This window comes from Achromobacter sp. NFACC18-2, from assembly GCF_900108985.1.
Classification (GTDB): Bacteria; Pseudomonadota; Gammaproteobacteria; order Burkholderiales; family Burkholderiaceae_B; genus Achromobacter.
The window spans coordinates 57,672-113,009 of the sequence record NZ_FNYM01000002.1 but is presented as its reverse complement, the minus strand read 5'-3'; the positions used below and the strand labels follow the sequence as shown (position 1 = coordinate 113,009).

Here is a 55,338-nt window from a genome sequence, read left to right as displayed (position 1 = left end):
CGGCGACCAGGATGTTCACCCGGCCCGCGCCGCGCGTGGCCGTGCTGATGGCGTCGGCGATGGCGTCTTGCAGGTCGGGGTGGTCGGGGCGGATTGCGCTCATTGGACAGGTGGGAAGCGGACGGGGATGCCGGAACGATATCAGACGAGGACTTCTTTGGCGCAAAACGTAATCGGGGGGTGACGGACCCCGTCATCCGGCCGACGCCATGAGAATGACATGCGGCGCCGATATGATCGCGCGGCTTCGCGGGCGGCGGCAGCGTTTTCCATATGGTGAAACCCCAGTACGCCGGCGGCTGGTGCGAGGGAAATTTTGGGGGCAGATAAGTGGGTTCTTCAAAGGGTTACATCTCACATAATCCACTCGCGCTTTTGCCAGGAGGCGCTGCGTAGAATCAGGTCGTTGTCAGGCTACGCCGCGGTACACGCGCAACCCCTCATGCCCCGTCTTGCGCTCGTCCCCCGCTTGCTGCGCTCGCGCCCGTTGACCAAGGGCCTGCGCTACCTGTATCGCTACACGCGGCCCAGGGCGGATCGGCACAACGAAACGCTGTGGCCGTTCGTGACGGTCCGCCGCGATGGCCAGGGCCGGTTGTCTGGCTGCGACCTGCATGGCGTGCGCGGGCCGGCGACGATCCCGCTGGATCGCTTGCCGCGCGGCATCGGCGGCGACGCGCACCTGATCCTGAGTGGCCCTTCCGTGGCGCAGATCGATTACGACCAGTGCCGCATGAGCACGGTCATGGGCGTCAACGGTTCGATCGCCCTGCGCGCCCGGCATCCCGCGCTGCGCTTTGACTATTACGCGATGCTGGATGCGGGGTTCGTCAAGCGGCGGCGGGACCTGGTGGCCCAGGTGCTGGCCCAGGACCTGGTGCTGTTCGTGACGCCGGAGGTGTATCGCTGGATCGCGCTGCTGTTCGACAACCGTACGGTGCGCTGCCGCATCGCGCTGTTCGAGGAAGTGCACCAGCGCGCCCAGCAGCCGCGCGCCAGGCCCGAGGAGCTGGAGGCGCAGTTGGGCGCCGATCCCGAACTGGTGCTGTTCGACGCGCACCACCCGATGCATGCGCACGGATTCAGCCTGGATGCGGCGCGTGGCCTGTTCGGCGGCGGAACGGTCGCCTACACGTCGCTGCAGTTCCTGGCCTGGCTGGGCGCCAGGACGGTCTATCTGCACGGGCTGGACCTGACGGCCACGGCGGGTCCGCGCTTTTACGAAAGCGCTGGCGCGCAATTGCCCACCGCTTTGGACCGGCAGTACGCCGGACATATCGAACCCGCGTTCCGGCAGGCCAGCCAGCTGCTGCGCGCGCGGGGAATCAAGGTCTACAACCTGTCGGTGCTGAGCCGGCTGGGCGACGACATCTTTGAAAAGCGTCACTGGAGCTGCCTGCTGGCGCCGGCCGCACAACCGCTGACGAGTCCTGAACAATGAAGATCCTGTACACCAATTTCCACCAGGGCGATGGCGGCGGTCACACGACCTACGTGATGTCGCTGGCGCGCATCCTGTGCCAGAAGTCGCATGTCACGGTCGGCGCGCCGCGCAAGAGCCGCCTGCTGGCCGAAGCGCGGACCGTGCCCGGCCTGCGCACCATCGACCTGGAATTCAAGGGCAACGTGCTCGAACAACTGAGCGCGCTGCGCCGCCTGCGCGCGCTGCTGCGCAAGGAGCAGTTCGACGTCATCCACGTCAACGGGTCGGCCGATCACCGGCTGTGCATGCTGGCGACGATGGGCATGGGCGCGCGGCGCCCCTTTATCGTGTACACGCAGCACAACGACCGCAACGCCGTCAGCCTGGGCGCGCGGCTGCGCGCCAAGTGGGGCACCAACCGCGTCATCTGCGTGTGCAGCCACACGTTCCGGCGCATGAAGCAGTCGGTGTTCCGCGACGAAGACCTGCGCGTCGTGCACAACGGCGTGGACACCGAGAAGTACCGTCCCGCCTGCCGCACCCAGTCCGCGCAGGCGCGCGCCCGCTTCCTGCCGCCCGCATTGCGCGACCGGCTGGTGATCGGCAGCAATGCCGGCACGGCGGACTACAAGAGCTGGATCGACATGGTGGACGCCGTGTCGCGGCTGCCCCAGGCGCAGCGCGACCAGATCGCCCTGCTGATCGCCGGCGAGATGCCGGGGGACGAGATGCTGCGGCAAGTCGCCGCGCTGGGCATGCAGGATCAGGTGGTCTTCACCGGGCTGCTCGACAATGTGGAGCCGGTGCTGGCGGCGCTGGACGTGGGCTTTGTGCTGTCGTCCCGCCTGGAGACGATTTCGTTCGCCTGCCGCGAGATGATGGCCGCGGGCACGCCGGTCATCGTGACGAGCGTGGGCGGCCTGACGGAAAATGTCACCGAGGGCCGCAACGGCTGGATCGTGCCGCCCGGGTCCCCGGAGACGGTGGCCCGGACGGTGTCGGAGATCCTGCGGAACCGCAGCGTGCTGCAGGCCATGGGCGTGGACGCCCGCAGCACGGCGCTCAAGGAGTTCTCGCTGGCGACCTTCGTCGGCAATACCGAGCGCGTCTACCGCGAGAACGCCTACGTCAGTAGTGGATCACCGTCCGGATCGACTTACCTTCATGCATCAGATCGAAGGCTTCGTTGATACGGTCCAGGGGCAGGGTGTGCGTGACGAAGGGATCGAGGTCGATCTTGCCGCTCATTGCGTCTTCCACCATGCCCGGCAGCTGCGTGCGGCCCTTGACGCCGCCAAAGGCTGAACCGCGCCACACGCGGCCCGTCACCAGCTGGAACGGGCGCGTGCTGATCTCCTGGCCCGCGCCGGCCACGCCGATGATGATGCTCTCGCCCCAGCCCTTGTGGCAGCATTCCAGCGCGGCGCGCATCACGTGCACATTGCCGATGCATTCGAACGAGAAGTCCACGCCGCCGTCCGTCAGTTCGACAATGACTTCCTGGATGGGCTTGTCGTAGTCCTTGGGATTGACGCAGTCGGTCGCGCCCATGGCGCTGGCCAGCACGAACTTGTTCGGGTTGGTGTCGACGGCAATGATGCGGCCGGCCTTGGCCTGCACCGCGCCCTGGATGACCGCCAGGCCGATGCCGCCCAGGCCGAACACGGCGACCGTGTCGCCTTCCTTGACCTTGGCGGTGTTGTGCACCGCGCCAATGCCGGTGGTCACGCCGCAGCCCAGCAGGCAGACTTTCTCGTGCGGGGCGGCCGGATTGATCTTGGCCAGCGAGATCTCGTTGACGACGGTGTACTCGCTGAAGGTGGAGCAGCCCATGTAGTGGTAGAGCGGCTTGCCTTCGTAGCTGAAGCGCGACGTGCCGTCCGGCATGACGCCCTTGCCCTGCGTGGCGCGCACTTTCTGGCACAGGTTGGTCTTGCCCGACAGGCAGAACTTGCACTCGCGGCATTCGGCCGTGTAGAGCGGAATGACGTGGTCGCCCGGCTTGAGCGAGGTCACGCCTTCGCCCACTTCGACCACCACGCCCGCGCCTTCGTGGCCCAGCACGGCCGGGAACAGGCCCTCGGGGTCGTCGCCGCTCAGCGTGAAGGCGTCCGTATGGCAGACGCCGGTGTGCGTGATCTGCACCAGCACCTCGCCGCGCTGCGGGGGCGCGACGTCGATTTCAACGATTTCCAGCGGCTTGCCGGGGCCGAATGCGACGGCTGCGCGTGATTTCATAGCGATGCTCCAGATGGGTTATTTCAGATAGGAACGGACGATGCGCATGAGCTCATCAATCTGCGATTCGGTCTCGGGCCTGGGGGCAGGCGGATTGCCCTGGGCGGACTGCAGGAAGGTTTCCCGCAGGTGGCTTTCCAGCACCTCGGCCATCAGGCCGTTCGTGGCGCCGCGCAGCGCAGCCAGCTGCTGCAGCAGCGCGCCGCATTCCGTGCCTTCGTTCACCGCGCGTTCCAATGCTAACGCCTGCCCCTGGATGCGGCGCAGGCGCGTGACAACACGTTTCTTTTCTTCGGGGGAGTGCGGCACGGCAGGCTCCGATTCGATACAGGGGGGGAGTATACGGGCTTGAACCGCGGCCGTCCAGGCGCGGGGGCGGCGCGGGTCTCCCAGACCTATAATTCCGCCACCCTGAAGGACTTACTCTTGGCCATGAACCCATCCGATGTGCGGCTGTACCGGGCCGCGGACTATCCGCGCATGCCCTGGCGCAACGGCGGCGGCACCACCCAGGAGGTCGCCTGCAACCCGGGCGGCCATACCGCGTCGTTCGACTGGCGGCTGTCGCTGGCCGACGTCGCGCAGGACGGCGGCTTCTCGGCCTTTGGCGGCTATCAGCGCATCATCAGCGTGCTGGAAGGCGGCGGCATGGAACTCACCGTGGACGGCCGGACGCAGCGTCCCCTTGGGCCGCGCGAGGCCTACGCGTTCTCGGGCGACGCGGCCGTGTCGTGCCGCCTGCTCGACGGCCCGATCCGCGATTTCAATCTGATCTATGCGCCTGACCGGCTCCACGCCCGCCTGCAATGGGTGCGCGGCGCGGCGCCCTGGGTGTTTCACAGCAGCGCGCGCAGCGTGCTGGTGCTGACGGCCGGCGGCGCCCTGTCGCTGGAGCTGGACGGCGCGCAGCATCTGCTGCCCGCTCGCTATGATTGCCTGCACATCGAAGGACAGGACGGCCTGGCCCGCTATTGTCTGAGCGCGGCGGACGGCATTGATGCCTGCGTGATCGAGCTGCTGCCGCGCACGGCCTGAACGCGGGGGATGCCGCCGAGGGCGGAAACAGGCCCGGACCCCGCTCCGCGCCCGGCCCGGGCCGGGGTTAGGGCCGGGGTTAGGGCCAGGGTTGGCCCGTCAGGCGGTCAGCAGCGTGGGCCGCCCGCGCACCTGGGCCGGGGCCTGGGCCGTAGCCGGATCCCGCGGGGGCAGGCGGAAGGCGCTGACGGCGGCCTGCAGCCGCTGCGCCTGCGACGCCAGCGAAGACGCCGCGGCGGCGGCTTCCTCGACCAGCGCGGCGTTCTGCTGTGTGACCTGGTCCATCTGGGTGACGGCGGTGTTGACCTGGTCGATGCCGGTCACCTGCTCGTTCGACGCGGTGGCGATGCCGTTGACCAGCAGCGTCAGCCGATCGATGGTCTCCAGGATTTCCGTCATCGTCAGGCCCGCCGCCTCCACCTGCGCGGAACCGGCCTGCACCGTGGCGCCGGAGGCTTCGAGCAATTGCTTGATCTCCTTGGCGGCGCCGGCGCTGCGCTGCGCGAGCGACCGGACCTCGGCGGCCACCACCGCGAAGCCCTTGCCTTCCTCGCCCGCGCGCGCGGCTTCCACCGCCGCGTTCAGGGCCAGGATGTTGGTCTGGAACGCAATGCCGTCGATGACGCCGACGATGTCTTCGATGCGGTTGGAGTCCTGCGCGATTTCGCGCATCGTGCTGACCGCCGCCTGCACGGCGTCGCCGCCGCGCTGCACCACCTCGGACGCGGTGGCCGCCATCTCGTTGGCCAGCCGGGCGTTGTCGGCGTTGCTGGTCACCGTGGACAGCAACTGTTCCATGCTGGCCGCGGTTTCTTCCAGCGCGGCCGCCTGTTGTTCGGTGCGGCTGGACAGGTCCTGGTTGCCGGCCGCGATTTCGCTGGAACCCGTGTTGATCTCGATCACGCCGTCGCGCACCGCATGCACGGTGCGCACCAGGCTGGCCTGCATTTCCTGCAGGTAGGGGATGATCTGCCCCACGCAGTTCTTGCCGAACGGCGCGATGGGCGTGGTCAGGTCGCCGCTGGCGATGCGCTGGAAGTGGTCCTTCAGCCCGTCCAGCGGACGTTTCACGAACATCACGACGTAGCGGTCTCCCAGCGCCAGCAGCAGCAGACAGATGCCCAGCACGACGCCCACGCCGATATAGGCCTGGCGGCGGTTGGTCTCGGCGTCCGTCCACAGCTGCAACTCGCGCGCCTGGGCATACGCTTCGTACTGTTCCATGCTCTTGCCGAAGCTGCGGCTGGCGGTGACCACGGGGCCCGCCGCATGGGCGCGCGCCTTGTCGATCGCGCCGTCGGCCAGATGCTGGCGTTGCACGGCGATCCCGTCCGCCAGCGCGTCGAAGCCGGACCGCATGGCGTCCAGCAGCGCGGGCGGCGCCGCGCGGCGGGCCAGTTCGATGAACCGCGTCTGATGCTTCTTGGCCTCGGACAGCGCGGCGTCGATGCTGCGCCCCTCTTCGGCGGCCTTGTCTTTCTGGCCTTCGGCGGCGTATTCAAGCTGGCGCGCCAGCCGCAGCCGGGCGCGCATGACCTGGTCATTGACCCGGGACAGCGTGGAGACTTCGTGCAGGAGTTCGTTGCCGGTGGCAAGCGCTTCGCCGGCGCTGCGCAACCCTTGGACGCTGATGGCCGACAGGCCGGCGATGAAGGCGCTGATCAGGAGCAAGGTCCCCAGGATCATGCGGCGGATCGTGATGTCTTTCAAAAGCTGTGTCATACGCGTCGTCCCAAAATGCAGCAAGCCTGCACCATGGACAACGGCCCCGCCGGATCCTTTATTTAGCCGATGTTGCACATCTTACGAATATGTCGAAAGACGTTTCGAATATTTCGATATGAACGGCAATATTGTTGCGTAACACCGCGGGAAAGCCCCGGTAAAGCCCCGGGAAAGGGGGACCGTCCCCGGCAGCCTGGGTCAGCGCGAGGTCGGCGTCTGCACCGGTTCGCTCGCGTCGAAACGCAGGCGCGCAAAGCTGGCGATACACGCGAGGCCGGCGCACAGGCCGCCCAGCCACAACGCGGCGACGGCGCCGTGCGTGGTCGACACGTTGAAGCAGGCGGCGACCAGGGCCGCGCCGCTCGCCTGCCCCAGCAGGCGCACCGTTCCGATCATGCCGCTCGCGCCGCCGGCCCGCGACGCCGGCGCGGAAGTCATGATGGCGCGCAGATTGGGCGACTGGAAAAAGCCGAAACCGGCGCCGCAGATCGCCATGCGCCACGAAATATCCAATATCGACGGATCGGCGGGCAGCAGCGCCAGCAGCGCCATGCCCAGGGCCAGCAGGGCCAGGCCCACCCCGCCCAGCATGCCGGCCGGATACGTGTCCGACAGGCGGCCCGCGATCGGCGCCATGAAGGCCACCACCACCGGCCAGGGCGTGATGAGGAAGCCCGTTTCAACCTGCGTGTAGCCCAGCACGGACTGGAACAGGAATGGCAGCGAGATAAACGCCAGGGCCTGGGCGGCGAAGGCGCACACCGCGGTCGCCGCCGACAGCGCGAAGAGCGGGCGGCGCAGCAGGTCCACCGCCAGGATGGGCGCGGGATGGCCGGCTTGGCGCCGCATCAGCAGCCACAGGCTGACCGCCGCCACGCCGCCTTCCAGCGCCACGCGCGGCCACGGCGCGCCGTGCGCGAGTTCGTTCGTCGCCAGCACCAGCAGTCCCAGCGTCATGGCGCACAGCAGCGCGGCCATGCCGTCAAAGCCGTGCCGCGCCCGCGTGGTGTCGGGCAGGCCCCGCAGGGCCAGGATCGCGGCCAGGATGCCGATGGGGAAATTGACCAGGAACAGCCAGTGCCAGGACCCCAGCAGCAGGATGGCCGACGCCACCGTCGGTCCGCCGGCGAAGGACAGGCCCACCACCATGGCATTGAGCCCCAGGCCGCGGCCCAGCATGTGCGAGGGATAGATGAAACGCAGGAGCGCGCCGTTCACGCTCATCACGCCCGCCGCGCCCAGCCCCTGCAGGATGCGCGTGGCCACCAGCATGGGCAGCGACGGCGCCAGGCCGCTGGCCAGCGAAGACAGGGTGAACACCGCCAGCCCGACGATGTAGACCCGCCGGTGCCCCAGGATTTCACCCAGCGCCGCCGCTGGCAGCAGCCCGGCCACCATCGCAAGCTGATAGCCGCTGATGACCCAGATGGAGCCGGCCTCGCTGGCCTGCAGGTCGCGCGCGATGGTCGGCAGCGCGGTGTTGGCGATGGCCGTGTCCAGGCTGGCCATGCAGACCGCCAGCATGACAGCCACCAGGGCGCCCAGCCGTTCGGCGGCGGGCAGGCCGACCCCGGCCGGATAGACGGTGCTGCGGGAGAACGAGAGCATGAATGGGCTGCGCTGCGAGGGCGTCCGGACGGAAAGTCCGGAATCGTAGGGACTGATTCTAATGCGGCTACGGATTTCGCCCCGGCGCCGGCCGCGGCGGGGCGGGAGGAACTTGGCCCCCCCGCCCCGCGCTAGGACTGCGCGGGCGCGGGCCGCGGCTTGACCGGCCAGAACAGCGACGCCGGCCGCCGCAGGATGCGGCGGCGCACGCCAGCCGTCAGCGAGACGCGGTCGTCGCGGCGCATGTCGCGCGAGGCGAGCGCCACATTGAAGGCGAGCGCGAAGCTCACGATCACGTTCAGCGCGCCCGTCGCCGCGGTGCCCGCCACCGCCAGCCAGAACACCTGCGTATGCACGAGATCCCAGCCCAGCGTGGCCACCGCGGCGGCGATCTGGCCAGCGCTCAGCGACACGTGCCGCACTTCCAGGGTCGATCCCAGGGCGTCCACCAGGGCCGGCAGCAGGCCCAGCATCAGGCCCAGCGACACGTTGGCCGCGATCTGCGAGACGTTGCGCTCCCAGAAGCCCGCCCAGCGCACGGCCCCGCGCTCGCCCAGCAGCCGGCGCGTGCGGCGGCCGTAGGCCATCACGTCATGCACGCGATGCAGCGCGAACCAGTTGTCGGCCCAGCCGGCGATCAGGCTGGACAGCCAGATCAGCGCGCCCGTCAGGGCCGCATAGAGCGGCGTGGGCCCCCAGAACGACAGCGAATGCAGCGTGTCCTGCGCCTTGTCGGCGTCGATCAGGGGATGCCCCGCCACGCGCATGGCTGTCCACTGGATCGCCCAGGCCAGCGGCAGCACCACGGCCAGGTTGCCCAGGATCGCCGCGGCGTTCGAGCGCAACATCGCCAGCGTGTCGTCCACGAAGGCCTCGCGGCCGTCCGGGGTGTAGGCGGCGTCGAGCCGGCGGGCGAGCGCCGGGCCCGTCATGGCCGGCTGCTTGGTGGCCAGCGTGAAATGCGCGAACTGGATCACGAGAAAGCTGCCCGCGTAGTTCAGCGCATTGAGCAGCCCTTCGAGGAACTTGTCCAGGTGCAGCGAGACGATGAAGAACTTCAGGTAGACCGTGAACGCCACGATGAAGCCGCCGCCCAGCGACGCCTTCAGCATGTCCAGGTATTCCAGCGAGTCGCGGGCGATGTAGTGTTCGCCGGTTTCCGCGCTGCGGTCCATCACGCGGCGGGCCAGGTGGGCGAACGAGGAGGCCGCCAGGTGGCGGATGCTGCCGCGCGCCTGGGTGGACCGGATCAGTTCGGCGATCAGGTGCACGTACCGGTGGCGCTGCGTGGGGTCGATCCACACGCCCAGCAGCAGCTCGATGCGCGCCACGCGCAGCTTCATGCTCTCGATCTGGTAGACCACGTCGACCGCCACGCCGTTGCGCTTGAGCTCTTCGTACACGGCGTCCCCGGCGGCCCGGCAGTCGTCCAGCAAGGCGCGGAACACATTCAGCCGCTGCCCCAGGACGTCGCGCGGCGTGCCCGGCGGGCTGTCAAAAAGCGCCGAGGCCGCGGCCTCCAGCGTGAAGAAGGGCGTCTCGTCCACGGGCCCCGGCAGGCGCGAGCGGATATCCTGGCCCAGCCCGACCGCGCGCACCTGGCTGACCAGCACCTGCATGCTGCGGATCAGGGTCTGTTCAAGGCGCAGGAAGAGGGCGTCGGAAGATGGGGCGGATGATGGGTCGCGCGATGCGTTGCTAGATGCGTCGCCGCCTTCCCGGCGCACCAGCGCGCGGATGCGCGCCAGCGTCGCGTCGTCCAGCGATTCCATCCACGCCGCGTAGTCCGGTCGGCGAAAGACGCGCGTGAACAGGCCCGCCATGTCGCCGCGGTTCGGGGGCGGCGGCAACATCCAGGCCACCACACGGCGCCAGAATTCGCCCCAGAAACCGGGACGCGACGCGACGCCGGTGTCGCACAGCAGCGCGGTGGCATCGTTGTCGGCAAGCACCGAGCGCAGCGTCGCCGCGGCGCGGCCCGCGACCTCGGGGTTGTTTTCCAGCACCTGTAGCAGGTAGCGCAGGCGCGCGTGGCGGGGATCGTTGCCGTCCCCGTCCTGGTCCTCATCGTTGTTTTCGTTCTGACGGGGCGGCCGTTGGACGGACCGGTTCAGCCAGCCAAAGACGTCCGCCAGCCAGAGGTTCCGGTCCGCCAGCGGCGCCTGCGGGTCGGCATTGGCCAGGATCAGGTCGAGCTGCAGCCCTGCCCGCCGCGAGGCCCGCCAGTTGCGCCAGAGTGAGGTAAGCATGGTCGGGCCTCGCGTTTCATCGGGATTCGGGATTGCGGCGCAATGAAAAGCCCAGCGCTTCGCCCATATTGAGCGTGGTCCGGGCCGCTCAATGGTACGCCCAAGCCTTGCGGCGTTGGAGGCGGCCGGCGCTTTTCCGGTAACCTGCGCGCTGGCCTTGTTACGGGCCGGGGGCGCGGGCTGCACGGCGGTCCGCACGTTTGCGCGCGGCTGCGGCCGCCGTGGCCGGCCCGGCGCCGCGCGGCGCCGAACGGGGCCCTGTTGCACCATTTACGTTTGCTGATTCAAATGACCCTGAATTTCAATGGGCGCGCATTCGCCGCCCTGCTGGCCGTCACCGCGGTGCTGGCCCTGATCGCCACCGTCGGCGCGCCCTATCCCTTCCTGCGCGGTTTCGTGGGCGACGCCGTCGCCGTGGGCTGGGCCTACCTGCTGTATCGCAGTTTCATCCGCGCGGGCGTGCTGCCGCTGGCGGTCGCGGCGCTGTTGTCGGGCTATGCGGTGGAATTGGGCCAGTACCTCGCCCGTCAGTCCGGCTGGACAATCGAACAGCCGATTTTGCGCGTCGTGTTCGGCAGCGTGCCGGACTGGTGGGACGTGCTGGCGTACACCGTGGGATTCGCCGTCGTGCTGCTGCTGGCCGGCGGCAATGCGCGCCGCCAACGCAGCGCGGCGCAGCGGGATGCGCGGCTGCAGGTCAGCCTGCGCGCAAGGCGCTAGCAAGCCCCGCCTGTCCCGCTCAGCCCGGCTCCGTGCCTGGGCGTCCGCTCCGGATCAACCCGCCTGGCAGACCGTGTCGTCGCGTTGCGCACGACCGGCGGGCGCGGCTGCGCGCAGCGGCCGCAGGCGGGCATTGCGGAACGGCGCCAGCAATTCGGCCCAGGACGACGGAAACAGGGGCGTCGCGTGCCGCACGGCGTCGCGGCGGGCGTAGTGGACCAGAAGCTGTTGGCCGATCGGGGCGTCGCCGAGGGGATGGCGGGTGTTCATGGTATGTCCGTATTGCAGTGAAAGTGTATTCATTGTACGTCCTTGCCGCGGCACGGTCCAGCCGCCTCGTTGCGCCCCGCTCCCGCTAACCGCGCCAAGTGCCTGATATTGCTGGTGCGTCCCTCTTTGGGCAGCTTCACTCCGGGATAGCCCTAGCAGATCAAAACAGTAGACGGTATACAATGTTCATCAATCCCGGGCTGCCACAGGCCTGGAATTTCTTCCCACCGGACCTGGAGCGCGCCATGGCAGAACTGATGAACCGAGATGAATTCCGCACCGCGTTGGAAAACGCGATCAAGGGCAAGAGCGCCAACGCGTCGCCCTTTTCGATTGCATGGGCCGAAGGCAAGCTCAGCCGCGAGCACCTGTCGCGCTGGGCCGAGAACCACTATCACTACGTCGGCCCCTTCGCCGATTACCTGGGCTACCTGTACGCCCGCACGCCGGACACCTACACCGAGGCCAAGGACTTCCTGCTGGCCAACATGTACGAAGAGGAGATCGGGGGCGACCGCCACACCGACCTGCTGATCCGCTTTGCCGAAGCCTGCGGCACCACCCGTGAACGGGTCACCAATCCGGACAACATGTCGCCCACCACGCGCGCGCTGCAAAGCTGGTGTTACGCCGTGGCCATGCGCGAGGATCCGATCGTGGCGGTGGCCGGCCTGGTGGTGGGCCTGGAATCGCAGGTGCCGTCCATCTACCGCAAACAGACGCCGACCTTGCGCGAGAAGTACGGCTTCACCGACGAGGAAGTGGAGTTCTTCGATCTGCACATCGTGTCCGACGAGATCCACGGCGAACGCGGCTACCAGATCGTGCTGGAACACGCCAACACGGTTGACCTGCAGCAGCGCTGCCTGAAGATCTGCGAGATCGGCGCGCAGATGCGGCTGCTCTACACCACGGCCCTCTACACCGACTACGTGCAGGACGAAATCAAGCTGCCCGAACTGGGCCTTGCCGCCTGATTTCCGCCACGCCGCCCGGCCCGTGCCGGGCGGCGGCCGCATCGCAGACCCTGGATGAAGACCTCATGCCTACCGTTGTGTTTCATAAAGGCGGCCAGACCTACACCGATGTGGTGAAGGACAACACCAACCTGGTGGTGCGGGCCGGCATCAAGCAGTTTCCGTTTCCGCACCTGCGCTACGAATGCGGCATGGGCAAATGCGCCAAGTGCGCCTGCCGGATCATCGCCGGGGCCGAGCATCTGCCGCCGGTGAACTGGAAGGAAAAAAAGCAGCTCGGCGACCGCATCGACCAGGGGTACCGGCTGGCCTGCCAGCTCTGGCTCAATCGCGACATCGAACTGGTCCAGGACCTGGAGGCATGACGGCCATGGCATCGACCTATGTGATCCTGACCTCCAAGCCGGGCGTCTTTCGCACCGAGGCGGGGGACGGGGCGGACATCATCGAAACCTACGACTACGTCTTCTACGGGCGCGCGCTCGCGGTCTTCAGCATTGCCTGCCTGCACCGCGACATCAAGCTGGTCGTCACCGAGGAGACGCCGCCTTACGTGGTCAATCACGTGCCGTCCAAGTTCCTGGAGAAGTTCGCGTCGGTGGACGCCGCCCGCAAGGAACTGGCGCACCTGACGCGTTTTGGCAGCATGGAATCGACGCTGACGCTGCGGTCCAACGCCGTCGCCACGGAGCACTGAAACCATGGTTCAGATCACGTTCATTTCCAATGGCGGCAAGGTCGCCACCGCGCCGGAGAACAGCAACCTGCTGCGGGTATCGCTCAAGGAAAAGGGCGGCATCCCGTTCAAATGCGGGGGCGGCCTGTGCGGCACGTGCAAGTGCCGGATCGAAGAGGGGCTGGAAAACACCGACGCCATCAAGCCCAAGGAGCGCAAGCACCTGCGGCCGGAGGATTTCGAGGCCGGTTACCGCATGGCCTGCCAGACCTTCGTCAATGGCGACGTCAAGGTGTCGTGGGTAGTGCAGAACGGCAAGGGCATCGTGGTTGGCGCCGCGCCGGGCCCGGTGGAAGCCGCCGCGACCTGACGACGGCCGGCGCATAACCAGCGGCCGGCGTATCCGGCGGTCGGCGCAACCGGCGGCCGGCGCAACCGGCGGCCGGCCGATCCGCCGGTACGGCCTCAGGCCACCGAGGCCTGTTGCGGCGGCTGCTGCGCCTCGGTATACGCCTTGGCGGCGTTATGCACGTGCTGGCTGGCCAGCAGCGCCGCCAGATCGCCGTTGCCGGCAATGACGGCGTTCAGGATCTGGGAATGCTCGTCCCAATTCTGCTTGGCGCGCCGCATGTTGCTGGGCGCGAACAGCAGGGCGGTGCGGTCGCGCAGCGAACGCATCAGATCGGTCAGCACCACATTGCCGCCGATCGTGGCCAGCATTTCGTGGAACTCAGAATTGAGCGCCAGGAACTTGTCCAGTTGCTCGTCGCGCGCCGCTTCCGTGCCTTCGCGCAGAAACGCCTGCAGGCGTTCCACGGTCTTTTCGTCGCGGCGCTGCGCCGCCAGCTTGGCGTTCAGCCCTTCCAGCGTGGCGCGAACCTCCACCATGTCATAGGCAACCGCGTCGGAAAGCACCGACACGGAAGCGCCACGGCGCGGCTCGATCGTGACCAGGCCTTCGGCGGCCAGCGCACGCAACGCCTCGCGCACCGGAATGCGCGAGACGCCCATCTCCTCGGATAAGCGGCCCTCCACCAGGCGGTCGCCGGGCGTGAATTCGCCGCTGAGGATGCGCTCGCGCAGCTTGTCGCGGATGACGGCAAACAGCTGCGGATGCTGCTCGCCGATCTTCAGCGAGGCGGAGTGCTGCGTCTCTACGGCTTGCGTGCTGACGGGAGAAGTTGTCATGGCGAGCAGATTTGGCGTAATGGATACAGTCGCCATTGTATTACCGGGTGTAGCCGGTCGTCGCGGGCGGCGGCGGGCATCAGGCGAGGCAGATGGTCAGGCATCAGGTCAGGCATCAGGTCAGGCATCCAGGCTTCACTGCGTCCAGAAGGCTTTCACCAGCACCCCCACCGCGCCCATGGCGCAGGCCGCGAGCAGCACGCCGCGCACGGCGCGGGGCGGCAGCAGGGTGCGCAGCCGGTTGGAGACCGCGAAGCCGGCCAGCAGGAAAGGCGCCAGGCTGAGCGCCAGTCCGGCGTGGTAACCGGTGTAGCGCTTGGCCAGCGCCAGCATCGCAAGCGAAAAGATCGAACCCAGGAACAGCACCATCCCCAGCGTGGCGCGCAACCGCGCCGGGGCCGCATGCTGCAGCACGATCGCGATGGGCGGCGCGCCCACCGAGGTCATCGTGCCCATGATCCCGGAGGCCACGCCCGCGCCCGACACGCGACCGGGCGTGGCGGAAAACCGCAGTCCGGCCACGCTCAGCGCCACCGCGATCAGGATCATGCAGGCGAACAGCACGCCTAGCGCCTGCGGCGCGAAACGCGCCATGGCATAGATCGCGATCAGGGTCCCCACGGCGCGCCCGGCCAGGGCATACGAGACGGCCGGCCAGTCGATGGCGGCCCGTTCGCGCAGCGCGGTCAGCAGGGAAATGAAGCCGCCCAGGGTCAGGAGCGGGCCGGGCGCGAGCTGGGGAAAGAACATGGCCGCCACGGGCGCGGCAAACATGGCAAAGCCCACGCCGCCCACGCCCTGCGCCACCGCGGCGCCGAACACCACGGCCGCCATGGCGGCGTAATGCCACAGGTCGGGAAAAGCCAACGTAGACAGCATGCGGCGTCACAAGTCAATTATGTATACGATAGTCTATCCATGAAATCACGCTGCGCCCGCAAATTCCCGACAAATCAGGGTAAACCCCTGTTTTTAAGCCGTTATTCAGGCCATTTCTGGCCCTATCGCTTTCCCTAGGCGATGCATATTTCGGTTGGTATGCCTGCAAACGAAATATAGTATACCGATGGTGGCGACCCAACAGCCACCCATATACAAGGGGAATAGCGCATGCAATCCGACGTCGTGCTCAATGCCGCTCATTGGATGTACCTGATCAGCGTCGCCGCCATCATCCTGACGATGATCCTGCGGGCCAATGTGGTGGTGCCATCCGTCATCGGCACGTTCCTGGTCGTGCTGGCGATCACGGGCAATCCGATCAGCGCGCTGATCGGCATTTTTTCCGCCAGCTTCGTCGCGGCCAAGGAGCTGTTCAACATCTTCCTGGTCATCACTTTCATGACGGCCCTGCTCAATTCGCTCAAGACGCTGCAGGCGGACGTGCGCATGGTCCAACCCTTTCGCCGCATCATGCGCGGCGGGCATTCGTCCTTCCTGATCATCGCCCTCTGTACGTATGTGATCTCGCTGTTCTTCTGGCCGACCCCCGCGGTGCCGCTGGTGTCCGCCATCCTGCTGCCGGCCGCCATCGCAGCGGGACTGCCGCCGCTGGCCGGCGCTATGGCCATCGCGATCGCCGGCCAGGGCATGGCCCTGTCCTCGGACTATGTGATCGGCGTGGCGCCCAGCATCAGCGCCAAGGCGGCCGGCGCGGCGGTCAGCGCGGCGGTGGTGGCCGACCGCGCGCTGGTGTTGTCCCTGATCACCGGCGCCATCGCGCTGACGGCGGCGTACCTGCTGGTTCGCCGCCAGATCGTTCCCGCCGATGCCGCGCTGCTGTCGGCCTGGCAGGCGCGCGCCCAGGATGGCAGCCTGGCCCGGATCGAACAGGCCGGCTCCTTCGACAAGGCGGAGCTCGCCCGCGGCACCATGGGCGCGGACCCCGCGCTGCCCGACGGCCCGGCGCTGGGCGAGGAAGCGCGCCGCATCCGCTGGTCCAAGGTTTTCGCGGTGGTGACGCCGCTGGCCTTTCTGGCGGTGATCGGCGTGATGGTGCTGCCCCGGCTGTTCCCGTCCCTGCCCGCGTTGCGCGGCGGCGACGCGGCGGCGCTGGTGGGCGGCGTCGCCTTCGTGGTGATGATGCTGGTGACGCTGGCGGCCGAAGGCCCGCGCAAGATGCTGGACGTCTGTCCGGAACACGTCACGGACGGCTTTGTCTTCGCCTTCAAGGCCATGGGCTCCGTGCTGCCGATCGCCGGTTTCTTCTTCGTGGGCGCGAACGAGACGGCCGCGCAGATCCTGGGCGTGCCCGCGGCGCAGGCGCCCGGGCTGCTGTTCGAGGTGATCTCGGCCGCGCAGCACCTGATCCCCGAAAACCACTTCCTGGTCGCGTTCGGCGTGCTGCTCGTCGGCATGATCACCGGCATCGACGGCTCGGGTTTTGCCGGCCTGCCGCTGACCGGCACGCTGTCCGGCGCCCTCGGCCCGGTGGTGGGCGTGGACCCCGCCACGCTGGCGGCGGTCGGCCAGATGGGCGCCGTGTGGACGGGAGGCGGCACGCTGATCGCCTGGTCCTCGCTGATCGCGGTGGCGGGCTTTGCGCGGGTGAACGTGTTGTCCCTGGTCCGCGCCCTCCTGCTGCCGGTGCTGCTGGCCCTGTCCGTGTCGACCATCTGCGCGGTGCTCATCTGGAGTTGATGGCGCCGGCCTCCCAGGCGTAAGGCTCCCGGGAGGGAGCCTTTTCGCTGGATGCGCGGGTGGGGTTTCCACCGATCGTCGCAAAGTGATTAAAGTATACAATGTTCTGAACCTGGCTCAGACGCCTCACTCCGGCCACGCCGGCCCCGACCAAGGAAGCGCTCCCGTGGAAGATCTCTCGCAGCACGTGTTCATGAACTACATCGGCGGCAACTGGATGCCCAGCGGCACGGGAAAAACCGCCCCGAACCTCAACCCGGCCGACACCCGCGACGTGGTCGGACTGTTTCAGGTGTCGGACGCCGAGGACGCGGCGCAGGCGGTCCGGGCGGCCGACGCAGCCTTCGCCGCGTGGCGCGACATGCCGATCTCCAAGCGGGCCGCCATCCTGTTCCGCGCGGCCCAGCACCTGGAAGACCAGGCCGACGCCATCGCGCGCGAACTGACCCGCGAAGAGGGCAAGGGCCTGAACCTCGCCAAGGACGAAGTCCTGCGGTCCGCCCAGACGATCCGCTTCTACGCCGTCGAGGGCCAGTCCTTCACGGGCGAAACCTTCGCCAACGACGATCCGGACATGATCGTCTACAGCCAGCGCGAGCCGCTCGGCGTGGTGACGGTGATCTCCCCGTGGAACTTCCCCATCTCCATCCCCGCGCGCAAGATCGCGCCGGCCCTGATCACGGGCAACACGGTGGTGTTCAAGCCGTCGTCGGACGCGCCGCTGTCGGGCTACCGTCTGACGGAAGCCTTCGTGCAGGCCGGCCTGCCCCCAGGCGTGCTGAACTTCCTGACCGGCCCCGCCGGCGCGGTGGGCCAGGCCATCACCGCCGCCAGCCAGGTGCGCGCCATTTCGTTCACCGGCTCCACCGCGGCCGGCGAGCAGATCCACCGGACGGCGGGCCTGACCACCCGCACCCAGATGGAACTGGGCGGCAAGAATCCGCTGATCGTGCTGGCCGACGCCGACCTGGACCGCGCGGTGGACCTGGCGGTCAAGGGCGGCTTTTCGCTCAGCGGCCAGGCCTGCACCGGCACCAGCCGCGTGCTGGTCGACCGCAAGGTCAGCCAGGCCTACACGGACAAGCTGCTGGCCAGAATCCGCACGCTGACCATCGGCAACGGCCTGGAAGGCAACTTCGACCTGGGGCCCCTGGCGACCGCCCGGCAGCTCGACAATGTGCTGGGCTACATCGAACTGGGCAAGCAGGAGGCCACGCACCTGCACGGCGGAGACCGCCTGACGGGGCCGGGCATTGACCGCGGCTATTACGTCACGCCAGCGCTGTTTGCCTGCGTGACCCAGAAAATGCGCATCGCGCGCGAGGAGATCTTCGGGCCGGTCATCGCCTTGATCGAAGTCGACGGCTATGAGGACGCCATCGCGCAGGCCAACGACACGGAATACGGGCTGTCGGCCGCCATCGCCACCACCGATGCGCGGTATGCGCACCGCTTCGCGCGGGACATCCAGGCCGGCACGGTCAAGATCAACCGCACCACCACCGGCAACCTCATCAATGCGCCGTTCGGCGGCCTGAAACACTCCAGCACGTCCACGTTCCGCGAATCGGGCCGCGTGGGCCTGGAGTTCTATACGCAGATCAAGACCGTCTACCGCGCCGGCTGACGGCCAACCCACCACCAGAGGCTTTGCAATGAAACAGATCTATCGCCTGGAACTCGAAGAAGCGCGCGTCATGGTGCGCGCCGCCATCGCCAAGTCGCAGGAAATCGGCGTCCTGGAATCGATCTGCGTCGTGGACGACGGCGGCTATCCGATCGCGCTCGAACGCATGGACGGCGCGCGCATCACGGGCCCGCAGATCGCCTGGAACAAGGCCTTCACCGCGGCGGGGCACAAGCGCTCGACGCACCTGTTCAACACCCCGCCCAACGGCCCGGCGCTGCCCGGCAACGAAGCCTTCGGCATCCAGTGGAGCTTTGACGGCAAGTTCGCCGTATTCGTGGGCGGCTTTCCCATCGTCGTCAACGGCGAAGTGATCGGCGGCGTGGGCCTGAGCGGCGGCAACGGAGAGCAGGACACCAAAGCCGGCCTGGCGGCGCTGGCCGCGCTGGCCGAGCTGCTGGAACCGCGCGGCATGAAGGTGCTGGTCGAAGCGGACATCAAGAAATAAGCGAGGGCGCCATGGCATACCGCGTGCACATCCTGGAAACCGACGAGGCGTTCGAGGTCGAAGCGGGCGAATCCGTGCTGGAAGGCGCGCAGCGGTCGGCGGTGAAGCTGCCGCACGAATGCACCTTCGGCGGCTGCGGCACCTGCCGCATCAAGCTCGCGTCCGGCGCCGTGCGCTACGACGAGTTCCCCATGGCGCTCACCCCCGAAGAGGCCGAACAGGGCTACGCGCTGGCGTGCCAGGCCCGCCCGACGGGCGACCTGTGCATCAGCGTCGCCAGCAGCCGGCAGGCGTTCCCCGAGCCGCGCCGCATCCCCGCGACGATCCATCGCATCCAGGCCTATTGCGACGACGTCATCCATCTGACGCTGGCCCTGCCCGGCGAAGGCCTGGACTACGCGCCGGGCCAGTACATGAACGTCGTCCTCCCGGACGGCGCGACGCGCAGCTTCTCCATGGCCTCGGCGCCTGCCGGCAACCTGATCGACTTCCACATCCGGCGCATTCCGGGCGGGCGCTGCACGGACCAGTGGCTGGGACAGGCGGGCGCGGGCGCGCCGGTGGAAATCGAAGCGCCGCTGGGCGTTTTCAGCTATCACGAGGAAGATTGGCGCCCGCTCATCATGATGGCCACGGGCACCGGCATCGCGCCGATCAAGGCCATCCTCGAATCCCTGCTGGACAACGAGGACTGCCCGCCCGTCACGCTGTATTGGGGCATGCGCACCGAAGCCGACCTGTACCTGCGCGACGAGATCGCGCGCTGGGCCGGCCGCCTGTATGAATTCAATTTCGTGCCGGTGCTGTCGCGCGCGGGCCAGGCGTGGACGGGTCGACGCGGCTACGTGCAGCACGCCGTCCTGGAAGATCACCAGGACCTGTCGGAGCATGCCTTCTACCTGTGCGGCGCGCCCGAGATGATCCGGCAGGCCAAGCACCTGCTGGCCGAGCGCGGCGCCAGCCTGGACCACATGTATGCGGACAGCTTCACCTTCCAGCACGAACTGGCGGCGGCCTGACCCGGCCCGCCGGCCACGGACATCGCGGACCTGGCGCTTGCAGCGCGCCCTGCGTCCCTAGCGGTACACCAGCACCGGCAACCGCGTGCGGGCCAGCACGCGCTGCGTCTCGCTGCCCAGCAGGAATCCGGTCATGCCGTGACGCCCGTGCGATCCCATCACGATCAGGTCGCACCCCAGCTTTTGCGCCGTATCGACAATGGCCTCGTGCGGGTGGTCGTTGACCGTGACGATGGCCTCGCAGGGCACGAGCGCGTGCCGCGCCTCGGCCTCCAGCCCTTCCAGATACGCCTGCGCGTTCTTGCGTGCCTGGTCGGTGTAATGCCCTTCGGTGGAGCCCAGCATCTCGGCTTGATACACCAGCAGATGGTCTTCCGGGATGGCCCGCAGCAGGGTGAGGGTGGCGCCCATTTCCTTGGCGAAGACGAGCGCGCGCTTGAATGCCGATTCCGACAGCAACGAACCGTCCACGGCGATGAGCAAGTGCCTGTACATGTTGCCTCTCCTTTAGGAAAAGGACTGTCCAGCAACGGCGAATCCAGTATAGGCCCGGCCGTGGGCGCAATCCAGTCTGCCTGCGGCGGTCTCGTCCGCCGCGAGGCGTAGTCCGAAAAGCGCAGGCAAGGCGCACTGCGCCGGCGCTTCCAAACCGGTGGGGTTAGGCATATATTGTCTTTGCGAGATCCGGCGGTTCCCTCCTGGCTTGTGGCTGATGCTTTGCTTGCGGAGAACGGAAATGCGGCGAGTGCAAACGTGGTTCATCGGCCTGATCTGCCTGGGGCTGTCCGTCTGTTTTCCCGCCTGGGCGCAGACCAAGCTGAGCAACGCGCAGCTGGACCAGCTGATGGCGCCCGTGGCGCTGTACCCGGATGCGCTGCTGTCGCAGATCCTCATGGGGTCGACCTACCCGGACGACATCGCGGCGGCCGCCAAATGGTCGGCCGCGCACAGCTCGCAGTCCGGCGACGACGCCGTCAGGGCGGTCGAGTCCGAATCCTGGGATCCCAGCGTCAAGTCGCTCGTTGCCTTCCCGTCGGTCATGGACATGATGGGACGCGAACCGACCTGGGTGAAATCCGTCGGCGATGCCTTTCTCGCGCAGCCGGAAGCCGTCATGGATTCCGTCCAGCGGCTGCGAACGCAGGCCCAGAAGGCTGGCAACCTGAAAACCACGCCGGAGCAGACGGTCAAGACCACCACCCAGAACGAGAAGACCGTCGTGGTGATCGAGCCGGCCGATCCGCAGGTGGTCTACGTGCCCAGCTACAACCCCACGGTGGTCTACGGCACCTGGGCGTATCCCTCGTATCCCCCTTATTACTACCCGCCGCCGCCGGGGTCGATGTTCGCGACTTCGCTGGTCGCCGGCATCGGGTTCGGGCTGGGGGTCGCGGCGATCAATTCGATGTGGGGCGATGCCGATTGGGGACGCGGCGACATCGACATCGACGTGGATCGCTACAACAACATCAACGTCAACAATCGCCTGGACCGCACCAACGTCAACAACAACCGGTCCACGTGGCAGCACAACGCCGCCAATCGCGGCAATGCGCCGTATGCCGACCAGGCCAGCCGCCAGCGGTTCGACAGCCAGCGGCAGGCCGGCTTGCAGAACCGCGCGCAGGCGGGGCAAGGTGCCGCCGCGGCGGGTTCGCGCGATGCGGCGCGCGAGCGCGCCGCGCAGTCTTTCGAAGGGCGCACCGGCCAGCCGATCGCCGGACACGGCGGGGACGCAGGCGCCCGCGGGCAGCAGGGCGGTCGGGGCGACGGGGCGGCGGGCCGCGCGCAAGGCCAAGGCCCACAGGGCGGCCAGGGCGCCCGTGACCGCGGCGCGGGCGTGTCCACGCAGGACCGGCAGCAGAACCGGTCTTCCGGCGTCTCGACGCAGGACCGCCAGCCGGACCGCGCCTCCAGCGTATCGACACACGACCGCCAGGCCGCGGCGCAGCGCCAGCGCGCCGACGAGGCCGCCGCGCGCGACCGGGCGCGCGCCACCAACACCAGCAACGCCCTGAGCGGCGCGGGCGACGGCAACCGCATGCGGCAGCAGAACCAGCGCAGTGACGTGAGCCGGGGCGCAGCCCCCCACCGCAGCACCGGCGCCAGCGCGCCGCATCGCGGAGGCGGTGCGCCGAGCCGCGGCGGCGGTGGCGGCGGCCGGGGCGGCGGCGGCCGGAGATAAGCACCATGAACAGCGGAGTTCCCATGACGATTGCTCGTTTGCGCGTGCTGTGCGCCGCGTCGGCGCTGGCGCTCGGTGTCGCGGCCCCGGCCTGGTCGCAGGCCGTCTATCCCAGCGCCCAGGCGGCGGCGCAGGCGTTCACGGACGCGCTGGCCTTGAATGACGTCGATGCCCTGAGAAAGGTGCTGGGGCCGAACCACCGGCAGCTCGTGCCGGGGGGCGTCGACCAGGAAGACATCTACCGCTATCTGGCGGCGTGGGTGCGCAAGCACGAGATCGTCGCCGACGACGGGCGCTCCTGGGTGGCGGTGGGCGATTCCGGATGGACGCTGCCGGTGCCGCTCGTGCGCGCCGGCCAGGGATGGCGTTTCGACCCAGTGACGGGCAAGGCGGAGATCCGGCGTCGCGCCATCGACCGCAACGAATTGACCGCCATCGAAACCCTGCAGGAACTTCAGGCCGCGCAGACCCGCTATCGGCAGGGCGTCGGGCAGGGACGTTACGCGATGCGGCTGGTCAGCCGCCCCGGCGAGCGCGATGGCCTGTACTGGCCCGAGCTGCCCGACGCGCCGCCGCAAGCCTTCGGCCCGGATGCCCTGGCGATGGGGCCGGACGTGCCGGCGGACGATGCCTATTTCGGTTATCGCTACAAGGTCATTCCGGACGCGGCAGGCAACGCGTACCGGATCGTCGCCTGGCCCGCGCGCTACGGCCAGACGGGGATCGGCACCTTCGTGGTCGGCCCCGAAGGCGGCGTGCTGGAAAGCGATCTGGGGCCGTCTTCCGCGACGCGCGCCGCGGCCTTGCGAGAGGGTGACCTGCGCGACGGAAACTGGGTCGACGCCAGCGGCCAGCCCATGCCCGCGAAGTAGGTTTTCGGGGCCGTATGGCGCGTTTTCCGCGCGCCTGTTGCTGGGTCGCAACAGGCGTATGCGTTTGTCGCCAAAGCCGCCGACGCGCCCCGCGCGTGGCCCTTTTGTCAGGCGGCTGTGCCTAAAATGGCGAGCATCGGGCGCCCGCCCGTTTTCTCCTTGCCGGATCCTCAAATTGAACCCCATGCATTTCGTCCGCTGCGCCGTTTTCGGCGTGGGGATGGCGCTTAGCGCCGCGGCGGCTTCCGCCCCGATCTTTGTCCTCAATTCCCTGGACGCCAACGTCAGCATCATCGACCCGGCCACCTACAAGGAGCTGCGACGGGTGCCCACCGGCAAGGAGCCGCACCACCTTTACCTGACGCCCGACGAAAAGTCGCTCATGGTGGCCAACGCCACCGGCGACACCATCACCCTGATGGATCCCAAGACGGGCGACGTGCAGCGCACGCTGACGGGTATCGTCGATCCCTACCAGTTGCAGTTTTCGCCGGACATGAAGTGGTTCGTCACGGCGGCCAACCGCCTGGACCACATCGACATCTATGCCTGGAAGCCGCTGGAAAAGGGCTTTGACCTCACGCTGGTCAAGCGCATCCAGGCGGGCAAGACGCCCAGCCACATCATGATCGACAAGCACAGCACGACGGCCTACGTCACGCTGCAGGACAGCGACCAGCTCATCGCCATCGACCTGGCCACGCAGACGCCCAAGTGGACGGTGCCAGTGGGCAAAACGCCCGCCGACGTGTTCCTGACGCCCGACCAGAAGACGCTGCTGGTGGCGCTGACCGGCGACTCCTACGTCGAAGCCTACGACGTCAGCAACGGCCCGGCCAAGCTGGTCAAGCGCATCCAGACCGCGGCGGGCGCGCACGCCTTCCGCGCGCAGGGCGACCACCGCCACCTGTTCGTCAGCAACCGCACCGCCAATTCCATCAGCCGCATCGACCTGCAGACGCTCACTGTCGTGGATACCTTCCCGGTGCCCGGCGGCCCGGACTGCATGGACGTGCTGGCCGACGGCAAGACGCTGCTGGTGACTTCGCGCTGGGCGCGCAAGCTCACCGTGGTGGACCTGGAACAGAAAAAGGTCGTCAATCAGGTGCCGGTGGGCAAGTCGCCCCATGGCGTCTGGACGCTGAATCATGCGCCGACCCGGTAGCCGTCCGCACGCCGCGCGCACGCGCCGGCCCGCGCCCTGGCGCGCCCGTGCCGGCGCGGTCCTGTGCCTCGCGCTGTCGGCCTCGGCCGTCGGCGCGGCCCCGCCGCCCGCCACCTGCGACAAGCCGGTGTACCTGACCTTCGACACCGGCCACATGGGCGTGGCGCCGCTGATCGCCGACGTGCTGAAGCGCCACCAGGTCAAGGTCACCTTCTTTCTGGCCAACGAACGCACGCTGACCGACGGCGCCAGCCTGGACGACGTGTGGGCGCCCTGGTGGAAGGCGCGCGCCGCCGAAGGCCACGCCTTTGCCTCGCACACCTACGACCACGTCTACTGGCAGGGCGACCTGCCCGGCGGCAAGTTCCGCGTCAAGCCCAGCGCCGGCCCGGACGCCGGCAAGCGCGCCGAATGGACGGCCGAGCAGTACTGCGCCGAGATCAAGCGTCCGGTGGCCCGGTTCCACCAGATGACGGGCAAGGACATGCTGCCGCTGTACCGCGCGCCGGGCGGCAAGACCTCGCCCGCGCTGCTCAAGGCGGCCAAGGCCTGCGGCTTCGAGCACGTGGGCTGGTCGCCGGCCGGGTTCCTGGGCGACGAGCTGCCCAGCGACAAATACCCCAACGCCAAACTGCTGGACCAGGCGCTGCGCACCATCAAGCCCGGCGACATCCTGCTGGCGCACCTGGGCATCTGGTCGCGCCAGGATCCCTGGGCGCCCGCCGTGCTGGAACCGCTGATTGAAGGTTTGCAGCGCAAGGGCTATTGTTTCGCTACCTTGAACACCCATCCGGCCTATCGCGACTGGATCGCCACGCATCACTGAACATGGATACGCTTAGCCAACTCTTCGGGGACTGCCAGCAATGGCTCTTCGAGACGGCGATTCAGCCCGCGCTGTTCCACCTGGGCATGAGCAACTTCATCGAAGACGGCTACGACGCCACCATGTGGCTGCTGGTGGGGCTGTTGCAGGTCGCGGTGCTGGTGCTGGTCTTCGGCCCCCTGCAGCGCCTGCGGCCCGTGGAGCCGGTGACCGACCGCCGCCAGATCGGCATCGACGTGCTGTACACGCTGATCCACCGCCTGGGCGCGTTCCGGCTCCTGCTGTTCTTCACCATTGATCCGTTCTGGGACAGCATCTTCGGCCAGTTGCACGTGTGGGGCTTTGCGCCGTTCCAGCTGGACCAGTACTGGCCTGGCGTGACCGACAAGGCGTGGGTCAGCCTCATCATCTACCTGCTGCTGTTCGACGCGGTCGACTACTTCTACCATCGCGCGCAGCACCGCTACGGCTGGCTCTGGGCGCTGCATGCCGTGCATCACAGCCAGCGCCAGATGACCATCTGGAGCGACGATCGCAACCATCTGCTGGACGACATGCTGCGCGACGTGCTCGTCGTATTCGTGTCGCAGCTCGTGGGCGTGCCGCCGGCGCAGTTCGTGATGGTGGTCGCCATCACCCAGCTTGCGCAGAGCTTCTCGCATGCCAACCTGCGCATGCATTTCGGCGCGTTGGGCGAACGCCTGCTGGTCAGCCCGCGCTTTCACCGGCACCACCATTCCATCGCCTACGACGCCTCGTCGCCGGGCCCGGTCGGCGGCTACAACTTCGCCGCGCTGTTTCCGATCTGGGACGTGCTGTTCCGCACCGCGCGCTTCGGCGTGGGCTACGGCCCGACCGGCATCCATGACCAGCAGGCCGAACTGGGCGCGCGCGACTACGGCCAGGGCTTCTGGTCGCAGCAATGGCTGGGCCTCAAGCGCATGGTTGGCCGCGACCGCGAGCCCGCCGCCGCGCCGCCCGCGCCGCCGGCCGGCGTGGAGCGCGCATGAAAAACCCCCGCCGCAGGGTGTCCTGAAGGCGGGGGAATCTGGCGCGGGCCGGAGGGCGGCTTGCCGGCCGCGATGGGGCCGCGATGGGGCCGTCAGGCGCCGGGCGCGTCGTGCGTGGTTTCGCGCTTGATTTCGTCGTGCCGGCGTTCCATTTCCTGGCGCAGCTCGCGCCGCAGTCCGGCCGCCTTGAAGCGCTGTTTTTCTTCCAGCGTGCGGGGTTCCAGCGGCGGCACCGCGGTCGGGGCGCCGTTGTCGTCCACCGCCACCATCGTGAAATAGCAGCTGTTGGTGTGGCGCACCAGCTTCTTGCGGATGTCTTCGGTGACCACCTTGATGCCGATTTCCATCGACGTGCGGCCGGTGTAGTTCACCGCCGCCAGAAACGTCACCAGCTCGCCCACGTGGATCGGTTCGCGGAACACCACCTGATCGACCGACAGGGTCACGACATATTGGCCGGCGTACCGGCTGGCACAGGCGTAGGCCACCTGGTCCAGATACTTGAGGATGGTTCCGCCGTGTACGTTTCCTGAGAAGTTCGCCATGTCCGGCGTCATCAGGATGGTCATCGACAATTGGTGGCTAAAGGCGTCGTCCATGGCGGGCGGCTCGTTCGTGAATAAAACGTCTATGGTAGCGGCTGGCGGCTGACATGAGGCCTTAAGCGGCGCGCCTTTCAGGGTTTCTTGGCGGGCGGCGCAACCGGATCCGACGTGGCGGCCGCGGGCGTCGCGTCCGCCGCCCGCGGGGCGGCTCCGCCCTCGGCCTGGGCCGCCTCATCCGCCTGCGCGGCCGCCTCGGGGACGTCGCGGCGCACGGCGGGCGGCGTCCACAAGCCGTCCAGCACCGCCGGGCCCGGCGCGTAGACGCGCAGCAGCATGCCCACCGGACCGGCCCCGGGGATGGGAAGCCAGTTGGACTGGTCCTCGGGCGGCGGCGCGGCGTGGCTGAAGATCAGGTCCAGCGAGCCGTCCGCGTTATAGCGCAGCGGGTTGCGGCTGCCGAGCGCGTGGCGGTCGACCGGATTGGGCACGGGCATGCCCTGGGCGTCATAGGCAGCCAGCGACCACAGCGCGCCCGCGCCGGGCACCTGGTCGCCGTCGAAATGCAGCGTATAGCGGTGCGCGCCGTCCAGCAGGGCACCATCGCTGTCGGCGGCCAGCACCAGCACGGTCAGGTCTTCCGGCAGGCCGCTGCCCGGCTGCGCCTGCGCGGCAAGCGCGCGCTGCAGCCATGCGTTGCCGTAGACGCCGACGCTGGCCGTCTCCCGCAACCAGCCGTTCGCGCCGCGCAACGACTGGCCGGCCGCGGCCTCCATCCGTTCGCGCGCCGCGCGCACGCCGCGGCGCATTCCCTGCTTGGCGGAATGATCGAGCTTGTCGAAATCGAAGGGCCTGCCGGGCACCAGCCCCACGCGCCGCAGCAGGGCCAGCACCGGCTGGTCCGTGGCGTGCGGCGGGTGCTTGCGCAGCAATTCCGCGGCGTAGGTGAAGAACGCGTCGGTCGGCATCGCGTCCACCTGCTCGCGCACCGGAATGTTCAGATCCAGCGACGGGTCGGCCTTCGACCGCGGCGCCTGCGCGGGCAGGTTCCACTGCGCCAGCGGCGTCAGGACGAAACCGTCCTGCAGCGCGTTGGCCGCGGCCAGGTCCGCGGGGCCGTCGGCCTGGATCAGTGTCCTGGCCCAGACGTGGACCGTGGGCGCGTCGATGCGCGCCATGCCGGAGGGCAGCACGCCGCGCCAGCCCGGCGGCACGATGGCGGTATTACCCTTGGCCGTGCCGGTGCTGCGCGAGCCCAGCGTGGCGAACACGTCCGTCCACATGTCCAGCAGCGTCAGCGTGTAGCGCCGGCCCTGCGTGTCGGGCACGGACAGCACGACGGGCCCGGCCGTCAGGTCGACCCAGCCCGTGCTGCGCAGCATGTCGGGATTGGCCCACGGCGCGGCGTCGCCCGCGCGCGGCAAGGTGCGCCCATGCAGGAACGTGTTGGCCGGCGCGCCAGCCTGTCCGCGCGCCGGGTGGGTGAACTGGCGCCGGGTCAGGTCCATGGTGACCAGCGGGTAGAAATACAGATAGCCTTCCATCGCCGCCTGCTGGGCCGCCTCGGTCGCGGCGGCGGCCGGCGTCGGCTTGGCGGGCGCCGCCTGGGCGGTGCCCGGCGGCATCAGGGCGAAGTGGGCGGCGGCCAGCAACAGGGCCAGGGGGGCAAGGCGGCGCATCGGCGCTCCAACGGTCATGCGGAACAAATGAAAGGCGGCAGCGTGGGCCGCGCGCGGACGGGGCCGACGGGAACACCGCGGCCGCCGGCCATCGTAGCAGCGCTGCAGTGCCGCAAATTCCGCGAAGAAGGCGCATTTACGCGCCAAATCTCGGACCGACGCCAAAACCGCGCGCTGCGCGCAGCATGACGCGCCCAATTCGTAGGCCTATACTTGCTCAAATTCCCTTGGAAGTCGTGGGGCTTTTCGTCCAGGAAATTCCCGCTTCCTTCATACACCCGGAGAGGAGTGCTTCATGGTCAACATGAATCGCCGCCAGTTCTTCAAGGTGACCGGTGCAACCCTGGCAGGCTCCAGCCTGGCCATGCTGGGGGTAGCCCCCGGTACGGCCATGGCCGAAGTGCGCCAGTTCAAGCTTGCGCGCATGACAGAAACGCGCAACACCTGTCCCTACTGTTCGGTGTCCTGTGGTTTGCTGATGTACGGCCTGGGCGATGGCTCGAAGAACGCGCGCGCCAGCATCATGCACATCGAAGGCGACCCCGACCACCCCGTCAACCGCGGCACCCTCTGTCCGAAGGGCGCGGCCCTGATCGACTTCATCCACAGTCCCAACCGCCTGAAGTACCCGGAATACCGGGCGCCCGGTTCGGACAAGTGGGTGCGGATGTCCTGGGACGAAGCCCTCACCCGCATCACCAAGCTCATGAAGGCCGACCGCGACGCGAACTTCGTCGAGAAGACCGCGGACGGCAAGACCGTCAACCGGTGGGTCACCACCGGCATGCTGGCGGCCTCGGCAAGCAGCAACGAGGTCGGCTACATCACGCACAAGACCGTGCGCAGCATGGGGATGCTGGCATTCGATAACCAAGCCCGTGTCTGACATGGCCCGACGGTGGCAGGTCTTGCCCCGACGTTTGGCCGTGGAGCGATGACGAACCATTGGGTCGACATCAAGAACGCGGACATTGTTTTGATCATGGGCGGCAATGCCGCCGAGGCGCACCCGTGCGGCTTCAAATGGGTCACCGAAGCCAAGGCCCATAACAAGGCCAAGCTGATCGTCGTGGATCCGCGCTTCACGCGCTCGGCATCCGTGGCGGACTTCTACGCGCCCATACGCACCGGCACCGACATCATCTTCCTGGGTGGCGTCATCAAGTACCTGTTGGATCACGACAAGATCCAGCACGAGTACGTGCGCAACTACACCGACTTTTCGTTCCTCGTGCGCGAGGATTTCGCGTTCGATGCGGGGCTGTACTCGGGCTACAACGCCGAAAAGCGCACCTACGACAAGCAATCCTGGGACTACGAGCGCGGCGAGGACGGCTACGTCAAGACCGACCCCACGCTGCAGCATCCGCGCACGGTCTACCAACTGCTCAAGAAGCACTATGCGCGCTACACGGCCGACATGGTCGAACGCGTCTGCGGCACGCCCAAGGACAAGTTCCTGACCGTGTGCGACCTGCTGGCGTCCACGGCCGCGCCCAACCGCGCCGCCACCATCCTCTACGCGCTCGGCTGGACGCAGCACTCCATCGGTTCGCAGATGATCCGCACCGGCGCGATGGTGCAGCTGCTGCTGGGCAACATCGGCATCGCCGGCGGCGGCATGAATGCGCTGCGCGGGCACTCGAACATCCAGGGCCTGACCGACCTGGGCTTGATGTCGAACCTGCTGCCGGGCTACATGACGCTGCCCAACGAGCCGGAGCAGGACTACGCCAAGTACATCGACACGCGCACGCTCAAGCCGCTGCGTCCCAACCAGCTCAGCTACTGGCAGAACTATCACAAGTTCCACGTCAGCCTGATGAAGGCCTGGTGGGGCGGCGCGGCCACGGCCGAGAACAACTGGGCGTTCGACTACCTGCCCAAGCTGGACAAGCTCTACGACATGCTGCAGGTCTACGAGCTCATGGTGCAGGGCAAGATGAACGGCTACATCGCCCAGGGCTTCAACCCGCTGGCCGCCGCGCCCAACAAGGGCAAGCTGAACGATGGCTTCGCCAAGCTCAAGTTCCTGGTCATCATGGACCCGCTGGTCACCGAGACCTCGGAGTTCTGGCGCAATGCCGGCGAAGCCAACGACGTGGATCCGTCCAAGATCCAGACCGAGGTCTTCCGCCTGCCCACCACCTGTTTCGCCGAGGAAGACGGCGCGCTGGTCAATTCCGGCCGCTGGCTGCAGTGGCACTGGAAGGGCGCCGAGCCCCCGGGCGAAGCCAAGAGCGACATCGAGATCATGGCGCTGCTGTTCACGCGCCTGCGCAAGATGTACCAGGACGAAGGCGGCAAGTATCCTGATCCCATCGTCAACCTGTCGTGGCCGTATTCCAACCCGCAGAACCCGACGGCCGAGGAGTTGGCCAAGGAATACACGGGCCGTGCGCTGGTGGACCTTGCCGATCCCAAGGACCCCACGAAGATCATGCGCCGCGGCGGCGAGCAGCTCGCGGGCTTTGCCGAGCTTCGCGACGACGGGTCCACCGCCAGCGGCTGCTGGATCTTCGCCGGGGCCTGGAGTCCCAGCGGCAACCTCATGGCGCGCCGCGACAACAGCGACCCCACCGGCATCGGCCAGACCCTGAACTGGGCCTGGGCGTGGCCGGCCAACCGCCGCGTCCTGTACAACCGCGCCTCGTGCGACCTCGAAGGCAAGCCGTTCGATCCGCGGCGCCAGCTCATCGCCTGGAACGGCAAGATCTGGGCCGGCGCCGACATCCCCGACTTCAAGGGCGACGAAAACCCGGCTGGCGGCATGGGGCCGTTCATCATGAACCCCGAAGGCGTGGCGCGCTTCTTTGCGCGGGCGGGCCTGGCCGAAGGGCCGTTCCCGGAACACTACGAGCCCTTCGAAAACCCGCTGGGCTATAACCCGCTGTACCCGAAGGCCAAGGGCGTCACCAGCAATCCGGCAGCGCGCATCTTCAAGGATGACCTCGCGGCGATGGGCACGGTCGAGAACTTCCCCTACGTGGCCACCACGTACCGCCTGACCGAGCACTTCCATTACTGGACCAAGAATGTCCGCATCACCTCCATTCTCCAGCCCGAGCAATTCGTGGAGATCGGCGAGGCGCTGGCCAAGGAACTGGGCATCCCCAACGGATCGCGCGTCAAGGTGACGTCCAACCGCGGCTACATCAAGGCCGTGGCGCTCGTCACCAAGCGGATCCGTCCGCTCACCGTCGAGGGCAAGACGGTGCACCAGGTCGGCATTCCCATCCACTGGGGCTTCGTGGGCATCGCCCGGCCGGGCTTCCTTGCCAACACCCTGACGCCATTCGTGGGCGACGGCAATTCCCAGACGCCGGAATTCAAGTCGTTCCTGGTGAAGGTCGAAAAGGTATAGGAGAACCGACATGTCCATGCAATCCCTAGACATCAAGCGGCGCTCCGCCACCACCACGCCGCCGCCCGGCATCCGTGAACCCGTCACGGGCTCGGTGGCCAAGCTGATCGACGTCTCCAAGTGCATCGGCTGCAAGGCGTGCCAGAGCGCCTGCATGGAGTGGAACGACCTGCGCGACGAGATCGGCGTCAACGTGGGCGTCTACGACAACCCGGCCGACCTCACCGAGCATTCCTGGACCGTCATGCGCTTCTCGGAGTTCGAGAATCCCGCCGGCGACCTGGAATGGCTGATCCGCAAGGACGGCTGCATGCACTGCGCGGAGCCGGGCTGCCTGAAGGCCTGTCCCTCGCCGGGCGCCATCGTCCAGTACAACAACGGCATCGTGGACTTCCACGAAGAAAACTGCATCGGTTGCGGCTACTGCATCACCGGCTGTCCGTTCAACGTGCCGCGCATTTCCAAGAAAGACCACAAGGCATACAAGTGCACGCTGTGCTCGGACCGCGTGGCCGTTGGCATGGAGCCGGCCTGCGTCAAGGCCTGTCCCACCGGCGCCATCGTCTTCGGCACCAAGGACGACATGCACCAGCATGCCGCCGAGCGCGTCGAGGACCTGAAGTCGCGCGGCTTTGCGCAGGCCGGGGTGTACGACCCGGCGGGCGTGGGCGGCACGCACGTCATGTACGTGCTGCATCATGCCGACCAGCCAGGGCTCTACCACGGGCTGCCCGCCGATCCGCGGGTCAGTCCCATGGTGTCGCTATGGAAGGGCCTGGCCAAGCCGCTGGGCCTGGCCATGATGGCGCTGACCGCGCTGGCGGGCTTTTTCCACTATGCGCGGGTCGGCCGCAACGAAGTGACCGAGGAAGACGAACGCAGGGCCGAAGAAGAGGTGCGCCATGAATGAAGACCGCCGCTATCGCCTGATCAAGCGCTACACGCCCGGCGAGCGCACCAACCACTGGATCATCGCGCTCACGTTCATCCTGCTCGCCTTGTCCGGGCTGGCGCTGTTTCATCCGTCCATGTACTGGCTGACCAACCTCTTCGGGGGCGGTCCCTGGACCCGGATCCTGCATCCCTTCATCGGGGTGGTGATGTTCGCCTGCTTTGCGGTGTTCGCCGGGCACATGTGGCGCCACAACCTGCTGACCCGCGCGGACCGCCAGTGGCTCAGGCAGCTCGACGACGTGGTCGAAAACCGCGAGGAAAAGCTGCCCGAGGTCGGCAAGTACAACGCCGGCCAGAAGCTCCTGTTCTTCGTGCTGGTGCTGTGCATGCTGGGGCTGATGGTCAGCGGCATCGTGATCTGGCGCGAGTACTTCGCGTTTTATTTCCCGATCTGGGTGGTCCGCGCCGCGTCCGTGGTGCACGCGGTTTGTGCGCTGGTGCTGATTTGCGCGATCATTGTGCATATTTACGCGGCGATCTGGGTAAAGGGGTCGCTCACGGCGATGCTGCGCGGCTACGTCACCGCCGGCTGGGCGTGGAAGCACCATCGCGCCTGGTTCCGGGAGCAGGTGAAAAAGTAGCCCCGCGCGCGGCGCGGTAGCTCCCTGCCTCACTCGGCCCTTTTTTCAGGGCCGGCATGTCGTGATCGCACGGCTGCTATCCTCCCCGGAGGCTGGCAGCCGTGTTTGTTTCTCTGGAGACGAGAATTGCAGCGAATTCTTCCGCGTGGCGAGATCGAAGCGCTAGACCATAACGCCATTCCCCGCATCACCCTGCCGGAGCGGGATTCCGTCTTCGCCGTGCGGGCCGCCCGCCTGCGCCAGCTTGCCGAGGGCAATCCGGTGGGCGACTACCTGCTGCTGATGGCGCATCTGGTCGATGCCCAGCATCGCGCCCTGAAGGATTGCGCGGCGCCGCAAGCCACCGAAGACCGCATTGCGCTGGCCCAGGCGCACGGCATGCCGCCGCTGCAGGCCGTGGGCTGGCCGCGCGACCCGCTATGGCGCCGCATCCTGGGTCAGTTGCTGGACGACGTGGCGCGTGCGCCGGGCGTGCCGGCCGAGGCCATCGAGGTCTGCGCCGCGCTGAACCGCGCGCGCGAGGCCGACACCGAATCGCTCGAAGACCTGGCCCAGGCCGTGCTGTCCGAACAGGACCAGGGCGTGGACAGCGCCGCCGCGCCGTTCGTCATGGCGGCGCTGCAGGTCTACTGGACGGACCTGGCCAGCCGCTTCGATCCCCGGCAGCTTCCCGTCGCCAGCCCGTTCGGGGTGTGCCCGGTGTGCGGCAGCCTGCCGGTCGCCAGCATCGTGCGCGTGGGCGGCCAGTACGAGGGCTACCGCTATCTGTGCTGCAGCCTGTGCGCGACGCAGTGGCACATGGTGCGCGTGAAGTGCTCGCACTGCGAGGACGTGGAGAAGGTCGCGTACCAGGCCATCGAAGGCCGTACGCCCGCCATCAAGGCCGAGACCTGTGACAACTGCCATACCTACCGCAAGATCTTCTACCAGGACAAGGACCTGTACGTGGAGCCGGTGGCCGACGATCTGGCCAGTCTGATGCTGGACGTGCTGGTGGGCGAGGCGGGCTATTCGCGGTCCAGCGGCAATCCGCTGCTGTGGCACGGCGCCCAGGACTAGGGCGTCTCGATGACGGAGTCTCGCATGGCAGATCAACTGTCCGGCGCCGGCCGGGCCGCCGCATCCGACATCCCCTCGCTGGACCGCCTGCTCAATGCCGAGGCATTGCGCCCGGCGCTGGACGCGCATGGCCGCACGCAGGTGGTCGCCGCGCTGCGCCGCGACCTGGACGCGCTGCGCAAGCGCGCGCTGGACGGCGGACTGGCCCGCCACGAACTGGAACCCGCCGCGGTGGCGGCGCGCACGTCGGCCGCGCTGGACAAGGCGGCCCAGCCGCGCCTGCGCGCCGTCTACAACCTGACCGGGACCGTGCTGCACACGAATCTCGGGCGGGCGTTGCTGCCCGACGAGGCGGTGGCCTCGGTGCTGCGCGCCCTGACCACGCCCGCCAACCTGGAGTTCGACCTGGACAGCGGCGGGCGCGGCGACCGCGATGACCTCATCGACGACCTGCTGTGCGAGCTGACGGGCGCCGAGGCCGCGACCGTGGTCAACAACAATGCCGCGGCCGTGCTGCTGATGCTCAACGCGCTGGCGGACCGCCGCGAGGTGGTGGTGTCGCGCGGCGAACTGGTCGAGATCGGCGGCGCGTTCCGCATCCCGGACATCATGAAGCGGGCGGGCGCCAGGCTGGTCGAGGTCGGCACCACCAACCGCACGCATGCGGCGGACTACGACAACGCCATCGGCCCGCGCACCGCGATGCTGATGAAGGTGCATTGCAGCAATTACGCGGTGACGGGTTTCACCAAGAGCGTGGGGGTTGCCGAGGTGGCGGCGATGGCGCACGCGCGCGGCCTGCCCGCCACGGTGGACCTGGGCAGCGGCACGCTGGTGGACCTGACGCAGTTCGGGCTGCCCAAGGAAGACACGGTGCGCGAGACCATCGCCGCGGGCGCCGACCTGGTCACCTTCAGCGGCGACAAGCTGCTGGGCGGACCGCAGGCGGGCCTGCTGGTGGGCCGCGCCGACCTGATCCGCAAGATCAAGAAGAATCCGCTCAAGCGCGCGCTGCGCGTGGGCAAGCTGACGCTGGCCGCGCTGGAGCCAGTGCTGCACCTGTACCGCGCGCCCGAGTTCCTGGCCCAGCGGCTGACGACGCTGCGCCTGTTGACGCGGCCGCTGCGCGATATCCAGCCGCAGGCCGAACGGCTGCGCGGCGTGCTGGCGCATGCGGCGGGCCCGGGCTACGCGGTGGAGGCGGTGCCGATGTACAGCCAGATCGGCAGCGGCGCGCTGCCGATCGACCAACTGCCCAGTTATGGACTGGCGGTGCGCCACGCGGGCAGCGGCCGCCCGGGCCGCCATCTGGACCGGCTGGAGACGCTGTTGCGGCGCCTGCCGGTGCCCGTGATCGGGCGCATCGCCGATGATGCGCTGTGGCTCGATCTGCGCTGCCTGGAAGCGCGCGACGAGGCCGACTTTTCGGCGCAGCTCGCGGAGCCGCTGGCATGATCGTCGGCACCGCGGGGCATATCGACCACGGCAAGACGACGCTGGTGCGCGCGCTGACGGGCGTGGACACGGACCGCCTGAAGGAAGAGAAGGCGCGCGGCATTTCCATCGAACTGGGCTATGCCTATACGCCGCTCGCCAATGGCGACGTGCTGGGCTTCATCGACGTGCCGGGCCACGAAAAGCTGGTGCATACGATGGCGGCCGGCGCCAGCGGGATCGATTTCGGGCTGCTGGTGGTGGCCGCGGACGACGGCGTGATGCCGCAGACGCGCGAGCACCTGGCCATCCTGTCGATGCTGGGCGTGGCGCGCGGCGCGGTGGCGCTGACCAAGACGGACCGCGCGGACGGGGCGCAGTTGACCGCGGTGCGCGGCGAGATCGCGGCGCTGGCGGCGGGCACGTTTCTGGAAGACGCGCCCGTGTTCGGCACGAACGCGGCGCAGCCCGATGACGCGGGCGTGGCGCAACTGAAGGTCTACCTGCACGCGCAGGCCCAGGCGGTGGCGCGGCGCGAGGCGTCGGGCCTGTTCCGGCTGGCGGTGGATCGCGTGTTCACGCTGTCGGGCCACGGCACGGTGGTGACCGGCACGGCGCATGCCGGCCTGGTCCGCGCGGACGACGACGCGGCCGACCTGCGGCTGATGCCCGCGGGCACGCGGGTGCGGGTGCGCGGCATCCACGCGCAGAACCAGCCCAGCGAGACGGGCGCGGCCGGGCAACGCTGCGCGCTGAACCTGGCCGGCATCGACAAGAGCGCGATCGCGCGCGGGGACTGGATCGCGGACGCGCGCTGTTTCTTGCCGTCGCGGCACGTGGACGTGGCGCTGACGCTGCTGCCGTCGGCCGATGCCCCGGTGCGCGCGTGGGCGCCGCTGCACGTGCACATCGGCGCGGCGCGCCATGTGGCGCACGCGGTGCCGATCAGCGCGGAGTCGCTGGCGCCGGGGCAGTCGGGCTGGGTGCAACTGGTGTTCGACGAGCCGGTCTGCGCGATGCCGGGCGACCGCTACATCGTGCGCAATGCGCAGGCGACGCGCACGGTCGGCGGCGGCCGGGTGCTGGATCCGAACGCGCCGGACAGGAAGCGCCGCGCGGCGTCGCGGCTGGCGGGGTTGCAGGCGCTGTCCGAAATGCTGGACGGCGCCGGCCTGCCGCCGGTGCTGGCGCAGGCGCCGCTGGGCCTGGACGAGGCGGCGTTGCAGCGGCTGACGGGCAGGCCGGTGAGCGAGATCGCGGCGCCCGAGGGCGCGCTGTGGATTGCGTCGCGCAATGCGCAGGCGCCGCGCACGCTGATTCGGCGCGCGCAGTGGGAGGCGCTGCGCGAACGGGTCGAGCAGGCGCTGGCGGCGTTCCACCAGGGGGCGCCGGACGAGCCGGGTCCGGATGGCGCGCGACTGCGGCGCATGGCGATCCCGGCGATGCCGGAGGCGCTCTGGACATCGTTGCTGGACGAATTGCAGCGTGACGGACGTATCGCGCGCAATGGGCCGTGGCTGCATCTGCCGTCGCACACGGCGACGCTGGCGGAAGCGGAGTCCGCGCTGGCGGCGCGGCTGCTGCCGCTCCTGGCGCAAGGCGCCTTCGATCCGCCGTGGGTGCGCGACCTGGCGAAGATGCAGAACGCGTCCGAGGACGGCGTGCGCCAGTTGCTGCGCAAGCTGGTGCGGCGCGGGGACGTCGCGCAGGTGGTCAAGGATCTGTTCTATCACCGCGATCAGGTGCGCAAGCTGGCGGCGCTGGCGGCGGACCTGGCCGGCCAGCCGCCAGGCTTGAATGCGGCGGTGTTCCGGGATGCGACGGGGCTGGGGCGCAAGCGCGCGATCCAGATCCTGGAGTTCTTCGACCGCGTGGGGTACACGCGGCGGGTGCGGGACACGCACGTGCTGCGCGGCGAAAGCGCGTACGCGGCGTCGCAGCCGTCCGCCGAGCCGGTATCATAGGCGGTCCGCCAGGGAAGGCATCCGTGCCCGGCGGCACGGCCGGGCTTCAAACCCGGTTGGGGGCGTCAGACGTTCCCAGGTAGGTTCGACTCCTGCTGCCTTCCGCCGGTTTTTTTTTGCCGTTGGGGTGTTCTTCTGCCGCCCGCGGCGTCGCGGGGTCCGCGTTGCGGGCCTCCGATAGCGGTCCGGAGCCTTCGCTCCGGCCTTCCCCGCACTCATCCTCGTCCGCCTTCGGCTCCCTTCGGATTCCGCCGGGCGCTATCTAAACGGCCCGCAACACGGACCCCGCGCCGCCACGTGCTGGGGCGGTGCGCGATCGGGCGATTGCTGGGGGATGGCGGTTTGCTTGGCATTCCGTTGGGGCGTCTTGCGTCGTGATGCTGCAGGCTTTAACTGCGCAGCATGCGCGTCACCACGCCGCCCACGCTGTGCGATTTCCAATCCAGTTCGCCCAGGTGCCAGTACCTGACCGTGCCTGTACGGTCGATGAGGTAATTGGCAGGCAGCCCGGCGGCATCCCATTTCTTGGAGGCCGTGCTGTTGCGGTCATGCAGCACCGTCCCGGCCACCGGCCACTTTTTCAGGAACGCCGAAATCTTGGCGGGCGAGTCGCCGACGTTGACGGCGATGAGGCGCAGCCCTTCTTCGCGGTGGCGCTTGGCCATGGTGGACATGATGGGGATTTCATCCCGGCACGGGTCGCACCACGTGGCCCAGAAGCTCACGATGACCACATTGCCGCGCCAGGCCGAGAGCTTTTGTTCGCGCCCGGACAGATCCGGCAGGACGAGCGGCGGCGTGGGGCCGGTCCAGGGCGCCCAGTCCGGACCGGTCGCGGTCTTGAGGGCTGAGTCGCTGGCGGCGCCGGCCCAGCCGGGCAGGGCCGCGAGCGCCAGGCCGGTTTGCAGGAGGCGGCGGCGGGTGATCACGGGCGGACTCCGGCGGGCCTGGCGATCAGATGGCGATGGGCCTGGCGGTGATGCGGTAGCTGAAGCTGTCGGGGTCCAGGCTGTCCAGGCGGCCCGCGGCGGTCTCGCCGTTGGGATACATCAGGAAGGGGACGGGGCCGTGCGTGGTGCCCGGCAGCACGACGTCGTGGCCGTGGTTGTAGGCGACCCAGTTCATTTCCCACGCGCCGAACAGCATGACGCGCGCGGCGCGCACCTTGGCGTCGGTCAGGGGCAGTTCGCCCGGCGGCTCTTCAAGCATGACCTTGCGCACGTCGGCGGGGTCCACCGGAATCCAGCCATGGCCGGCGGCATAGAACTCGGCGCGGCAGTGCTGGGCGCGGGTCACGTCGCCGGCCTTGCCCAGGCTTTTGTAGCCCAGTTGCGAGTTGTCCACGCGCACGCCGTAGGCGTCGCGCGCCGGGATGCCGGCCGCGCGGGCAAGCGCCACGAAGAGCGCGTTGATGTCCGCGCATTTGCCGTTCAGGTCGTTGGCCGTGAGCATGTAGCGCACGTCGCCCGTGCCGCAGCCGCGCGTGGACGCCGTGCGGCAGGTGTTCACGACGACCCAGTCGTAGATGGCGCGGGCGCGCGCCAGGTCGCCCTGGTGGCCCTGGGTGATGCGGTCGGCGGTGGTCTTGACGATGCCGTCGGTGGGCAGGAGGGCGGTGGGCTGCAGGAATTCGCGCAGCGCGGCGGGGCTTTCGCGCGCGGCATCGGCGGGCGGCGGCTGCGTCAGGTCGACGCGGCGGTTGCGGGTCTGGACGCGGCTGGTCAGCGTGACGGTGCGTGGGCCCTGCGCATCGGGCCATTGGACGGCGAGCATCTGGACGCCATAGCCCGGAGACTGCATCAGCGCCGCGACGCCGCCGGCGCTGACCTGCCAGGTGTTCTGCACGCCGCGCTGGTACGACGTGTCGGTCGCGTAGGGCACGGGCAGCCAGATGCGGGTATGCGGGGCGGCTTCGTTGACGCTGACGGCGGTGGTCAGCTCGTAGGTGCGCCACGCGGTGGCGACGGGGGTTTGCTGGGCGCGCGCGGCATGAGGCAGCGCGACGGTGGCGGCGCACAGGGCGCCCGAGAAACGGAGAAAGTGTCGGCGGTCCATAAAGCCCCCACGCACGGTGAAGATTGGCTGTCGGTGCGCCCGTGGCCGGGCGGCCGTCCGTTGCTGCATGCTGCGATTGATCATAGGGCCAATCGTGGGGGCGGTGCTATCCTTTTTCGACCGACTCACGGAGACCGAGATGACCCAGGATGTAGCGTCCACGAATGTGCCGCGCTTGACCTCGCTGTCGCATGGCGGCGGCTGCGGCTGCAAGATCGCGCCCGGCGTGCTGTCGGCGCTGCTGGCGCGGTTTGGCCCGGCGGCCAGTTATCCGAACCTGTTGGTGGGCACGGAAACCGCCGACGATGCGGCGGTGTACCGGCTCAACGACGAGCAGGCGCTCATCGCCACCACCGATTTCTTCATGCCCATCGTGGACGATCCCTTCGATTTCGGCCGCATCGCCGCGACCAACGCGCTGTCGGACGTGTATGCGATGGGCGGCACGCCGATCATGGCGCTTGCCATCGTGGGAATGCCGATCAACGTGCTGCCGCACGGCGTCATTGCCGAGATCCTGCGGGGCGGCGAATCGGTCTGCGCGGACGCGGGCATTCCGGTGGCCGGGGGCCACAGCATCGATTCGGTCGAGCCCATCTATGGCCTGGCCGCGATGGGGCTGGTGCATCCGGGCAGGATCAAGCGCAATGCCGACGCGCGCGCGGGCGACGTGCTGATCCTGGGCAAGGGCCTGGGCGTGGGCATCCTGTCGGCGGCCTTGAAGAAGAACCTTCTGGACGAGGACGGCTACCGCGTGATGATAGACACGACCACGCGCCTGAATCGTCCCGGGCCCGCGCTGGCCGCGCTGGACGGCGTGCATGCCATCACCGACGTGACGGGCTTCGGCCTGCTGGGGCATGCGCTGGAGATGGCGCGCGGGGCCGGGCTGACGGCCCGCCTGCGGCTGGATGCGCTGCCGTGGCTGCCCGGCGTGCAGGCGTTCGCCGCGGACGGCGTGATCACGGGGGCCTCGGGCCGCAACTGGGCGTCGTATGGCGAATCGGTGCGCCTGGGCGCGGCCGTCTCGGACACGCAGCGCGCGTTGCTGACCGATCCGCAGACCTCGGGCGGCCTGCTGGTGGCATGCGCGCCGGAGGTCGCCGATGCGGTCCTCAAGCTGTTTCACGAACAGGGATTCGGGCAGGCCGCCGTGGTCGGCGACATGGCCGCCGGCGACGCGCAGGTCGTGGTGGACTGACCGGTCCGCCTGATGGCGGCGCGCGCAATCAGCCGGTCAGGTCGCGGGCGGTGGCCGCCGCCTGTTCCGTCAGCCAGCGCGTGACGACGTCCGCGTCCGGCGTGCTGCGGCGCGCGTTGCGCACCAGCCAGTAGGCATGCTCGGTGGCGCTGGCCTCCTGGCTGCCGACGATGGCCAGCCGCTGGTCCGCCAGCATCGGCGCAATCAGCGCCAGCCTGCCCAGCGCGATGCCGTGGCCCGCCAGCGCGGCATGGACGATCTGGTCGTACTGGTTGAACCGCAGCATGCCCTTGGCGCGCACCCGGCCCAGGCCGCGCGCGCTCAGCCATTCGGACCATTGCAGCCACGGCCGCGTCGGATCGTCGAATTCCAGCAGCACGTGGCGCTGCAGCTCGCGCGCGTCGAGCGCGCGCGCCTTGAGCGACGGGTGCGCAACCGGCACCACCGATTCTCCAAACAACCAGACCGCGCCGTCCGGCACGGTGTCGCGCACGCTGTAGCGGATGGCGATGTCGACGGCCTCGCGGTCGATGTCGATCAGCCGGTTGTCGGCGGCCACGCGCACGTCGATGTCGGGATGCGCCGCCTGAAAATCCCCCAGCCTGGGCAACAGCCACAGCGAGGCCACGCCGATGGTGGTGGTGACCGTGACGGGCGTGCGCCGCTCGGGGGCGCGCAGTTGTTCGGTCAGGTCGCCGAGCTGGCTGAGCCACACGTCGGCCATGCGAAACAGTTGCGCGCCTTCGGACGTGAACGTCACGCTGCGAAAGCCGCGCACCAGCAACGGCACGCCCAGGTGCGCTTCCAGGGCGCGGATCTGGCGGCTGACGGCCGATTGCGTGACGTGCAGGTCCTGCGCGGCGAGCGTGATGCTCATGCGTCGGCCGACGGCGACGAAGCCGCGGACGAGATCAAGCGGGGGGAGCTTCGCTAGGGGGTATGGCATTCGTAAAACTCATGCGAGTCGGACGGAAATGTCGCTTGAGCAATAGTACGCCGCGGCGTCCAATATGACTCAGACGTTGGGTGACCGGGACAACATCCCGGTCATCCGCCGCGATAGCCGCTGCCGCGGCCAGGAGGTACGCCATGATCCAGTTATGTTGCACTGCGGGAATGTCATTCCGTTTGGCCGGCGGCTCGACTATGCTGCTCAAGCGCGCTTCGGGCGTCCGCATCGTGTGTCACGCCGGCGCCTTGTGGATATCCGAATACCGCCGCTTCGATGACAGCGTGCTGCAAGCGGGCGAATCCCTCACCGTGGACAGCAATCGCGATGTCGTCATCAGCGGCCTGCCGGATGCGCAGGTCGCGCTACTTTCCCAGGGCCGGTGCGAGGCGCGGTTAGCCTGCACCCCGCCCAGCCATGCAGGCCAACTGGAGTTCCTGTAATGTCCGCGTCCTCGTCCGATACGCCCCGCATCGACATGTGGTTCGATTTCGCCAGTCCCTACAGTTATCTGGCGATCGAGCGCATCGACAGCCTCGCGCGGGGCGCGGGCGTGAAGGTCGCCCTGCGGCCCTTTCTGCTGGGCCCGATCTTCCAGGCCCAGGGGTGGAACGACTCGCCCTTCCGCCTGTTCCCGGGCAAGGGCGCCTACATGATGCGCGACATCGCCCGCCTGGCCGAAAAGTACGGCGTGGTTTACAACCGCCCGCGCCTCTTTCCCCGCATGAGCGTGCTGCCCGCGCGCATCGCGCTGCTGGGCCAGGACGAATCCTGGGGCCGCGATTTCTGCGTGGCGGTGTTTCGCGCCAATTTCCAGCATGACCTGGATATCCAGTCCGAGGACGTGGTGCACGATCTGCTCACGGGCCTGTCGCTGGATGCCGACGCGCTCATCGCCCGCGCCAAGACCGAGGCCGCCAAGGAGGCGCTGCGCAAGCAGGTCGACCGCGCGCGCAACCTGGGCCTCTTCGGCGCGCCGACGTTCTTCGTGGAAGGCGAAATGTTCTGGGGCAATGACCGCCTGGAAGACGCACTGGACTGGGCCCGCCGCGTCGCGCCCGCCACGCCGGCCCCCCACGCATCGCAAGATTTCTCGTCACTGCATCATCAGCAATGAAAAACGCAAGCAGCGCCTATCGCGGCGCGCCCATGCCGGGCGGCCGTTCGTTCACGCAATTTCGCGCCGCCCGCATCCGGCGGGTGTCGTTCCAGTGGAAGCAGGCCGAGCGCGCCGCGCACGAGGACCAGAGCCTGCCCGGCAGCGGCGGCCACGGCAAGCGCGGCTGAGCGCCGGGCTGACTGCCCCGGCTGGTTCCCCCGGCGGGTTACCTCGGCAGGTTACCCTTTGCTGACCGGCGCGACGTTGGCCCACTCCTCGTCGGAATACAGGCGCGAGCGCAGCAGGAAGCGCTTGCCTTCGGCGCTGTCCAGCGAGAAGGCGCCGCCTCGTCCGGGCACCGCGTCGATGACCAGCTGGGTGTGCTCCCAGTACGCGAACTGGTCTTCACCGATGTAGAACGGGCACCCCCCCAGGTCGCCCAGCAGCACGTCGGAGCCGCCGACCATGAACTCGCCCAGCGGATAGCACATGGGCGAGCTGCCATCGCAGCAGCCGCCGGACTGGTGGAACATCAGCGGGCCGTGCTTGGCGCGCAGGGTGTCGATGAGATGGCGCGCCTCGTCGGTCGCGACCACGCGTGGCGTGTGCTCTGCCATGGCTGGATTCCTCGCGGGCGCGCCGGGCGGACCCGGCGCGCAAAATGGCCGCGTCACGCGGCTCGGGACAAGGGACTCAGAAGAACCCCAGCTTCTTCGGCGAATAGCTCACCAGCAGGTTCTTCGTCTGCTGGTAGTGGTTGAGCATCATCTTGTGGTTTTCGCGTCCGATGCCGGATTGCTTGTAGCCGCCGAACGCCGCGTGCGCCGGATAGGCGTGATAGCAGTTGGTCCACACGCGGCCCGCCTTGATGGCGCGTCCCATCCGGTAGCACGTGTTGGCGTCGCGCGACCACACCCCGGCGCCCAGGCCATACAGCGTGTCGTTGGCCAGCGCCAGCGCGTCGTCGGCATCCTTGAACGTCGTCACCGCCACGACCGGTCCGAAGATTTCTTCCTGGAACACGCGCATCTTGTTGTGGCCCTTGAACACCGTGGGCTGCACGTAATAGCCGCCTTCCAGCGCACCCTGCATCTGCGCGCGCGAGCCGCCCGCCAGCACGTCCGCGCCTTCCTGCTTGCCGATGTCCAGGTAGGACAGGATCTTTTCGAGCTGTTCGGTGGAGGCCTGCGCGCCCAGCATGGTGTCCGCGTCCAGCGGGTTGCCCTGCTTGATTTCCGCCACGCGCTTCAAGGCGCGTTCCATGAACCTGTCGTAGAGCGATTCCTGGATCAGCGCGCGGCTGGGGCACGTGCACACTTCGCCCTGGTTCAGCGCGAACATGACGAAGCCTTCGATCGCCTTGTCCAGGAAGTCGTCGTCCTGCGCGGCCACGTCCGCGAAGAAGATGTTGGGCGATTTGCCGCCCAGTTCCAGCGTGACCGGGATGATGTTCTGCGACGCATACTGCATGATCAGCCGGCCGGTGGTGGTTTCACCGGTGAAGGCGATCTTGGCGATGCGCTTGCTGGATGCGAGCGGCTTGCCCGCTTCCAGGCCGAAGCCCGTCACCACGTTCACGACTCCGGGCGGCAGGATGTCGCCGATCAGTTCCATCAGCAGCAGGATGCCCAGCGGCGTCTGCTCGGCCGGCTTGAGCACCACGCAATTGCCGGCGGCCAGCGCGGGCGCGAGCTTCCATGCGGCCATCAGGATGGGGAAGTTCCACGGGATGATCTGGCCGACCACGCCCAGCGGTTCGTTGAAGTGGTAGGCCACGGTGTCGTGGTCGATCTCGGACAGCCCGCCTTCCTGGCTGCGGATGCACGAGGCGAAATAGCGGAAGTGGTCGATGGCCAGCGGAATGTCGGCGGCGCGGGCCTCGCGGATCGGCTTGCCGTTGTCCCAGGTTTCCGCCGTGGCCAGGCGTTCCAGGTTGGCTTCCATCACGTCCGCGATCTGCATCAGCATGCGGGCGCGTTCGGCGGCCGGGGTCGACCCCCATTTGGGCGCGGCGCGATGCGCGGCGTCCAGCGCCAGTTCGATGTCGCGCTCCTTGGAGCGCGCGTTGCGCGTCAGGGTCTGGCCCGTAACCGGCGTGACGTTGTCGAAGTATTCGCCATCCGCGGGCGACTGCCATTTTCCGTCGATGAAATTGTCGTACTGCGTCTTGAGGTCCAGGCGCGTGCCATAGGTTTCCGGGGTAACGCGGGTCGCGATGTCCATGCTTGTCTCCGTATCGTTGGGATGGTGGCAGTGGGCTGCCTGTTCCGTATCAAGCAAAACGCATGCCAGTCGGGGCATCCCGGCTGGACACGTCGCGCCTCGCGTGCGAAAGTAGATTTCCGGTTGCGGGTTGACCCTGGGCAAGTCAGCGCTCCAGGGGTGGCAAGCCGCCCCGCCTGCCGCCACACTGTCGCAATCCGCGACGTTGTCGCGGAACAGGTGTCGCAGAACAGGCGTCGCAGAACGCCGGTCCTAGGAGACATGCATGGCCACTCACTCCCGTCGGCAGACGCTGACGCAGGCGCGGCTGTTGTTCAACCAGCAGGGCGCGGTGCCCGGCGGCATGGTCGCCGAACCCATCCTGCGGTCCTGGCGCCGCTGCGCCGACCTGGGCTTCGACATGCGCGGCGTGCGCCGCGCCGAGCTCATGACGCAAGGCGAACTGCGCGAGGCCCAGCAGCGCAACGAGGCGCTGCGCCGCATGTCCGAACCGGCCATCGCTTATCTGCGCCGCCAGGCTGGCGGCAGCGGCAACCTGGTGATCCTGTCTGACGCCCAGGGCCTGGTCCTGGAGTCGGACGGCGATGCGGGGTTTGCGCATCGCGCATCGCGCGTGGCGCTGATGCCCGGCGCGCCCTGGGACGAAGCCGCCGCGGGCACCAACGCCATCGGCACCGCGCTGGTCGAAGGCCGGCCCATCGCCGTGCACGGCGCCGAACACTATTTCGAACCCAACCGCATCCTGACCTGCGCGGCCGTCCCCATTACCGACAGCGAAGGCCGCACGCTGGGCGTGCTGGATTTGTCCAGCCAGGCTCGGGAGGTGCGCCCCGACGTGCTGGCGCTGGTGCGCCTGGCGGTGGACCGCATCGAACACCAGATGTTCGAAGACGCCTATGAACAATGCGCCGTGCTGCGCCTGCACGCGGACCATTCCGGACTGGGCCAGCCGGGCGAGGCCCTGCTCGCGTTCCAGGGCGACCTGCTGATCGGCGCGAACCGGCGCGCGCTGCAGGCGCTGGGCCTGGCGGCCACCGCGCTGGGCGTCTACCGCTACGCGGATGTCTTCGATGGCGCCATCGAACGCTGCCCCGACGCGGCGGGCCGGGTGCACACACGCACGGGGGCGGTCTATCACGCGCGGCTGCGCTGGCCCCGCGGCCGGCCCCCGCAGCCGCCCTGCGCGCCGCCCGCCCGGCCGACCGGCGCCGTTTCAAACACGCCCGCCGCCAGCTTCGATGCCGCCACGCTGGGCGCGCTGGCGCGCGCGGTGCATCTGGCGGATGCGGGCGTGTCGATCCTGCTGCAAGGCGAAACGGGCGTGGGCAAGGAAGTCTTCGCGCGGCAGATCCATGCGCGAGGCAAGCGCGCGGCTGGCCCCTTCGTGGCGGTGAATTGCGCCGCCCTGCCGGAAAGCCTGATCGAATCGGAATTGTTCGGCTACGAAGAAGGCGCCTTCACCGGCGCGCGCCGCCAGGGCAGCAAGGGACTGCTGCGCCAGGCGCATGGCGGCGTGCTGTTCCTGGACGAAATCGGCGACATGCCGCTGCTGCTGCAATCGCGCCTGCTGCGCGTGCTGCAGACGCGCGAGGTCTCGCCGCTGGGCGCGGCGCGGCCCGTGCCGGTGGACTTCGCGCTGGTGTGCGCGACGCACCGGCCGCTCGCCCATGAAGGTCCGGATGCGCCGGTGCGGCCGGACCTGTACTTCCGGATCGCCGAATACACCGTCACCCTGGAACCCCTGCGCGCGCGGGCGGACCGGCTGGAGCTGCTGCGCAGCCTGTGGGCCGCGCAAGGCGCGGGGCCGGCGCTGCCGCCCGCCATCGAAGCCCTGCTGGCCGCGTATTCTTGGCCCGGCAACTATCGGCAACTGGTGTCGGTGCTGCGCACCCTGCATGTGCTGGCCGGGCCGGCGGGCAGGGTGGACGCGGACATGCTGCCCGCGGAGTTGCGCGGCGCGGCAAGCGCGGCGCCGCCATTGGCCGGCGCGCCCGATCTGCACGCCATGACCGACGCCGCGATTCGCGACGCGCTGGATGCGCACGGCGGCAGCGTCAGCCGCGCGGCGCGCGCACTCGGTGTGCACCGCAGCACCGTCTATCGGCGGGCGGCGGCGCTGGGTTTGACACGGCCGCGCTGACCTCGGCGCGGCCGGGCATCACCCCGTCACCCCATCAACCCGTCACCCCATCAACCGCGCCAGCTCCGCGCCCGGGTCCTTGGCGCGCATGAATGCCTCGCCCACCAGGAACGCGTCGACCTTGTGCTCGCGCATCAGCTTCACGTCTTCCGGCTTGAGAATGCCGCTTTCGGTCACGACGCGCTTGCCCGCGGGAATGCGGGGCAGCAGGTCCAGCGTGGTCTGCAGGCTGGTCTCGAAGGTGCGCAGATTGCGGTTGTTGATGCCGAGCAGCGGCGTCTTGAGGGTGAGCGCGACGTCCAGTTCCTCGGCGTCGTGCACCTCGACCAGCACGTCCATGCCCAGTTCGATCGCCAGCGTTTCGTAGTCGCGCAATTGCGCGGGCGTGAGCGCGGCCACGATCAGCAGCACGCAGTCCGCGCCCATCGCGCGCGCGGCGATGATCTGGTAGGGATCGATCACGAAGTCCTTGCGCAGCACCGGCAGCGAGCATGCGGCGCGGGCCTGGCGCAGGTGGTCGTGCGAGCCCTGGAAGAACTGCACGTCGGTCAGCACCGACAGGCAGGCCGCGCCGTGGACGGCGTAGGTGGCCGCGATCTCGGCGGGGGCGAAGCCCTCGCGGATGACGCCCTTGGAGGGCGACGCCTTCTTGATTTCAGCGATGACGCCGGGCCTGCCCTGCGAGATCTTGTCTTCGATGGCCTGGGCAAAGCCGCGCACGTCCTGGCGCGCCTGCGCTTCGCGCAGGACTTCGGCTTCGCTGCGCATCTGGCGGGCGGCGGCGACTTCCTCGGCCTTGACGGCGAGGATCTTCGCAAGAATATCGTTCATTTCTGGAATGTCCGGGTGTAGGCGCAGAATTCTTCCAGCTTGGCTCGTGCCGCGCCGGTGGAAATTAGTTCAAATGCTAGCGCCAAGGCTTCGGGAATGGAATCGGCTTTGTTGCCGGCATAGATGGCGAGCCCGGCGTTCAGGGCGACGATGTCGCGGGCCGCGCCCTCGACATTTTCCAGCGCCTCTATGACAAGCTCGCGCGACTGCTCGCGATTGGACACCTTGATGCTCCGGTTGGACATCATGGATAGCCCGTAGTCCTCGGGATGGATTTCGTATTCGCGGACCACGCCGTCCTTGAGCTCGCCCACCATCGTGGCGCCGCCCAGCGAGGCCTCGTCCATGCCGTCCTTGCCGTGCACGACCAGCACGTGGCGCGAGCCCAGGCGTTCCAGCACGCGCACCTGGATGCCGACGAGGTCGGGGTGGAACACGCCCATCAACTGATTGGCGGCGCCGGCCGGGTTGGTCAGCGGACCGAGGATGTTGAAGATCGTGCGTACGGCCAGCTCCTTTCGGATGGCCGCCACGTTCTTCATGGCGCCGTGGTGGGCGGGCGCGAACATGAAGCCGATGCCGGTCTGCTGGATGCACTCGGCCACCTGTTCCGGCGTCAGCACCAGGTTGGCGCCCAGCGCCTCCAGCACGTCGGCGCTGCCGCTGGACGAGGAGGCGCTACGGTTGCCGTGCTTGGCGATCGGCACGCCGGCCGCGGCGGCCACGAACATGGCGGTCGTCGAGATATTGAACGTGTGGCTGCCGTCGCCGCCCGTGCCGCACATGTCCAGCAGCTCGCTCGGGTTGGGCGTGACCACGGGCGTGGCGAATTCGCGCATGACCTGGGCCGCGGCGGTGATCTCGCCGATGGTCTCTTTCTTGACGCGCAGGCCCATCAGCAGCGCGCTGGCGATCTGCGGCGACATCTCGCCGCGCATCAGCATGCGCATCAGGTGCAGCATTTCGTCGTGGAAAATTTCGCGGTGTTCGATGCAGCGCGTCAGCGCTTCGGTGGGGGAAATCGTCACGATGCGTCCTTCTTAGGCGAGGTTCAGGAAATTGCGCAGCAGGGCGTGGCCGTGCTCGCTCAGTACGGATTCGGGGTGGAACTGTACCCCGTACAGCGGCAGGGTCTTGTGCCGCACGCCCATGATGTCGCCGTCGGGCGCCGTCGCGGTGACGGCCAGGCAGTCCGGCAGGGTGGCCGGGTCGATCGTCAACGAGTTGTAGCGGATGACAGTGTACGGCGTGGGCAGGCCCTGGAACAGGTCGGTGCCCGTGTGCGAGAGCTGGATGGTCTTGCCGTGCATGATGGTCTGCGCGCGCACGATGTCGCCGCCGAAGGCCGCGCCGATGGCCTGGTGGCCCAGGCAGACGCCCAGGATGGGCTTCTTGCCGGCATAGGCCTGGATCAGCGGCACCGAGATGCCGGCTTCGGCCGGCGAGCACGGGCCGGGCGACACGCAGATCTGGTCGGGATTGAGCGCGTCGACTTCCTCCAGCGTGATCTGGTCGTTGCGGGCCACGCGCACGTCCACGCCCAGTTCGCCGAAGTACTGCACCAGGTTGTAGGTAAAGGAATCGTAGTTGTCGATCATCAACAGCATTTTTTTCTCCTCGGGGCCGTCCTGCGGCCCGGGCGGTAAGCGGGGGGGCGGTTGCCGCCAGTCTCAGATGGGTTCGTCCAGGCCGTGCTGCACCTGCTCGGCGGCGCGCAGCACGGCGCGGGCCTTGGCTTCGGTCTCGGCCCATTCGGCTTCGGGGTTGGAGTCGGCCACGATGCCGGCGGCCGCCTGCACGTACAGCGTGCCGTCCTTGATGACGCCGGTGCGGATGGCGATGGCCACGTCCATCTCGCCACCGTAGCTCAGGTAGCCGGCCGCGCCGCCGTAGATGCCGCGGCGCACGGGCTCCAGTTCGTCGATGATCTTCATGGCCTCGACCTTGGGCGCGCCCGTCAGCGTGCCGGCGGGAAACGACGCGCGCAGCACGTCCATGCTGCTCATGCCGGGATTCAGGGTGCCGGTGACGTTGGACACCAAGTGCATCACGTGCGAATAGCGTTCGATGACCATGGTGTCGCTGACCTTCACCGAGCCCACCTGCGCGACCCGGCCGACGTCGTTGCGCGCCAGGTCGATCAGCATGACGTGTTCGGCGATCTCCTTGGGGTCGGCCTTCAGCTCGGCGGCCAGCGCGGCATCCTCCTCGGGCGTGCCGCCGCGCTTGCGGGTGCCGGCCAGCGGGCGGATGGTGATCTGCGACTTCGGCTCGCCGTTCTCCACGGTCCGCTCCTGGCGCACCAGGATTTCGGGCGACGCGCCCACGACCTGGAAATCGCCGAAGTTCCAGAAGTACATGTAGGGGGAGGGATTGAGCGACCGCAGGGCGCGGTAGAGGGAGAGGGGGGAGTCGCGGAAGGGCTTGGCGATGACCTGGCCGATCTGCACCTGCATCAGGTCGCCGGCGGCGATGTGTTCCTTGGCGCGCAGGACCGCCGCCAGGTAGTCCTCTTTCTTGAAATCGCGCCGTTCCTCGGTCTGCATGCTGGCGTGGCTGTAGGGAATCTCCACGGGGCGTCGCAGGCGCGCGCGCAGATCGGTCAGGCGCTGCTGCGCGCGGCTGTAGGCCTCGGGCTGGCCCGGGTCCGCGTACACCATCAGGTAGATGCGGCCGGCCAGGTTGTCGACGATGACCAGTTCATCCACGTGCATCAGCATCAGGTCGGGCGTGCCGCCTTCCATGCCAGCCGGAAACGGCTTGACGGCGGGGCCCAGGCAGGGCTCGATGTGGCGCACCGTGTCATAGCCGAAATAACCGGCCAGGCCGCCGCAGAAGCGCGGCATGCCCGGACGCAGGGCGACCTTGAAGCGGCTCTGGTATTGCTCGATGAAGGCCAGCGGATCGCCATCATGCGTTTCCACGATCTTGCCGTCGTGCAGCACTTCGGTGCGCGTGCCGCTGGCGCGGATCACCGTGCGGGCGGGCAGGCCGATGAAGGAGTAGCGGCCGAAGCGCTCGCCGCCCACCACCGATTCCATCAGGCAGGTCATGCGGCCGGCCAGCGGGCCCGAATGCGCCAGTTTCAGGTAGATGCCGAGCGGGGTGTCCAGGTCGGCGTAGGTTTCGGCCACCAGCGGGATGCGGTTGTAGCCTTGTGCCGCAAGGGCCTTGAATTCGATTTCGGTCATGTCGGGTCTCGTAAGCGGTGTCTGCTTTCGGACCGGGCACGCAACAAAAAACCCGGTCCAGTTAACTGGTTCCGGGTTTGGCTCTGTTTACACAGAATCGGCGCTAGGCGGCAAGGTTGCGTCTAGGGCCGGGAAGGGAATCATCGCCACCCGGAAGACAAACGCCACCAACGCCACGAGGCGCCGAGCATTTGGTTCTGGATGGAAACGTTCATTGATGGGTATTCGCTAGATTTGCGGTATTCGTTTTTTGCGCCGTTCAGTCCCGGGTTTTCAGGCGGGTACGGGTTTTTCAGGCCGGTACTTTCGCCGCGTTCTGGTTTTGATTCCAGAGCGCAACCCACTGGGCGGCGTCAACAAGCGTGTCAACTATACCATCGACATCCAGCTCGCGCACGTCACGTCCTTCGTTGTAGCCGTAAGGCACCACCAGCACCTGCGTGCCGGCGCTGCGGCCGGCCTGCGCGTCGTTGATGGAATCGCCGATGGTCACGGCCTCGCCGACGGCCACGCCCAGCAGGTCGCAGGCATGGTGGACCTGGTCGGGATCGGGCTTGCGGCGCTCGCAGGTGTCGCCGCAGACCACGGCCTCGAAAAAGCCCGCCAGGCCCGTGCGCTGCAGCAGCGGCAGGGTGAATTCCGTGGGCTTGTTGGTGACCACCGCCAGCTTCAGCCCCAGGTCGCGCATGCGCTTCAGGCCGTCGATGACGCCGGGATAGACCTGCGCGCGTTCGCCGTTGACCAGGTGGTAATGGCGGTAGAAGGCTTCGCGGGCCCGCGCGAAATCCTCGGGCGACGGGTCGGCGGCGTCCAGCGAGCCGGCCAGGCTGCGGCGCACCAGGTTGTCCACCCCCTTGCCCACGAACGTGGCCACCACGTCCTCGCGCAGCGAGATCATGCCCAGCTCGACGCGCATGGCGTTGGCGGCAAAGGCCAGTTCGGGAATGGAGTCGAGCAGGGTGCCGTCAAGGTCCAGCAGCGCGGCGCGAAAAGCGGTCATGTCGATTCCTTGGGCTTAGACGGCGGTGGTTTCGCCGATGGCGATCTGCTCGCGCATGGCCTTGATGATGCCGGCGTAGTCCGGCTTGCCGAAGATGGCGGAACCCGCCACAAAGGTGTCCGCCCCGGCAGCGCGGATCTCGGCGATGTTGTCGATCTTGACGCCGCCGTCCACCTGCAGAACGATCTCCTGGCCGCCGGCCTGCATCCAGGCGTCGATGCGGGCGCGCGCCTCGCGCAGCTTGGTGAGCGCGGCGGGGATGAAGCTCTGGCCGCCGAAGCCCGGGTTCACCGACATGATGAGGACCAGGTCGATCTTGTCCATCACGTAGTCCATGTAGGACAGCGGGGTGGCCGGGTTGAACACCAGGCCCGCCTTGCAGCCGTTTTCGCGGATGAGGGACAGCGTGCGGTCCACGTGCGCGCTCGCGTCGGGGTGAAAGCTGATGTAGTCGGCGCCGGCCTTGGCGAACTGCGGCACCAGCGCATCCACGGGCTCGACCATCAGGTGCACGTCGATGGGCACCTGCACGTGGGGGCGGATCGCCGCGCACACCATCGGGCCGATGGTCAGGTTGGGGACATAGTGGTTGTCCATCACGTCCACGTGAATCCAGTCGGCGCCCGCGGCGACGACATTGCGGACTTCCTCGCCCAGCCGGGCGAAGTCAGCCGACAGGATGCTGGGAGTAATGCGGGTGGAGGCCGTTTGCTTGGACATGATGTTCGGGGTCGGGAAGGGCATAATGTGCCATTATTGCAGTTTGAGGCGGGGTATCGGGAACGTCCCGGTGTGACGCGCCAGAATTCTTCGTCTTTTCAAGCGTCGGCGCCGGCATCCGGCCGCCTGCGTGCAGCCACACAGGGAAGGACTGTGAAACCTTACGACCTGAGCGTCTCTGTCTCTCCGCGCTTCGTGCCAGAACAGTCCAACCCAGGCGAACAGCAATTCGTGTTCGCCTACACCGTCCGCATCACCAATACCGGCGAACATCCCGCCCAGGTGATCAGCCGGCACTGGATCATCACCGACGGCAACCAGCGCGTGCAGGAAGTGCGCGGCCTGGGCATCGTGGGACAGCAGCCCCTGCTGGCCCCGGGCGAGACCTTCGAATACACCAGCGGCTGTCCCCTGCCCACGCCGGTGGGCACGATGCGCGGCATCTATCACTGCGTCGGCGAGAACGGCATCCCGTTCGAAGTCCCGATCTCCGAATTCGTCCTGGCCATGCCGCGCACGCTGCACTGAGCATGGTCAGGCTATCCGTTGCACGTTTTTCCCTCTGCGTTTTTCCCCCTGCTCATGAAGCGCATTCTTAGCCTGTCCGTGCTGTCGGTCCTGCTGGCGGCATGTTCCACCCCTTCGGATATTCCCCCTGATGCCGGCCTGCCGGGTACGCCCGGCGTGCGCGCCCCGGCGGCCGACGGCCCGCTCGTGGTGCCGTCGCTGTCCGCGCTACCCGACTCCGCGCCGCGCGCGCTGGCCGGCAAGCTCAAGCCCGCCAACTGGTCCGAACTGCCCGGCTGGAGCGCCGACGACCTGTCGCAGTTCTGGCCCCTTTTCCTGCGCAACTGCAAGGGCCTGATGCGGCCGACCAGCGGCAACCTGGCGGCCCCCGCGCGGGCCACGCCGCGCGCATGGCAACCGGTGTGCGCCGCCGCCGCCGATCCGGCCCGCGCGCCGGCCGCCGGCGACGGCGAAGGCGTGCGCCGCTTCCTGCAGACCTACCTGCAACCCTGGCGCCTGAACGCGGCCGACGGCAAGCCCGCGACCAATACGGTGACGGGTTACTACGAGCCGCTGGTGCGGGGTTCGCGCCGGCAGGGCGGCGTCTACCAATGGCCGCTGTATGCGGTGCCCGCCGACCTCCTGACCATCGACCTGGGCTCGGTCTACCCCGATCTGGCGGGCAAGCGCGTGCGCGGCAAGCTGGACGGCAAGCGCGTCGTGCCCTATGACACGCGCGCCGCCATCGAATCCTCGTCGGGCCGCCGTCCGCCCGTCGTGGTCTGGGTGGACGATCCCGTGGACAACTTCTTCCTGCAGGTGCAGGGCTCGGGGCGCGTGCTGCTGACCGACGGCCCCGATGCCGGCAAGACCATCCGCGTCGCGTATGCCGACCACAACGGCCAGCCCTACGTGTCCATCGGCCGCTGGCTGATCGACCGCGGCGAGCTCACCGCCGACCAGGCGTCCATGCAGAACATCCGCGCCTGGGCGCAGCGCAATCCCAAGCGCGTGCCTGAAATGCTCAATGCCAACCCGGCCGTGGTGTTCTTCCGCGAAGAAGCCGTCATCGACCCCGAACAGGGCCCCAAGGGCGCCTACGCCATTCCGCTGGCGCCGCGGCGCTCGGTGGCGGTGGACGCGACCTTCGTGCCGCTGGGCACGCCGCTGTTCCTGTCCACCACCTATCCGGCCTCCGACCGGCCCCTGCAGCGCCTGGTCTTCGCCCAGGACACGGGAACGGCCATCCGGGGCGCGGCGCGCGCCGACTTCTACTGGGGGTACGGCGAAGAAGCCGGCCAGCAGGCCGGCCGCATGAAGCAACGCGGCCAGATGTGGCTGCTGTGGCCCAAACAGGCCGGGGAGCCTTCAGCAAGATGAGCCATCAGATCGTCGTTTGCGGGGCCGGCATCGTCGGCCTGTCCACCGCCCTCGCGCTCGCCCGCCGCGGCCAGCGCGTGGCCGTGCTGGCGCCGCGCGCCGCCGTGCCGCCTGCCGACCCCGACCGCTATCACCCGCGCGTCTACGCCATCTCGCCCGCCAGCCAGCGTTTCCTGGCCGAGCTGGGCGTGTGGGACGCCATGCCCGCGTCCCGCCTCATGCCCGTGCAGGCCATGGAAATCCACGGCGACGCCGATGGCCAGGTGAACCTGAACGCCTGGCAGGCGGCGCTGCCGCAACTGGCCTGGATCGTCGAGTCCGGCGAGATCGAGCGTGTGTTGATCCAGGCCGTGCGCATGTTCGGCATCGCCTGGCTGGAAGACCGCTGCACGGGCTACCGGGATGGCGCGGTCGACACCGACAGCGGCGCGCGCATCCAGGCCGAGCTCTTCGTGGGCGCCGACGGCGCCGCCTCGCCGCTGCGCGCCGCCGCGGGCCTGAAGC

The 55,338-nt window shown here is 68.3% G+C and carries 54 protein-coding genes and 1 tRNA gene (2 of these 55 running past the window's edge); 32 read left to right on the top strand and 23 right to left on the bottom strand.

The window, feature by feature from the left end; translation table 11 throughout:
* Positions 1-103: the 5' portion of a YcjF family protein gene (locus tag BMW75_RS03000; RefSeq protein WP_092576553.1), read on the bottom strand. Its footprint begins 1,007 nt before the window's first position; 103 of the gene's 1,110 nt are visible here — the first part of the coding sequence; the start codon lies at positions 101-103; its stop codon lies beyond the left edge, outside the window.
* Positions 104-442: 339 nt separating this feature from the next.
* On the opposite strand from BMW75_RS03000, the gene BMW75_RS02995 reads away from it, so the two are divergent.
* A complete protein-coding gene (locus BMW75_RS02995) occupies positions 443-1,441 on the top strand; it encodes a hypothetical protein (RefSeq protein WP_092576550.1) in 999 nt (332 codons plus the stop codon).
* The gene (locus tag BMW75_RS02990; RefSeq protein ID WP_092576547.1) at positions 1,438-2,613 is read left to right on the top strand and encodes a glycosyltransferase; all 1,176 of its coding nucleotides are present in this window, start codon (positions 1,438-1,440) and stop codon (positions 2,611-2,613) included. Before BMW75_RS02995 ends, BMW75_RS02990 begins: the two co-directional genes overlap by 4 nt.
* On the opposite strand, the gene BMW75_RS02985 is transcribed toward BMW75_RS02990, so the two are convergent.
* Positions 2,552-3,661 (bottom strand): S-(hydroxymethyl)glutathione dehydrogenase/class III alcohol dehydrogenase, encoded by a 1,110-nt coding sequence (locus tag BMW75_RS02985; RefSeq protein WP_092576544.1) that lies wholly within the window; start codon positions 3,659-3,661, stop codon positions 2,552-2,554. The genes BMW75_RS02990 and BMW75_RS02985 overlap by 62 nt on opposite strands.
* Positions 3,662-3,679: 18 nt before the next feature.
* Complete coding sequence (locus BMW75_RS02980; RefSeq protein ID WP_092576541.1) at positions 3,680-3,970, bottom strand: metal/formaldehyde-sensitive transcriptional repressor; 291 nt, start codon at positions 3,968-3,970, stop codon at positions 3,680-3,682.
* A gap of 123 nt (positions 3,971-4,093) precedes the next feature.
* Between BMW75_RS02980 and BMW75_RS02975 the strand changes: the two genes are divergently transcribed.
* Complete coding sequence (locus tag BMW75_RS02975; RefSeq protein ID WP_092577279.1) at positions 4,094-4,696, top strand: HutD/Ves family protein; 603 nt, start codon at positions 4,094-4,096, stop codon at positions 4,694-4,696.
* Between the two features lie 99 nt (positions 4,697-4,795).
* Here BMW75_RS02975 and BMW75_RS02970 read toward each other — a convergent pair whose 3' ends face one another.
* The 3 genes from BMW75_RS02970 to BMW75_RS02960 form a co-directional block, all read right to left on the bottom strand.
* The gene (locus tag BMW75_RS02970; RefSeq protein WP_092576538.1) at positions 4,796-6,418 is read right to left on the bottom strand and encodes a methyl-accepting chemotaxis protein; all 1,623 of its coding nucleotides are present in this window, start codon (positions 6,416-6,418) and stop codon (positions 4,796-4,798) included.
* A gap of 201 nt (positions 6,419-6,619) precedes the next feature.
* Positions 6,620-8,029 (bottom strand): MFS transporter, encoded by a 1,410-nt coding sequence (locus BMW75_RS02965; protein WP_092576535.1) that lies wholly within the window; start codon positions 8,027-8,029, stop codon positions 6,620-6,622.
* 131 nt (positions 8,030-8,160) lie between these two features.
* The gene (locus tag BMW75_RS02960; protein ID WP_092576532.1) at positions 8,161-10,278 is read right to left on the bottom strand and encodes a site-specific recombinase; all 2,118 of its coding nucleotides are present in this window, start codon (positions 10,276-10,278) and stop codon (positions 8,161-8,163) included.
* Between the two features lie 288 nt (positions 10,279-10,566).
* Here BMW75_RS02960 and BMW75_RS02955 point away from each other — a divergent pair, with 288 nt between their 5' ends.
* Positions 10,567-10,998 carry a ribosomal maturation YjgA family protein gene (locus BMW75_RS02955; RefSeq protein ID WP_092576529.1) on the top strand — a complete coding sequence of 144 codons (432 nt, stop codon included), beginning with the start codon at positions 10,567-10,569 and terminating at the stop codon, positions 10,996-10,998.
* A 54-nt stretch (positions 10,999-11,052) separates the two neighbouring features.
* Here BMW75_RS02955 and BMW75_RS02950 read toward each other — a convergent pair whose 3' ends face one another.
* Positions 11,053-11,268, bottom strand: coding sequence for a hypothetical protein (locus BMW75_RS02950; RefSeq protein WP_076517616.1), 216 nt, complete (start codon positions 11,266-11,268; stop codon positions 11,053-11,055).
* Positions 11,269-11,513: 245 nt separating this feature from the next.
* Between BMW75_RS02950 and BMW75_RS02945 the strand changes: the two genes are divergently transcribed.
* The 4 genes from BMW75_RS02945 (at position 11,514) to BMW75_RS02930 (ending at position 13,291) form a co-directional block, all read left to right on the top strand.
* Positions 11,514-12,245: a TenA family transcriptional regulator gene (locus BMW75_RS02945; RefSeq protein ID WP_056319353.1), complete on the top strand. Its 732-nt coding sequence runs from the start codon at positions 11,514-11,516 to the stop codon at positions 12,243-12,245.
* Positions 12,246-12,310: 65 nt separating this feature from the next.
* Entirely contained in the window at positions 12,311-12,610 is a 300-nt protein-coding gene (locus BMW75_RS02940; protein WP_092576526.1) for a 2Fe-2S iron-sulfur cluster-binding protein, read from the top strand.
* A gap of 5 nt (positions 12,611-12,615) precedes the next feature.
* Positions 12,616-12,942 (top strand): ferredoxin, encoded by a 327-nt coding sequence (locus BMW75_RS02935; protein ID WP_092577276.1) that lies wholly within the window; start codon positions 12,616-12,618, stop codon positions 12,940-12,942.
* Positions 12,943-12,946: 4 nt separating this feature from the next.
* Positions 12,947-13,291 (top strand): 2Fe-2S iron-sulfur cluster-binding protein, encoded by a 345-nt coding sequence (locus BMW75_RS02930; protein WP_076517610.1) that lies wholly within the window; start codon positions 12,947-12,949, stop codon positions 13,289-13,291.
* Between the two features lie 95 nt (positions 13,292-13,386).
* Here BMW75_RS02930 and BMW75_RS02925 read toward each other — a convergent pair whose 3' ends face one another.
* Positions 13,387-14,109 carry a GntR family transcriptional regulator gene (locus BMW75_RS02925; protein ID WP_092576523.1) on the bottom strand — a complete coding sequence of 241 codons (723 nt, stop codon included), beginning with the start codon at positions 14,107-14,109 and terminating at the stop codon, positions 13,387-13,389.
* A gap of 135 nt (positions 14,110-14,244) precedes the next feature.
* A complete protein-coding gene (locus BMW75_RS02920; protein WP_092576520.1) occupies positions 14,245-14,988 on the bottom strand; it encodes a sulfite exporter TauE/SafE family protein in 744 nt (247 codons plus the stop codon).
* A gap of 231 nt (positions 14,989-15,219) precedes the next feature.
* Between BMW75_RS02920 and BMW75_RS02915 the strand changes: the two genes are divergently transcribed.
* The 4 genes from BMW75_RS02915 to BMW75_RS02900 all read left to right on the top strand — a co-directional run bounded on the left by BMW75_RS02915 (position 15,220) and on the right by BMW75_RS02900 (position 19,903).
* Positions 15,220-16,749 carry a hypothetical protein gene (locus tag BMW75_RS02915; RefSeq protein ID WP_076517604.1) on the top strand — a complete coding sequence of 510 codons (1,530 nt, stop codon included), beginning with the start codon at positions 15,220-15,222 and terminating at the stop codon, positions 16,747-16,749.
* A 166-nt stretch (positions 16,750-16,915) separates the two neighbouring features.
* Positions 16,916-18,376: an aldehyde dehydrogenase family protein gene (locus BMW75_RS02910; protein ID WP_092576517.1), complete on the top strand. Its 1,461-nt coding sequence runs from the start codon at positions 16,916-16,918 to the stop codon at positions 18,374-18,376.
* Between the two features lie 28 nt (positions 18,377-18,404).
* Complete coding sequence (locus tag BMW75_RS02905) at positions 18,405-18,884, top strand: GlcG/HbpS family heme-binding protein (protein ID WP_092576512.1); 480 nt, start codon at positions 18,405-18,407, stop codon at positions 18,882-18,884.
* An 11-nt stretch (positions 18,885-18,895) separates the two neighbouring features.
* Positions 18,896-19,903, top strand: coding sequence for a 2Fe-2S iron-sulfur cluster-binding protein (locus BMW75_RS02900; RefSeq protein WP_092576509.1), 1,008 nt, complete (start codon positions 18,896-18,898; stop codon positions 19,901-19,903).
* Between the two features lie 57 nt (positions 19,904-19,960).
* Here the strand turns inward: BMW75_RS02900 and BMW75_RS02895 are convergent, their stop codons facing one another.
* Positions 19,961-20,398 carry a universal stress protein gene (locus BMW75_RS02895; protein ID WP_076517598.1) on the bottom strand — a complete coding sequence of 146 codons (438 nt, stop codon included), beginning with the start codon at positions 20,396-20,398 and terminating at the stop codon, positions 19,961-19,963.
* Positions 20,399-20,639: 241 nt separating this feature from the next.
* Here BMW75_RS02895 and BMW75_RS02890 point away from each other — a divergent pair, with 241 nt between their 5' ends.
* From BMW75_RS02890 to BMW75_RS02870, 5 genes are all read left to right on the top strand, one after another.
* The gene (locus BMW75_RS02890; RefSeq protein ID WP_092576508.1) at positions 20,640-22,088 is read left to right on the top strand and encodes a DUF3300 domain-containing protein; all 1,449 of its coding nucleotides are present in this window, start codon (positions 20,640-20,642) and stop codon (positions 22,086-22,088) included.
* 23 nt (positions 22,089-22,111) lie between these two features.
* A complete protein-coding gene (locus tag BMW75_RS02885; protein ID WP_092576505.1) occupies positions 22,112-22,960 on the top strand; it encodes a DUF2950 family protein in 849 nt (282 codons plus the stop codon).
* A 184-nt stretch (positions 22,961-23,144) separates the two neighbouring features.
* Positions 23,145-24,125, top strand: coding sequence for a YVTN family beta-propeller repeat protein (locus tag BMW75_RS02880; protein WP_175493096.1), 981 nt, complete (start codon positions 23,145-23,147; stop codon positions 24,123-24,125).
* A 61-nt stretch (positions 24,126-24,186) separates the two neighbouring features.
* A complete protein-coding gene (locus BMW75_RS02875) occupies positions 24,187-24,951 on the top strand; it encodes a polysaccharide deacetylase family protein (RefSeq protein WP_092577273.1) in 765 nt (254 codons plus the stop codon).
* 2 nt (positions 24,952-24,953) lie between these two features.
* On the top strand, positions 24,954-25,961 hold the full coding sequence (locus BMW75_RS02870; RefSeq protein WP_076517588.1) for a sterol desaturase family protein: 1,008 nt from the start codon (positions 24,954-24,956) through the stop codon (positions 25,959-25,961).
* A gap of 92 nt (positions 25,962-26,053) precedes the next feature.
* Here the strand turns inward: BMW75_RS02870 and BMW75_RS02865 are convergent, their stop codons facing one another.
* Positions 26,054-26,560: an acyl-CoA thioesterase gene (locus tag BMW75_RS02865; protein WP_092576500.1), complete on the bottom strand. Its 507-nt coding sequence runs from the start codon at positions 26,558-26,560 to the stop codon at positions 26,054-26,056.
* A gap of 77 nt (positions 26,561-26,637) precedes the next feature.
* Positions 26,638-28,182 carry a DUF1254 domain-containing protein gene (locus BMW75_RS02860; RefSeq protein ID WP_092576497.1) on the bottom strand — a complete coding sequence of 515 codons (1,545 nt, stop codon included), beginning with the start codon at positions 28,180-28,182 and terminating at the stop codon, positions 26,638-26,640.
* Between the two features lie 295 nt (positions 28,183-28,477).
* On the opposite strand from BMW75_RS02860, the gene fdnG reads away from it, so the two are divergent.
* The 7 genes from fdnG (at position 28,478) to BMW75_RS02820 (ending at position 37,643) form a co-directional block, all read left to right on the top strand.
* Positions 28,478-31,546: a formate dehydrogenase-N subunit alpha gene (gene fdnG, locus BMW75_RS02850; RefSeq protein ID WP_139208483.1), complete on the top strand. Its 3,069-nt coding sequence runs from the start codon at positions 28,478-28,480 to the stop codon at positions 31,544-31,546.
* 10 nt (positions 31,547-31,556) lie between these two features.
* On the top strand, positions 31,557-32,456 hold the full coding sequence (gene fdxH / locus BMW75_RS02845) for a formate dehydrogenase subunit beta (RefSeq protein WP_092576489.1): 900 nt from the start codon (positions 31,557-31,559) through the stop codon (positions 32,454-32,456).
* On the top strand, positions 32,449-33,081 hold the full coding sequence (locus BMW75_RS02840) for a formate dehydrogenase subunit gamma (protein ID WP_092576487.1): 633 nt from the start codon (positions 32,449-32,451) through the stop codon (positions 33,079-33,081). The genes fdxH and BMW75_RS02840 overlap by 8 nt, the downstream gene beginning before the upstream one ends.
* A 126-nt stretch (positions 33,082-33,207) precedes the next feature.
* Entirely contained in the window at positions 33,208-34,140 is a 933-nt protein-coding gene (gene fdhE / locus BMW75_RS02835; protein ID WP_092576485.1) for a formate dehydrogenase accessory protein FdhE, read from the top strand.
* A 24-nt stretch (positions 34,141-34,164) separates the two neighbouring features.
* The gene (selA, locus tag BMW75_RS02830; RefSeq protein ID WP_092576482.1) at positions 34,165-35,595 is read left to right on the top strand and encodes an L-seryl-tRNA(Sec) selenium transferase; all 1,431 of its coding nucleotides are present in this window, start codon (positions 34,165-34,167) and stop codon (positions 35,593-35,595) included.
* Positions 35,592-37,538, top strand: coding sequence for a selenocysteine-specific translation elongation factor (gene selB, locus BMW75_RS02825; protein ID WP_092576479.1), 1,947 nt, complete (start codon positions 35,592-35,594; stop codon positions 37,536-37,538). Before selA ends, selB begins: the two co-directional genes overlap by 4 nt.
* 12 nt (positions 37,539-37,550) lie before the next feature.
* Positions 37,551-37,643 (top strand) — tRNA-Sec (locus tag BMW75_RS02820).
* A gap of 284 nt (positions 37,644-37,927) precedes the next feature.
* On the opposite strand, the gene BMW75_RS02815 is transcribed toward BMW75_RS02820, so the two are convergent.
* Both BMW75_RS02815 and BMW75_RS02810 read right to left on the bottom strand, forming a co-directional pair.
* Positions 37,928-38,467, bottom strand: coding sequence for a TlpA family protein disulfide reductase (locus BMW75_RS02815; protein WP_092576476.1), 540 nt, complete (start codon positions 38,465-38,467; stop codon positions 37,928-37,930).
* Between the two features lie 25 nt (positions 38,468-38,492).
* Positions 38,493-39,593 (bottom strand): transglutaminase-like domain-containing protein, encoded by a 1,101-nt coding sequence (locus BMW75_RS02810; RefSeq protein ID WP_092576473.1) that lies wholly within the window; start codon positions 39,591-39,593, stop codon positions 38,493-38,495.
* Positions 39,594-39,732: 139 nt separating this feature from the next.
* On the opposite strand from BMW75_RS02810, the gene selD reads away from it, so the two are divergent.
* A complete protein-coding gene (selD, locus tag BMW75_RS02805; RefSeq protein WP_092576469.1) occupies positions 39,733-40,794 on the top strand; it encodes a selenide, water dikinase SelD in 1,062 nt (353 codons plus the stop codon).
* A 28-nt stretch (positions 40,795-40,822) separates the two neighbouring features.
* Here the strand turns inward: selD and BMW75_RS02800 are convergent, their stop codons facing one another.
* Positions 40,823-41,740: a LysR substrate-binding domain-containing protein gene (locus tag BMW75_RS02800; RefSeq protein WP_092576466.1), complete on the bottom strand. Its 918-nt coding sequence runs from the start codon at positions 41,738-41,740 to the stop codon at positions 40,823-40,825.
* Positions 41,741-41,910: 170 nt separating this feature from the next.
* Here BMW75_RS02800 and BMW75_RS02795 point away from each other — a divergent pair, with 170 nt between their 5' ends.
* Genes BMW75_RS02795 through BMW75_RS29395 form a run of 3 tightly spaced genes read left to right on the top strand, consistent with a single transcriptional unit; the run spans position 41,911 to position 43,030 of the window.
* Positions 41,911-42,186: a DUF2917 domain-containing protein gene (locus BMW75_RS02795; protein WP_076517558.1), complete on the top strand. Its 276-nt coding sequence runs from the start codon at positions 41,911-41,913 to the stop codon at positions 42,184-42,186.
* Positions 42,186-42,860: a 2-hydroxychromene-2-carboxylate isomerase gene (locus BMW75_RS02790; protein WP_092576464.1), complete on the top strand. Its 675-nt coding sequence runs from the start codon at positions 42,186-42,188 to the stop codon at positions 42,858-42,860. Before BMW75_RS02795 ends, BMW75_RS02790 begins: the two co-directional genes overlap by 1 nt.
* Complete coding sequence (locus BMW75_RS29395) at positions 42,857-43,030, top strand: hypothetical protein (protein ID WP_175493079.1); 174 nt, start codon at positions 42,857-42,859, stop codon at positions 43,028-43,030. Before BMW75_RS02790 ends, BMW75_RS29395 begins: the two co-directional genes overlap by 4 nt.
* Positions 43,031-43,081: 51 nt before the next feature.
* Here the strand turns inward: BMW75_RS29395 and BMW75_RS02785 are convergent, their stop codons facing one another.
* Together BMW75_RS02785 and adh are read right to left on the bottom strand one after the other, a co-directional pair.
* Positions 43,082-43,459, bottom strand: a complete 378-nt coding sequence (locus BMW75_RS02785; protein WP_092576462.1) for a DUF779 domain-containing protein — start codon at positions 43,457-43,459, stop codon at positions 43,082-43,084.
* 76 nt (positions 43,460-43,535) lie between these two features.
* Positions 43,536-45,065: an aldehyde dehydrogenase gene (gene adh, locus BMW75_RS02780; RefSeq protein WP_175493078.1), complete on the bottom strand. Its 1,530-nt coding sequence runs from the start codon at positions 45,063-45,065 to the stop codon at positions 43,536-43,538.
* Between the two features lie 265 nt (positions 45,066-45,330).
* On the opposite strand from adh, the gene BMW75_RS02775 reads away from it, so the two are divergent.
* Positions 45,331-47,205, top strand: a complete 1,875-nt coding sequence (locus BMW75_RS02775; protein WP_092576459.1) for a sigma-54-dependent Fis family transcriptional regulator — start codon at positions 45,331-45,333, stop codon at positions 47,203-47,205.
* Between the two features lie 42 nt (positions 47,206-47,247).
* Here BMW75_RS02775 and trpC read toward each other — a convergent pair whose 3' ends face one another.
* The 6 genes from trpC to rpe form a co-directional block, all read right to left on the bottom strand.
* On the bottom strand, positions 47,248-48,036 hold the full coding sequence (gene trpC / locus BMW75_RS02770; RefSeq protein ID WP_092576456.1) for an indole-3-glycerol phosphate synthase TrpC: 789 nt from the start codon (positions 48,034-48,036) through the stop codon (positions 47,248-47,250).
* Positions 48,033-49,064 (bottom strand): anthranilate phosphoribosyltransferase, encoded by a 1,032-nt coding sequence (gene trpD, locus BMW75_RS02765; protein ID WP_092576453.1) that lies wholly within the window; start codon positions 49,062-49,064, stop codon positions 48,033-48,035. The genes trpC and trpD overlap by 4 nt, the downstream gene beginning before the upstream one ends.
* A gap of 12 nt (positions 49,065-49,076) precedes the next feature.
* Positions 49,077-49,643, bottom strand: a complete 567-nt coding sequence (locus BMW75_RS02760; RefSeq protein ID WP_092576450.1) for an anthranilate synthase component II — start codon at positions 49,641-49,643, stop codon at positions 49,077-49,079.
* 63 nt (positions 49,644-49,706) lie between these two features.
* Positions 49,707-51,227 (bottom strand): anthranilate synthase component I, encoded by a 1,521-nt coding sequence (trpE, locus tag BMW75_RS02755; RefSeq protein ID WP_092576447.1) that lies wholly within the window; start codon positions 51,225-51,227, stop codon positions 49,707-49,709.
* Between the two features lie 292 nt (positions 51,228-51,519).
* Complete coding sequence (locus BMW75_RS02750; RefSeq protein ID WP_092576445.1) at positions 51,520-52,227, bottom strand: phosphoglycolate phosphatase; 708 nt, start codon at positions 52,225-52,227, stop codon at positions 51,520-51,522.
* Between the two features lie 15 nt (positions 52,228-52,242).
* A complete protein-coding gene (gene rpe / locus BMW75_RS02745) occupies positions 52,243-52,971 on the bottom strand; it encodes a ribulose-phosphate 3-epimerase (RefSeq protein ID WP_076517540.1) in 729 nt (242 codons plus the stop codon).
* 129 nt (positions 52,972-53,100) lie between these two features.
* Here rpe and apaG point away from each other — a divergent pair, with 129 nt between their 5' ends.
* The 3 genes in view from apaG to BMW75_RS02730 are tightly spaced (at most 54 nt apart) and all read left to right on the top strand, a layout consistent with a single transcriptional unit that may run on beyond the window.
* Positions 53,101-53,475: a Co2+/Mg2+ efflux protein ApaG gene (gene apaG / locus BMW75_RS02740; protein ID WP_076517538.1), complete on the top strand. Its 375-nt coding sequence runs from the start codon at positions 53,101-53,103 to the stop codon at positions 53,473-53,475.
* A gap of 54 nt (positions 53,476-53,529) precedes the next feature.
* Positions 53,530-54,834, top strand: coding sequence for a murein transglycosylase A (locus tag BMW75_RS02735; protein ID WP_092576443.1), 1,305 nt, complete (start codon positions 53,530-53,532; stop codon positions 54,832-54,834).
* Positions 54,831-55,338 carry the beginning of a UbiH/UbiF family hydroxylase gene (locus BMW75_RS02730; protein WP_092576440.1) on the top strand. It continues 662 nt past the right edge of the window, so only the first 508 of its 1,170 coding nucleotides appear in the window; its start codon is at positions 54,831-54,833; the stop codon falls past the right edge of the window. Before BMW75_RS02735 ends, BMW75_RS02730 begins: the two co-directional genes overlap by 4 nt.

What these genes read in the sequence shown, in the direction of transcription:
- BMW75_RS02995 (WP_092576550.1), top strand. Translation starts at nt 443, where the DNA reads ATGCCCCGTCTTGCGCTCGTCCCCCGCTTGCTGCGCTCGCGCCCGTTG.
- BMW75_RS02990 (WP_092576547.1), top strand. Translation starts at nt 1,438, where the DNA reads ATGAAGATCCTGTACACCAATTTCCACCAGGGCGATGGCGGCGGTCAC.
- BMW75_RS02985 (WP_092576544.1), bottom strand. Translation starts at nt 3,661, where the DNA reads ATGAAATCACGCGCAGCCGTCGCATTCGGCCCCGGCAAGCCGCTGGAA.
- BMW75_RS02975 (WP_092577279.1), top strand. Translation starts at nt 4,094, where the DNA reads ATGAACCCATCCGATGTGCGGCTGTACCGGGCCGCGGACTATCCGCGC.
- BMW75_RS02970 (WP_092576538.1), bottom strand. Translation starts at nt 6,418, where the DNA reads ATGACACAGCTTTTGAAAGACATCACGATCCGCCGCATGATCCTGGGG.
- BMW75_RS02965 (WP_092576535.1), bottom strand. Translation starts at nt 8,029, where the DNA reads ATGCTCTCGTTCTCCCGCAGCACCGTCTATCCGGCCGGGGTCGGCCTG.
- BMW75_RS02960 (WP_092576532.1), bottom strand. Translation starts at nt 10,278, where the DNA reads ATGCTTACCTCACTCTGGCGCAACTGGCGGGCCTCGCGGCGGGCAGGG.
- BMW75_RS02955 (WP_092576529.1), top strand. Translation starts at nt 10,567, where the DNA reads ATGACCCTGAATTTCAATGGGCGCGCATTCGCCGCCCTGCTGGCCGTC.
- BMW75_RS02950 (WP_076517616.1), bottom strand. Translation starts at nt 11,268, where the DNA reads ATGAACACCCGCCATCCCCTCGGCGACGCCCCGATCGGCCAACAGCTT.
- BMW75_RS02945 (WP_056319353.1), top strand. Translation starts at nt 11,514, where the DNA reads ATGGCAGAACTGATGAACCGAGATGAATTCCGCACCGCGTTGGAAAAC.
- BMW75_RS02940 (WP_092576526.1), top strand. Translation starts at nt 12,311, where the DNA reads ATGCCTACCGTTGTGTTTCATAAAGGCGGCCAGACCTACACCGATGTG.
- BMW75_RS02935 (WP_092577276.1), top strand. Translation starts at nt 12,616, where the DNA reads ATGGCATCGACCTATGTGATCCTGACCTCCAAGCCGGGCGTCTTTCGC.
- BMW75_RS02930 (WP_076517610.1), top strand. Translation starts at nt 12,947, where the DNA reads ATGGTTCAGATCACGTTCATTTCCAATGGCGGCAAGGTCGCCACCGCG.
- BMW75_RS02925 (WP_092576523.1), bottom strand. Translation starts at nt 14,109, where the DNA reads ATGACAACTTCTCCCGTCAGCACGCAAGCCGTAGAGACGCAGCACTCC.
- BMW75_RS02920 (WP_092576520.1), bottom strand. Translation starts at nt 14,988, where the DNA reads ATGCTGTCTACGTTGGCTTTTCCCGACCTGTGGCATTACGCCGCCATG.
- BMW75_RS02915 (WP_076517604.1), top strand. Translation starts at nt 15,220, where the DNA reads ATGCAATCCGACGTCGTGCTCAATGCCGCTCATTGGATGTACCTGATC.
- BMW75_RS02905 (WP_092576512.1), top strand. Translation starts at nt 18,405, where the DNA reads ATGAAACAGATCTATCGCCTGGAACTCGAAGAAGCGCGCGTCATGGTG.
- BMW75_RS02900 (WP_092576509.1), top strand. Translation starts at nt 18,896, where the DNA reads ATGGCATACCGCGTGCACATCCTGGAAACCGACGAGGCGTTCGAGGTC.
- BMW75_RS02895 (WP_076517598.1), bottom strand. Translation starts at nt 20,398, where the DNA reads ATGTACAGGCACTTGCTCATCGCCGTGGACGGTTCGTTGCTGTCGGAA.
- BMW75_RS02890 (WP_092576508.1), top strand. Translation starts at nt 20,640, where the DNA reads ATGCGGCGAGTGCAAACGTGGTTCATCGGCCTGATCTGCCTGGGGCTG.
- BMW75_RS02885 (WP_092576505.1), top strand. Translation starts at nt 22,112, where the DNA reads ATGACGATTGCTCGTTTGCGCGTGCTGTGCGCCGCGTCGGCGCTGGCG.
- BMW75_RS02880 (WP_175493096.1), top strand. Translation starts at nt 23,145, where the DNA reads ATGCATTTCGTCCGCTGCGCCGTTTTCGGCGTGGGGATGGCGCTTAGC.
- BMW75_RS02870 (WP_076517588.1), top strand. Translation starts at nt 24,954, where the DNA reads ATGGATACGCTTAGCCAACTCTTCGGGGACTGCCAGCAATGGCTCTTC.
- BMW75_RS02865 (WP_092576500.1), bottom strand. Translation starts at nt 26,560, where the DNA reads ATGGACGACGCCTTTAGCCACCAATTGTCGATGACCATCCTGATGACG.
- BMW75_RS02860 (WP_092576497.1), bottom strand. Translation starts at nt 28,182, where the DNA reads ATGCGCCGCCTTGCCCCCCTGGCCCTGTTGCTGGCCGCCGCCCACTTC.
- fdxH (WP_092576489.1), top strand. Translation starts at nt 31,557, where the DNA reads ATGTCCATGCAATCCCTAGACATCAAGCGGCGCTCCGCCACCACCACG.
- BMW75_RS02840 (WP_092576487.1), top strand. Translation starts at nt 32,449, where the DNA reads ATGAATGAAGACCGCCGCTATCGCCTGATCAAGCGCTACACGCCCGGC.
- selA (WP_092576482.1), top strand. Translation starts at nt 34,165, where the DNA reads ATGGCAGATCAACTGTCCGGCGCCGGCCGGGCCGCCGCATCCGACATC.
- selB (WP_092576479.1), top strand. Translation starts at nt 35,592, where the DNA reads ATGATCGTCGGCACCGCGGGGCATATCGACCACGGCAAGACGACGCTG.
- BMW75_RS02810 (WP_092576473.1), bottom strand. Translation starts at nt 39,593, where the DNA reads ATGGACCGCCGACACTTTCTCCGTTTCTCGGGCGCCCTGTGCGCCGCC.
- selD (WP_092576469.1), top strand. Translation starts at nt 39,733, where the DNA reads ATGACCCAGGATGTAGCGTCCACGAATGTGCCGCGCTTGACCTCGCTG.
- BMW75_RS02800 (WP_092576466.1), bottom strand. Translation starts at nt 41,740, where the DNA reads ATGCCATACCCCCTAGCGAAGCTCCCCCCGCTTGATCTCGTCCGCGGC.
- BMW75_RS02795 (WP_076517558.1), top strand. Translation starts at nt 41,911, where the DNA reads ATGTCATTCCGTTTGGCCGGCGGCTCGACTATGCTGCTCAAGCGCGCT.
- BMW75_RS02790 (WP_092576464.1), top strand. Translation starts at nt 42,186, where the DNA reads ATGTCCGCGTCCTCGTCCGATACGCCCCGCATCGACATGTGGTTCGAT.
- BMW75_RS29395 (WP_175493079.1), top strand. Translation starts at nt 42,857, where the DNA reads ATGAAAAACGCAAGCAGCGCCTATCGCGGCGCGCCCATGCCGGGCGGC.
- BMW75_RS02785 (WP_092576462.1), bottom strand. Translation starts at nt 43,459, where the DNA reads ATGGCAGAGCACACGCCACGCGTGGTCGCGACCGACGAGGCGCGCCAT.
- adh (WP_175493078.1), bottom strand. Translation starts at nt 45,065, where the DNA reads ATGGACATCGCGACCCGCGTTACCCCGGAAACCTATGGCACGCGCCTG.
- BMW75_RS02775 (WP_092576459.1), top strand. Translation starts at nt 45,331, where the DNA reads ATGGCCACTCACTCCCGTCGGCAGACGCTGACGCAGGCGCGGCTGTTG.
- trpC (WP_092576456.1), bottom strand. Translation starts at nt 48,036, where the DNA reads ATGAACGATATTCTTGCGAAGATCCTCGCCGTCAAGGCCGAGGAAGTC.
- BMW75_RS02760 (WP_092576450.1), bottom strand. Translation starts at nt 49,643, where the DNA reads ATGCTGTTGATGATCGACAACTACGATTCCTTTACCTACAACCTGGTG.
- trpE (WP_092576447.1), bottom strand. Translation starts at nt 51,227, where the DNA reads ATGACCGAAATCGAATTCAAGGCCCTTGCGGCACAAGGCTACAACCGC.
- BMW75_RS02750 (WP_092576445.1), bottom strand. Translation starts at nt 52,227, where the DNA reads ATGACCGCTTTTCGCGCCGCGCTGCTGGACCTTGACGGCACCCTGCTC.
- rpe (WP_076517540.1), bottom strand. Translation starts at nt 52,971, where the DNA reads ATGCCCTTCCCGACCCCGAACATCATGTCCAAGCAAACGGCCTCCACC.
- BMW75_RS02735 (WP_092576443.1), top strand. Translation starts at nt 53,530, where the DNA reads ATGAAGCGCATTCTTAGCCTGTCCGTGCTGTCGGTCCTGCTGGCGGCA.